This is a genomic window from Micromonospora fluostatini, from assembly GCF_050410825.1.
GTDB lineage: Bacteria > Actinomycetota > Actinomycetes > Mycobacteriales > Micromonosporaceae > Micromonospora > Micromonospora rosaria.
Map to the genome: position 1 here is coordinate 748559 of NZ_CP191251.1, position 57671 is coordinate 806229.

Annotated in this window: 40 protein-coding genes and 5 pseudogenes (2 of these 45 running past the window's edge); 28 read left to right on the plus strand and 17 right to left on the minus strand. The window is 72.2% G+C overall.

Features of this window, described 5'->3' with window-relative positions; all coding sequences use genetic code 11:
* The 3 genes from ACQUFX_RS03480 to ACQUFX_RS03490 form a co-directional block, all read left to right on the plus strand.
* Positions 1-1038, plus strand: the 3' portion of a protein-coding gene (locus ACQUFX_RS03480; protein WP_428964594.1) for an IS701 family transposase. The gene continues 195 nt to the left of window position 1, outside the view; only the last 1038 of its 1233 coding nucleotides appear in the window; its start codon lies beyond the left edge, outside the window; its stop codon occupies positions 1036-1038.
* A gap of 163 nt (positions 1039-1201) precedes the next feature.
* Positions 1202-2494, plus strand: a complete 1293-nt coding sequence (locus ACQUFX_RS03485) for a helix-turn-helix domain-containing protein (protein WP_428964595.1) — start codon at positions 1202-1204, stop codon at positions 2492-2494.
* Between the two features lie 7 nt (positions 2495-2501).
* Entirely contained in the window at positions 2502-2837 is a 336-nt protein-coding gene (locus ACQUFX_RS03490) for a PPC domain-containing DNA-binding protein (RefSeq protein WP_428964596.1), read from the plus strand.
* 211 nt (positions 2838-3048) lie between these two features.
* On the opposite strand, the gene ACQUFX_RS03495 is transcribed toward ACQUFX_RS03490, so the two are convergent.
* A complete protein-coding gene (locus tag ACQUFX_RS03495; protein ID WP_428962273.1) occupies positions 3049-4437 on the minus strand; it encodes an IS1380 family transposase in 1389 nt (462 codons plus the stop codon).
* A 252-nt stretch (positions 4438-4689) separates the two neighbouring features.
* Between ACQUFX_RS03495 and ACQUFX_RS03500 the strand changes: the two genes are divergently transcribed.
* The 4 genes and pseudogenes from ACQUFX_RS03500 to ACQUFX_RS03515 all read left to right on the plus strand — a co-directional run bounded on the left by ACQUFX_RS03500 (position 4690) and on the right by ACQUFX_RS03515 (position 10150).
* The gene (locus ACQUFX_RS03500; protein ID WP_428964597.1) at positions 4690-5514 is read left to right on the plus strand and encodes a class I SAM-dependent methyltransferase; all 825 of its coding nucleotides are present in this window, start codon (positions 4690-4692) and stop codon (positions 5512-5514) included.
* 164 nt (positions 5515-5678) lie between these two features.
* Positions 5679-6343 (plus strand): annotated as a pseudogene (locus ACQUFX_RS03505) (IS5 family transposase); the annotation flags it as partial.
* A 594-nt stretch (positions 6344-6937) separates the two neighbouring features.
* The gene (gene ltrA / locus ACQUFX_RS03510; protein WP_428961622.1) at positions 6938-8398 is read left to right on the plus strand and encodes a group II intron reverse transcriptase/maturase; all 1461 of its coding nucleotides are present in this window, start codon (positions 6938-6940) and stop codon (positions 8396-8398) included.
* Between the two features lie 363 nt (positions 8399-8761).
* The gene (locus tag ACQUFX_RS03515; RefSeq protein WP_428962273.1) at positions 8762-10150 is read left to right on the plus strand and encodes an IS1380 family transposase; all 1389 of its coding nucleotides are present in this window, start codon (positions 8762-8764) and stop codon (positions 10148-10150) included.
* Between the two features lie 426 nt (positions 10151-10576).
* Here ACQUFX_RS03515 and ltrA (ACQUFX_RS03520) read toward each other — a convergent pair whose 3' ends face one another.
* From ltrA (ACQUFX_RS03520) to ACQUFX_RS03530, 3 genes and pseudogenes are all read right to left on the minus strand, one after another.
* Positions 10577-12037: a group II intron reverse transcriptase/maturase gene (gene ltrA / locus ACQUFX_RS03520; protein WP_428961622.1), complete on the minus strand. Its 1461-nt coding sequence runs from the start codon at positions 12035-12037 to the stop codon at positions 10577-10579.
* A gap of 594 nt (positions 12038-12631) precedes the next feature.
* Positions 12632-13296, minus strand: a pseudogene (locus ACQUFX_RS03525) (IS5 family transposase); the annotation flags it as partial.
* A gap of 108 nt (positions 13297-13404) precedes the next feature.
* Positions 13405-13958 (minus strand): annotated as a pseudogene (locus ACQUFX_RS03530) (class I SAM-dependent methyltransferase); the annotation flags it as partial.
* A gap of 293 nt (positions 13959-14251) precedes the next feature.
* Here ACQUFX_RS03530 and rpsA point away from each other — a divergent pair.
* From rpsA to ACQUFX_RS03555, 5 genes are all read left to right on the plus strand, one after another.
* Complete coding sequence (rpsA, locus tag ACQUFX_RS03535) at positions 14252-15847, plus strand: 30S ribosomal protein S1 (protein WP_428964598.1); 1596 nt, start codon at positions 14252-14254, stop codon at positions 15845-15847.
* Between the two features lie 164 nt (positions 15848-16011).
* Positions 16012-17190 (plus strand): dephospho-CoA kinase, encoded by a 1179-nt coding sequence (coaE, locus tag ACQUFX_RS03540; protein WP_428966846.1) that lies wholly within the window; start codon positions 16012-16014, stop codon positions 17188-17190.
* Between the two features lie 126 nt (positions 17191-17316).
* Entirely contained in the window at positions 17317-18531 is a 1215-nt protein-coding gene (locus ACQUFX_RS03545) for a helix-turn-helix domain-containing protein (protein ID WP_428964599.1), read from the plus strand.
* A gap of 205 nt (positions 18532-18736) precedes the next feature.
* Positions 18737-18958, plus strand: a complete 222-nt coding sequence (locus ACQUFX_RS03550; RefSeq protein ID WP_428964600.1) for a hypothetical protein — start codon at positions 18737-18739, stop codon at positions 18956-18958.
* Entirely contained in the window at positions 18945-20174 is a 1230-nt protein-coding gene (locus tag ACQUFX_RS03555) for a helix-turn-helix domain-containing protein (protein ID WP_428964601.1), read from the plus strand. The genes ACQUFX_RS03550 and ACQUFX_RS03555 overlap by 14 nt, the downstream gene beginning before the upstream one ends.
* Positions 20175-20249: 75 nt before the next feature.
* Here ACQUFX_RS03555 and ACQUFX_RS03560 read toward each other — a convergent pair whose 3' ends face one another.
* Positions 20250-21779: a hypothetical protein gene (locus tag ACQUFX_RS03560; protein ID WP_428964602.1), complete on the minus strand. Its 1530-nt coding sequence runs from the start codon at positions 21777-21779 to the stop codon at positions 20250-20252.
* Positions 21780-22095: 316 nt separating this feature from the next.
* Here ACQUFX_RS03560 and uvrB point away from each other — a divergent pair, with 316 nt between their 5' ends.
* The 4 genes from uvrB (at position 22096) to ACQUFX_RS03580 (ending at position 26714) form a co-directional block, all read left to right on the plus strand.
* Positions 22096-24204, plus strand: coding sequence for an excinuclease ABC subunit UvrB (gene uvrB, locus ACQUFX_RS03565; protein ID WP_428964603.1), 2109 nt, complete (start codon positions 22096-22098; stop codon positions 24202-24204).
* Positions 24201-25337: a helix-turn-helix domain-containing protein gene (locus ACQUFX_RS03570; RefSeq protein ID WP_428964604.1), complete on the plus strand. Its 1137-nt coding sequence runs from the start codon at positions 24201-24203 to the stop codon at positions 25335-25337. Before uvrB ends, ACQUFX_RS03570 begins: the two co-directional genes overlap by 4 nt.
* A 24-nt stretch (positions 25338-25361) precedes the next feature.
* Positions 25362-25730, plus strand: coding sequence for a VOC family protein (locus ACQUFX_RS03575; protein ID WP_428964605.1), 369 nt, complete (start codon positions 25362-25364; stop codon positions 25728-25730).
* A gap of 102 nt (positions 25731-25832) precedes the next feature.
* Complete coding sequence (locus tag ACQUFX_RS03580) at positions 25833-26714, plus strand: helix-turn-helix domain-containing protein (protein WP_428964606.1); 882 nt, start codon at positions 25833-25835, stop codon at positions 26712-26714.
* A 120-nt stretch (positions 26715-26834) separates the two neighbouring features.
* Here the strand turns inward: ACQUFX_RS03580 and ACQUFX_RS03585 are convergent, their stop codons facing one another.
* Entirely contained in the window at positions 26835-27596 is a 762-nt protein-coding gene (locus ACQUFX_RS03585) for an SDR family oxidoreductase (protein ID WP_428964607.1), read from the minus strand.
* Positions 27597-27933: 337 nt separating this feature from the next.
* Positions 27934-28227 (minus strand): antibiotic biosynthesis monooxygenase family protein, encoded by a 294-nt coding sequence (locus ACQUFX_RS03590; RefSeq protein ID WP_428964608.1) that lies wholly within the window; start codon positions 28225-28227, stop codon positions 27934-27936.
* Between the two features lie 383 nt (positions 28228-28610).
* Between ACQUFX_RS03590 and ACQUFX_RS03595 the strand changes: the two genes are divergently transcribed.
* Positions 28611-29609, plus strand: coding sequence for a TerC family protein (locus ACQUFX_RS03595; RefSeq protein WP_428964609.1), 999 nt, complete (start codon positions 28611-28613; stop codon positions 29607-29609).
* Between the two features lie 196 nt (positions 29610-29805).
* Complete coding sequence (locus ACQUFX_RS03600; RefSeq protein ID WP_428966847.1) at positions 29806-30600, plus strand: tyrosine-protein phosphatase; 795 nt, start codon at positions 29806-29808, stop codon at positions 30598-30600.
* A 37-nt stretch (positions 30601-30637) separates the two neighbouring features.
* Here the strand turns inward: ACQUFX_RS03600 and ACQUFX_RS03605 are convergent, their stop codons facing one another.
* Positions 30638-31543 (minus strand): serine hydrolase, encoded by a 906-nt coding sequence (locus ACQUFX_RS03605; protein ID WP_428964610.1) that lies wholly within the window; start codon positions 31541-31543, stop codon positions 30638-30640.
* An 8-nt stretch (positions 31544-31551) separates the two neighbouring features.
* The gene (gene typA / locus ACQUFX_RS03610) at positions 31552-33420 is read right to left on the minus strand and encodes a translational GTPase TypA (RefSeq protein ID WP_428964611.1); all 1869 of its coding nucleotides are present in this window, start codon (positions 33418-33420) and stop codon (positions 31552-31554) included.
* Between the two features lie 133 nt (positions 33421-33553).
* Here typA and ACQUFX_RS03615 point away from each other — a divergent pair.
* Positions 33554-34936, plus strand: a pseudogene (locus ACQUFX_RS03615) (DedA family protein); the annotation flags it as partial.
* Between the two features lie 219 nt (positions 34937-35155).
* On the opposite strand, the gene ACQUFX_RS03620 reads toward ACQUFX_RS03615, so the two are convergent.
* A complete protein-coding gene (locus ACQUFX_RS03620) occupies positions 35156-37282 on the minus strand; it encodes an MMPL family transporter (RefSeq protein WP_428964612.1) in 2127 nt (708 codons plus the stop codon).
* 148 nt (positions 37283-37430) lie between these two features.
* Between ACQUFX_RS03620 and ACQUFX_RS03625 the strand changes: the two genes are divergently transcribed.
* The 3 genes from ACQUFX_RS03625 to ACQUFX_RS03635 all read left to right on the plus strand — a co-directional run bounded on the left by ACQUFX_RS03625 (position 37431) and on the right by ACQUFX_RS03635 (position 39602).
* Positions 37431-37946 (plus strand): MarR family winged helix-turn-helix transcriptional regulator, encoded by a 516-nt coding sequence (locus ACQUFX_RS03625; RefSeq protein ID WP_428966848.1) that lies wholly within the window; start codon positions 37431-37433, stop codon positions 37944-37946.
* Positions 37947-38203: 257 nt separating this feature from the next.
* Positions 38204-39004: a hypothetical protein gene (locus ACQUFX_RS03630; protein WP_428964613.1), complete on the plus strand. Its 801-nt coding sequence runs from the start codon at positions 38204-38206 to the stop codon at positions 39002-39004.
* Between the two features lie 64 nt (positions 39005-39068).
* A complete protein-coding gene (locus ACQUFX_RS03635; RefSeq protein ID WP_428964614.1) occupies positions 39069-39602 on the plus strand; it encodes an MFS transporter in 534 nt (177 codons plus the stop codon).
* A gap of 170 nt (positions 39603-39772) precedes the next feature.
* Here ACQUFX_RS03635 and ACQUFX_RS03640 read toward each other — a convergent pair whose 3' ends face one another.
* Positions 39773-39976: a cold-shock protein gene (locus ACQUFX_RS03640; protein ID WP_091440819.1), complete on the minus strand. Its 204-nt coding sequence runs from the start codon at positions 39974-39976 to the stop codon at positions 39773-39775.
* 205 nt (positions 39977-40181) lie between these two features.
* Here ACQUFX_RS03640 and ACQUFX_RS03645 point away from each other — a divergent pair, with 205 nt between their 5' ends.
* Positions 40182-40799 (plus strand): DedA family protein, encoded by a 618-nt coding sequence (locus tag ACQUFX_RS03645; RefSeq protein ID WP_428964615.1) that lies wholly within the window; start codon positions 40182-40184, stop codon positions 40797-40799.
* Positions 40800-40849: 50 nt separating this feature from the next.
* Here the strand turns inward: ACQUFX_RS03645 and ACQUFX_RS03650 are convergent, their stop codons facing one another.
* The 4 genes from ACQUFX_RS03650 to ACQUFX_RS03665 all read right to left on the minus strand — a co-directional run bounded on the left by ACQUFX_RS03650 (position 40850) and on the right by ACQUFX_RS03665 (position 45522).
* The gene (locus ACQUFX_RS03650) at positions 40850-42340 is read right to left on the minus strand and encodes an ATP-binding protein (RefSeq protein ID WP_428964616.1); all 1491 of its coding nucleotides are present in this window, start codon (positions 42338-42340) and stop codon (positions 40850-40852) included.
* Positions 42337-43995: an NAD(P)/FAD-dependent oxidoreductase gene (locus tag ACQUFX_RS03655; RefSeq protein WP_428964617.1), complete on the minus strand. Its 1659-nt coding sequence runs from the start codon at positions 43993-43995 to the stop codon at positions 42337-42339. The genes ACQUFX_RS03650 and ACQUFX_RS03655 overlap by 4 nt, the downstream gene beginning before the upstream one ends.
* Before the next feature lie 149 nt (positions 43996-44144).
* On the minus strand, positions 44145-44798 hold the full coding sequence (locus ACQUFX_RS03660) for an MBL fold metallo-hydrolase (RefSeq protein WP_428964618.1): 654 nt from the start codon (positions 44796-44798) through the stop codon (positions 44145-44147).
* Positions 44799-44805: 7 nt separating this feature from the next.
* On the minus strand, positions 44806-45522 hold the full coding sequence (locus ACQUFX_RS03665) for a maleylpyruvate isomerase family mycothiol-dependent enzyme (protein WP_428964619.1): 717 nt from the start codon (positions 45520-45522) through the stop codon (positions 44806-44808).
* 198 nt (positions 45523-45720) lie between these two features.
* On the opposite strand from ACQUFX_RS03665, the gene rsgA reads away from it, so the two are divergent.
* The 3 genes and pseudogenes from rsgA (at position 45721) to ACQUFX_RS03680 (ending at position 50817) form a co-directional block, all read left to right on the plus strand.
* Positions 45721-46800 carry a ribosome small subunit-dependent GTPase A gene (gene rsgA / locus ACQUFX_RS03670; protein ID WP_428964620.1) on the plus strand — a complete coding sequence of 360 codons (1080 nt, stop codon included), beginning with the start codon at positions 45721-45723 and terminating at the stop codon, positions 46798-46800.
* A gap of 335 nt (positions 46801-47135) precedes the next feature.
* A pseudogene (gene uvrA / locus ACQUFX_RS03675) lies at positions 47136-50030 on the plus strand (excinuclease ABC subunit UvrA); the annotation flags it as partial.
* Between the two features lie 316 nt (positions 50031-50346).
* Positions 50347-50817: a Rieske (2Fe-2S) protein gene (locus tag ACQUFX_RS03680; protein ID WP_428964621.1), complete on the plus strand. Its 471-nt coding sequence runs from the start codon at positions 50347-50349 to the stop codon at positions 50815-50817.
* 84 nt (positions 50818-50901) lie between these two features.
* Here ACQUFX_RS03680 and ACQUFX_RS03685 read toward each other — a convergent pair whose 3' ends face one another.
* On the minus strand, positions 50902-52179 hold the full coding sequence (locus ACQUFX_RS03685; RefSeq protein ID WP_428964622.1) for an MFS transporter: 1278 nt from the start codon (positions 52177-52179) through the stop codon (positions 50902-50904).
* Between the two features lie 138 nt (positions 52180-52317).
* Positions 52318-55584, minus strand: coding sequence for a penicillin acylase family protein (locus tag ACQUFX_RS03690; RefSeq protein ID WP_428964623.1), 3267 nt, complete (start codon positions 55582-55584; stop codon positions 52318-52320).
* A gap of 242 nt (positions 55585-55826) precedes the next feature.
* Between ACQUFX_RS03690 and ACQUFX_RS03695 the strand changes: the two genes are divergently transcribed.
* The gene (locus tag ACQUFX_RS03695; protein ID WP_428964624.1) at positions 55827-57164 is read left to right on the plus strand and encodes a jacalin-like lectin; all 1338 of its coding nucleotides are present in this window, start codon (positions 55827-55829) and stop codon (positions 57162-57164) included.
* Between the two features lie 63 nt (positions 57165-57227).
* Positions 57228-57671, plus strand: the 5' portion of a protein-coding gene (uvrC, locus tag ACQUFX_RS03700; protein WP_428964625.1) for an excinuclease ABC subunit UvrC. It continues 1512 nt past the right edge of the window; only the first 444 of its 1956 coding nucleotides appear in the window; it begins with the start codon at positions 57228-57230; its stop codon lies off the right edge, out of view.

Below are 57671 nucleotides of genomic sequence, written 5' to 3' on the forward strand. Positions count from 1 at the left end.
CTGCGTGAGTGGCTGATCGAGCAGCTCGGCCATCCCGACGCGGTGCTGGTGACCGACGAGACCGGGTTCTTGAAGAAGGGCGTGTGCTCGGTCGGGGTGCAGCGGCAGTACACCGGCACCGCCGGCCGGATCGAGAACAGTCAGGTCGCAGTGTTCCTGGCCTACGTGACACCTGCCGGCCGGGCGATGATCGACCGCCGGCTCTACCTACCCGAGACGACCTGGTGCGACCAGCCCGACCGCCTCGCCGCCGCCGGGGTCCCGGACGACGTCGAGTTCGCCACGAAGCCCGCTCTGGCCCGGCAGATGATCGCCGCCGCGTTGGATGCCGGAGTCCCGTTCGCATGGGTGACCGGGGACGAGGTCTACGGCGCCGACCCCGCCCTCCGCGACAACCTGGAACATCGCGGGATCGGCTACGTCCTCGCGGTCGGCTGCGACCGACGCGTGCACGTCAACGACGGCCGCACCCTGATCCGCGTCGACGACCTCGCCGAGCGGATCCCCACCGCCGAGTGGCAGCTGCACAGCTGCGGACCCGGAGCGAAAGGACCACGCGACTACCTGTGGGCCTGGATCACCACCGCCACCCAGCCCGGTGAACACCGGTGGCTGCTGATCCGCCGCAACCGCACCACCGGCGAGCTGGCCTTCTACCTGTGCTGGTCACCCCGCCCGGTGCCGCTGCACACCCTCGTGACCGTCGCCGGCTCCCGCTGGAGCATCGAGGAGCTGTTCCAGACCGGCAAAGGCCAGGTCGGCCTCGACCACTACCAGGTCCGCGGCTGGACCGGCTGGCACCGGTTCATCACCCTGGCCATGCTCGCCCTGGCCGTCCTGACCATCCTCGCCGCGCAGCAGCCCGACACCGACCCGGAGATCATCGCGCTGACCGTCGCCGAGATCCGCCGCCTCCTCAACGCCTTCGTCCTCGCCGCATCGCTCCCGCCAGAACACACCCTGCACTGGTCAATCTGGCGACGCACATCCCAAGCCCGAGCCCGCCGATCCCACTACCAGCGCAGACAGGCCAAGTGACGTTGGAGTATTAGGACGCGATGCCGGAGGGCGGACCTTGGGCAACATGACAGAGGGCGGATGTCGATATGCGTCTCATGCATGGGCACAACCCGCACTCGGATGGGATCTTGGAGAGGCACTGCCTACCATCAAGGCTCGGCAGCCACGCAAGGACGCCAAGATGACATCGACCCACCAGACCCGCTATTGCCGCTGCGGCGCACGGCTCGCACGCGACAACACCGGTGGCCGCTGCTCGCCCTGCTCGTCCCACGGCCGCCAGCACCCAGGGGTGGTAGTGCCGGAGGTCCCGGCCGACTTCTGGAACGAGGTCGTCCTTGCCCAGGCGCTACAAGACCGCCACATGGGCCGGGTGATCCGGGCCTGGCGAACACACCCCTACCATGGCCGCCAGTCGATATCTCAAGATCAGGCCGCTTCCTGGGTCGGCATGAGCCAAGCTCAGCTAAGCCGGATCGAGAACGGTCCCCCCGTCGTCCACCTTGACCGTTTGGCGCAGTGGGCAGCAGTGCTACACATACCGGAAGGCCGATTGTGGTTCGCCCTGCCGGCCGCCAGCGGAGAGTTGGGCGAGAAAGAGGGCACAGTGAACCGCCGCCAGTTCTTTGCCTCTACGGCCTCTGCCGCCGCCAGCGGGTTTCTGTACGGCCCTTCGATGCCTGCTCCCCCGATCGGCGACCACGAGGCCGTCGAGTGGCTCGCATGGCACCTTTGGCAGAACCGCAAAGACGAGCTGGACTCTTCTCAGATCTCGCAGTCAATCGCTAATCGCTTGAACGCTCACCCACACGTCATGCGAACGGCAGGCGGAGCCTACCGATTCACGGACCCGGCACTGACCGACGTTCTCGTTGCCCACCGGGTGTTTGGCGACATCGCGCAGGGCAGCGGGCATCTCCTGGCCACTGCGCAGACCAGTCACGCCACCGACCTCACCATCAGCGCCCTGGCAGCCGAAAGCGAGGGAGCACGCCGGGGCCTGACCGCATGGATGCGTAGCGGTGCCACCGCCGTCCTCAGAGTCAACTCCGCCGGCATCCTCGCCAAGATCGGAGCTGCCGACCTGGGCGACGCGGCAATCTCGGCCATCCGCAGCGACCAAGACGCCCGACACCTCTACGTCACGGCCGTCGCAAGTCGAGTCCTAGAACTGCCATGGGAGCGAGCAGCACATCTATCCGGCGCAACAAACACACAAGCGGTGGGCCGGACCCTTGGTGAAGGTGACGAAACAAAAGATTGGGCATCGCTCCGCCTCGCCGATGAGCTTACAAACAATCGCGACGCTGCCGCCCGATGGTGCAGCGCCGTGCTGCTCGCGAACTACGTAGACGCCGAGAACATGCGGATGCGATCCGCTCTGATGCTGGCCGTGAAGGACGAACCGTGCCGCGAGAACCTGCGCGCATATGCGGCGGTTCTCGCCGGCACCACTCCTCTATCGAATGGATAAGCGACCAATGAAGCTGTTGATCGTAAAGCCCGGCGAAGAAGTAATCGCCACGCTTGCCCGGCGTGCAGCGGAAGAGGGCATAATGAATGGCGCAATCGTCTCTCTCATCGGCGCTGTCGATGAGTGTGCAATCAGTAACATGTCAGCGGGCGACGCAAGCACGGATATCGTCAACGAGTACCGGCAGCCATTCGAGCTGAGCGGCACCGGCGAGATCCGGGACGGCAAAGTCCATGTGCATGTGGTCCTCGGCCGAGAGGGCGACGTTGCCCTTGCCGGTCACCTGCACTGGGCCCACGTCGAAGCCTTCTTCGTGCACGCATACACGATCCCGTTGCAGTAGGGGTAACCACAGGCTGCTGGCCCACCTGAGCCTCGATCCACCGATGCGGTTGCCGCTGATGGCCAATTGATCTTTTTGTGATTGGTGATTCGGCAGGGTGTGTGGGAGCCGCCGATTACGTGATCGGCTTGCTCCGGTTGGGTGGTTCGGGGCGGGTAGCGGGGGTTGTGGCCTGTGGTCGGGCCGCCTGGTTCCGGCTGGTGGGTCGTGGTCAGCCGGGTGCCGGCCCGACGGCGGTGTAGAGGTTGTCGAGCGCTGCTTGCCAGGGCCAGTGCTCGGGTAGGTGCACGATGATGGTGCGGGCCCGGTGGGCGAGGCGGGCGGCGACGTTGATGATCCGGGTGCGGATGGTGGCCGGGCGGGCGGTCGCCCAGGCGCCGGCGGCGAGGTGTCCGGCGGCGCGGGTGAGGTTGTGGGCGATGCCGGCGCAGGTCAGCCAGGTGTCGTTCGCGCTGAACCGGCCCGAGGGCAGGTGCGCGAGGGGTCCGGCGATCAGGTCGGCGTTGACCTGCTCGATGATCGCGTGTTGGCGGTGCTGGGCTTCGGCCTGCACGAGCGTGTAGGGGCTGTCGGTGAACACCGCGTGATACCGGTAGGTGGGCAGCAGTTCTTCCTGGCCCGGGGCCTGGGCGGGGTCGTCGCGGCGGACGCGGCGCACGATCAGCCGGGCGGTGATCTGGTGGCGGGTGCCGGCGAACGCGGTGTACTCGGTCTCGGCGATCTGCGCGTCGGAGATCCACCTTCCGGCGTCGTCGTCCCAGACGGCCTGCGGATACTTGATGTCGATCCACTGGGCGTCCGTGATGCTCTCGCAGGCGGTGCGGATCTTCGCGTCGATCCGGGTGGTGAGTGAGAACCGCACCTTGCGGCGGCGGCAGGCGGCGATGACGGTCTTGGCGTAGAACGCCGAGTCGGCGCGCACCACGATCTCCCCCGTTGCGCCGCACGAGCGGGCCGTGGTGATCGCCTCGGCGATCATGCTGGCCGCACCGCGGGCCGAGCCGGCGTTACCGGCGCGCAGTCGGGTGGCGGCGATCACCGGCACCGACAACGGCGTGGACAACGTCGCCACCACAGGGTTGTAGCCGCGCAGCCAGACGTTGTAGCCGCCGACCTTGGCGTGGCCGAACCCGATGCCCTGCTTGCGCTTGCCGAACACCCGCCGCAGCATCGAATCGATGTCCACAAAACACAGCGTGTCGGCGCCGGCCAGCAGTGGTGCCCGCCGAGCCAGGCCGATCAACGTGTCTCGGGCGGCGGCCTGCAACTGCCGCACATGCCCATGGGTGAACGTGCGCAGGAACGAGCCGAGTGTCGAGGGCGCGTACACGCTGGTGAACAGCGACCGCATGCCGCCGTGCCGGGTCACGTCGAGGTCGTCGATGCTGTCCGCACCGGCGAGCATCCCCGCGATGATCGTGGCGACCTTCCCGGCCGGGTTCGCGCCCTTGTCCGTCGGCAGGCTCAACCGGTCGGTGACCGCGTCATGCAGACCGGCCCGCTCGGCCAGCCGCATCACCGGCACCAGCCCGGCACACGACACCAGATTCGGATCATCAAACGTCGCGCGCACCACCGGCGCGTCATGGCGTAATCTCACCTGCGAGGTGCCCTTTCGAGCCGAACGATAGAAGCGTGAGAACTCCTATCCTTCCAGCTCAAGGGGCACCTTCTGTCTACGGGGTCTCGCCAACCCAGCCTTCATCGGTGGATCGAGGCTGAGGCATCACAACCTCGACGTGATCCGGGCGTTGACGGTAGCGCGACCAGGGGTGGCCTCGAACCGGCCCGCCTCTGATCAACCTTGACACCTGCTGTCGTGCCGATTGCCGCGATCCGTACCGTTACCAGGATGGACGATCGCCCGCCCCACCCCGAGCCCGCCGTAACCCGCCGCATGGTGTCGGGCGATGAGGGTAGAGCTGCGAGCCGCCGTTGGTGGGACCACGATGCGGACAACTACCAGGAGGAACACGGCGCGTTTCTCGGAGATGTTGACCTTGTGTGGTGCCCCGAGGGTCTACGCGAAGCGGACGCGCGACTCCTCGGTGACGTCAAAGGGGCTCGGCTTCTGGAACTGGGCTGCGGCGCGGCTGCGGGCTCCCGGTGGCTGGTCGGTCAAGGGGCAGACGTGACCGCGCTAGACCTGTCTGCCGGCATGTTGAGACACGCCAGGCTAGCCGCCGAACGCTCAGGCGTACATGTACCGCTCGTGCAAGCTGACGCACTGGCGCTTCCGTTCAGGACAGGCACGTTCGACACCGTGCACACCGCGTTCGGGGCGGTTCCGTTCGTCGCAGACTCCGAAGCCCTCATGCGCGAGGTCTTCCGGGTGCTCCGCCCAGGCGGGGCGTGGATCTTTGCCGTCACTCACCCCATGCGCTGGGTTTTTCTCGACGACCCCGGCGAGGGTGGCCTGATGGCAGTCCACTCCTACTTTGACCGTCGCCCCTACATCGAAGAGGACTCAGCGGGTGTACCGACCTACATCGAGGCACACCGCACCTTCGGTGATCGCGTCCGAGAACTGACAGCCGCCGGCTTCGTCCTCAGCGATGTAGTGGAACCGGAGTGGCCACCAGGACACGAAGAGGTCTGGGGCCAATGGAGCCCTCTGCGAGGCCGGCTGTTCCCTGGCACGGCCATCTTCGTGGCCCGGCGTCCAAGCACCACATGACCGACCCAGCAAGCCGGGTGCCACGGCATGCGGCCACGGCACCGACGACGTGAGCACGGGATTGTGACTTAGAGGTCCTAACAAAATGATCTCTGGGTCTTTCGTCCTCTCTAGAGAACGATCTACGATGTCGGGCCGTGAGGCGTGGTGAGCAGCCGCCGTGGATCGTGCCGGACGGGCTGTGGCAGCGCATCGAGCCGTTGCTGCCCAAGCCTGAGCGCAATCCTCGGCACCCGGGGCGCAGGCGGATCCCGGATCGGCAGGTGCTGTGCGGGATCTTGTTCGTGCTGCACACGGGCATCCAGTGGGAGTTCTTGCCCCAAGAACTGGGATTCGGCTCGGGAATGACCTGCTGGCGGCGCCTGGAGGAGTGGAACCGGGCCGGAGTGTGGCAGCGGCTGCACGAGCTGCTGCTGGCCGAGCTGCAGGCGGCCGGGAAACTCGACTGGTCTCGCGCCGTGATCGACTCCTCGCATGTGCGGGCCGCCCGGCGTGGCCCAAAAGCGGCCCGAGCCCGGTCGACCGCGCCCGCCCGGGCTCGAAGCATCACGTCCTGACCGAGGGCGCCGGCATCCCCCTGGCCGTCGCGTTGACCGGCGGCAACCGCCACGACGTCACCCAACTGCTCCCGCTGATCGACAAGATCCCGCCGGTCCGGGGCCGCCGTGGCCGACCCCGCCAGCACCCCAACCAGCTCTTCGCCGATCGTGCGTACGACCACGACAAGTACCGCCGGGCCGTACGCGCCAAGGGCATCCGGCCGCGGATCGCCCGCCGCGGTCAACCCCACGGCTCCGGTCTGGGCGTATCCAGGTGGGTGGTCGAGAGAGTGCGCCGTGAGGCGCTGATTGATCGAGTGGAGGTGAGAGACCTTCGCCGCCGGGCTGTCGCAGCAGTTCGGTGAAGCTGGGGGCAGCCTGATCCGGGAGGTGCCGGGGAGGGTGGCAAGCGGCCCCGACAACGCCGGGACGTGACCAGTACTGCCAGATGGCGCGGGTCCGGCAAGCGAGACGGAGAGGTATACGCGAGGAACCGGTGTCTGAAGCCTCCTAACGATCCCTACCAGCTCGAACCTGGCGGATATGGGCTGGGTGCGGTGCGTCCTGGTCCTCTTCTCTCGGGACCGGAACTTCCTGGGCGTCTTTGTTCAGCGGTCAGGAAGGCCACGGTGAAGTGCTGCGGGGTAGCCGTGGCGATGCCGCGGGGGTATAGCCGGGTGCCTCCTTCGTCGAGCGATCAGTCAGTGAACACGGGAACTCTCCCGGTCCTGCCCGGCTGCGTCTCATCCGGAGACGACACGTCGGGCTGGGTCCACCGTCGGCCGATCGGGTCGGGAGAGGGCGGAGCCGTCGTAGTACTCCGAGGCCGGGAGAGCCGGTCACATGGGGAAGGGCGGCAGCGAGATCGCAAGGGAGGTACTGCAATGCCCGAAGACACGGTGGTGGATGCCACCGTCGCGTGGCCGACCCCGGAAGAGGCATGGACACGGGTACGGGGAATGCAGATCAAACTGCACCGTTGGGCGGTGGCCGACCACGGTCGCCGGTTTGACGATGTCTACAACTTCGTCAGCGACCCGGCCACGCTGGTCGTGGCGTTGCAACGGGTCGCCGGGAATGCCGGAGCCCGCACTGCTGGCGTGGATGGCGTCACCGCCGTGCACGTGAGCATGGCAGGGCCCGAGGTGTTCCTGGACCATGTCCGTTCCCTGCTGAAGGCCGGCACGTTCCGGCCGCTACCAGTACGGGAGAAGATGATCCCCAAGACCGGTGGGAAACTACGCCGGCTCGGGATACCGACCATCACGGACCGCGTGGTCCAGGCGGCGCTGAAGCTGGTCCTGGAGCCCATCTTCGAGGCGGATTTTCAGCCTTGTTCGTATGGGTTCCGGCCGAACCGGCGTGCGCACGACGCGATCGCCGAGATCCATCATCTGGCCACCGCCGGTTACCGGTGGGTGCTGGACGCGGACATCGAGGCGTGCTTCGACCGTATCGACCACCCGGCTCTGATGGACCGGGTGCGGGCGCGGGTGAAGGACAAGCGGGTGCTCACGTTGGTGAAGGCGTTCCTCAAGGCCGGGATCATGACTGAGCTCGGCGAGCGGAACGAGACCACGTCCGGCACACCCCAAGGAGGGATCCTCTCACCACTGCTGGCCAACATCGCGTTGTCGGTTCTCGACGAGTTCTTCGCCGAGCAATGGGCGGCAGCGGGCACCGGCCAGCAGCGCAGGCAACGACGCGCCAAAGGGCTGGCGACGTGGCAGTTGGTCCGCTACGCCGACGACTTCCTCGTCCTGGTCCACGGCAACCAGGAACACGTCGAGGACCTGCGAGACCAGGTGAGCACCGTCCTGGCGACGATGGGCCTGCGCCTATCCGAGTCCAAGACCAGGATCACCCACCTTGCCGACGGGGTCGACTTCCTCGGATTCCGCATCGTCTGGCAGCGGAAACGAGGAACGAGCAAGTGGCATGTCTACACGTTCATCGCAGACAAGCCGGTCCAGGCGCTGAAACGGAAGATCAAGTCACTGACCCGCCGGTTGTCGCATCTGAGCTACCGGGAAACGCTGGTGAGGATCAACTACATCCAGCGTGGATGGGCCAACTACTTCAAGCACGCGGTCGCCAAGCACACCTTCTCCCACCTGCAGAACTTCATCTGGTGGCGAGTGATCAACTGGGTGATGCGCCGCAACCGCATGACCTGGAGAGCCATCCGGCGATGGCTGCGCACCCCGCAAGGGTGGCAGCCCATCGCCTTCGACGGGGTCGAGTTGTTCAAGATGGCGAAGGTCCCCGTGACCCGATACCGCTATCGCGGCACCAAGATCCCGAACCCCTGGCAGCCCACGACAAGCCCACCCCCAACGGCATGACCTCGTGGAGAGCCCGGTGCGGTGAAAGTCGCACGCCGGGTTCGGCGGGCGGGTCCGGGAAACGGACCTGGAGCAATCCAGGCACCGCGCCCGGACCCGACCCAACACCATCGCCTGGTACCACGGCATGAAACGCCTACGCATCCGGTGGGAACGCCGTGACGACATCCACGAAGCCTTCCTCGCCCTCGCCACCTGCATCATCACGTACCGACACGTCGCACGACTTTGTTAGGACCTCTTAGCCTCGATCCACCGATGAAGGCTGGGTTGGCGAGACCCCGTAGACAGAAGGTGCCCCTTGAGCTGGAAGGATAGGAGTTCTCACGCTTCTATCGTTCGGCTCGAAAGGGCACCTCGCAGGTGAGATTACGCCATGACGCGCCGGTGGTGCGCGCGACGTTTGATGATCCGAATCTGGTGTCGTGTGCCGGGCTGGTGCCGGTGATGCGGCTGGCCGAGCGGGCCGGTCTGCATGACGCGGTCACCGACCGGTTGAGCCTGCCGACGGACAAGGGCGCGAACCCGGCCGGGAAGGTCGCCACGATCATCGCGGGGATGCTCGCCGGTGCGGACAGCATCGACGACCTCGACGTGACCCGGCACGGCGGCATGCGGTCGCTGTTCACCAGCGTGTACGCGCCCTCGACACTCGGCTCGTTCCTGCGCACGTTCACCCATGGGCATGTGCGGCAGTTGCAGGCCGCCGCCCGAGACACGTTGATCGGCCTGGCTCGGCGGGCACCACTGCTGGCCGGCGCCGACACGCTGTGTTTTGTGGACATCGATTCGATGCTGCGGCGGGTGTTCGGCAAGCGCAAGCAGGGCATCGGGTTCGGCCACGCCAAGGTCGGCGGCTACAACGTCTGGCTGCGCGGCTACAACCCTGTGGTGGCGACGTTGTCCACGCCGTTGTCGGTGCCGGTGATCGCCGCCACCCGACTGCGCGCCGGTAACGCCGGCTCGGCCCGCGGTGCGGCCAGCATGATCGCCGAGGCGATCACCACGGCCCGCTCGTGCGGCGCAACGGGGGAGATCGTGGTGCGCGCCGACTCGGCGTTCTACGCCAAGACCGTCATCGCCGCCTGCCGCCGCCGCAAGGTGCGGTTCTCACTCACCACCCGGATCGACGCGAAGATCCGCACCGCCTGCGAGAGCATCACGGACGCCCAGTGGATCGACATCAAGTATCCGCAGGCCGTCTGGGACGACGACGCCGGAAGGTGGATCTCCGACGCGCAGATCGCCGAGACCGAGTACACCGCGTTCGCCGGCACCCGCCACCAGATCACCGCCCGGCTGATCGTGCGCCGCGTCCGCCGCGACGACCCCGCCCAGGCCCCGGGCCAGGAAGAACTGCTGCCCACCTACCGGTATCACGCGGTGTTCACCGACAGCCCCTACACGCTCGTGCAGGCCGAAGCCCAGCACCGCCAACACGCGATCATCGAGCAGGTCAACGCCGACCTGATCGCCGGACCCCTCGCGCACCTGCCCTCGGGCCGGTTCAGCGCGAACGACACCTGGCTGACCTGCGCCGGCATCGCCCACAACCTCACCCGCGCCGCCGGACACCTCGCCGCCGGCGCCTGGGCGACCGCCCGCCCGGCCACCATCCGCACCCGGATCATCAACGTCGCCGCCCGCCTCGCCCACCGGGCCCGCACCATCATCGTGCACCTACCCGAGCACTGGCCCTGGCAAGCAGCGCTCGACAACCTCTACACCGCCGTCGGGCCGGCACCCGGCTGACCACGACCCACCAGCCGGAACCAGGCGGCCCGACCACAGGCCACAACCCCCGCTACCCGCCCCGAACCACCCAACCGGAGCAAGCCGATCACGTAATCGGCGGCTCCCACACACCCTGCCGAATCACCAATCACAAAAAGATCAATTGGCCATCAGCGGCAACCGCATCGGTGGATCGAGGCTTAGAGGTCCTAACAAAGTCGTGCGACGTGTCGGTACGTGATGATGCAGGTGGCGAGGGCGAGGAAGGCTTCGTGGATGTCGTCACGGCGTTCCCACCGGATGCGTAGGCGTTTCATGCCGTGGTACCAGGCGATGGTGTTGGGTCGGGTCCGGGCGCGGTGCCTGGATTGCTCCAGGTCCGTTTCCCGGACCCGCCCGCCGAACCCGGCGTGCGACTTTCACCGCACCGGGCTCTCCACGAGGTCATGCCGTTGGGGGTGGGCTTGTCGTGGGCTGCCAGGGGTTCGGGATCTTGGTGCCGCGATAGCGGTATCGGGTCACGGGGACCTTCGCCATCTTGAACAACTCGACCCCGTCGAAGGCGATGGGCTGCCACCCTTGCGGGGTGCGCAGCCATCGCCGGATGGCTCTCCAGGTCATGCGGTTGCGGCGCATCACCCAGTTGATCACTCGCCACCAGATGAAGTTCTGCAGGTGGGAGAAGGTGTGCTTGGCGACCGCGTGCTTGAAGTAGTTGGCCCATCCACGCTGGATGTAGTTGATCCTCACCAGCGTTTCCCGGTAGCTCAGATGCGACAACCGGCGGGTCAGTGACTTGATCTTCCGTTTCAGCGCCTGGACCGGCTTGTCTGCGATGAACGTGTAGACATGCCACTTGCTCGTTCCTCGTTTCCGCTGCCAGACGATGCGGAATCCGAGGAAGTCGACCCCGTCGGCAAGGTGGGTGATCCTGGTCTTGGACTCGGATAGGCGCAGGCCCATCGTCGCCAGGACGGTGCTCACCTGGTCTCGCAGGTCCTCGACGTGTTCCTGGTTGCCGTGGACCAGGACGAGGAAGTCGTCGGCGTAGCGGACCAACTGCCACGTCGCCAGCCCTTTGGCGCGTCGTTGCCTGCGCTGCTGGCCGGTGCCCGCTGCCGCCCATTGCTCGGCGAAGAACTCGTCGAGAACCGACAACGCGATGTTGGCCAGCAGTGGTGAGAGGATCCCTCCTTGGGGTGTGCCGGACGTGGTCTCGTTCCGCTCGCCGAGCTCAGTCATGATCCCGGCCTTGAGGAACGCCTTCACCAACGTGAGCACCCGCTTGTCCTTCACCCGCGCCCGCACCCGGTCCATCAGAGCCGGGTGGTCGATACGGTCGAAGCACGCCTCGATGTCCGCGTCCAGCACCCACCGGTAACCGGCGGTGGCCAGATGATGGATCTCGGCGATCGCGTCGTGCGCACGCCGGTTCGGCCGGAACCCATACGAACAAGGCTGAAAATCCGCCTCGAAGATGGGCTCCAGGACCAGCTTCAGCGCCGCCTGGACCACGCGGTCCGTGATGGTCGGTATCCCGAGCCGGCGTAGTTTCCCACCGGTCTTGGGGATCATCTTCTCCCGTACTGGTAGCGGCCGGAACGTGCCGGCCTTCAGCAGGGAACGGACATGGTCCAGGAACACCTCGGGCCCTGCCATGCTCACGTGCACGGCGGTGACGCCATCCACGCCAGCAGTGCGGGCTCCGGCATTCCCGGCGACCCGTTGCAACGCCACGACCAGCGTGGCCGGGTCGCTGACGAAGTTGTAGACATCGTCAAACCGGCGACCGTGGTCGGCCACCGCCCAACGGTGCAGTTTGATCTGCATTCCCCGTACCCGTGTCCATGCCTCTTCCGGGGTCGGCCACGCGACGGTGGCATCCACCACCGTGTCTTCGGGCATTGCAGTACCTCCCTTGCGATCTCGCTGCCGCCCTTCCCCATGTGACCGGCTCTCCCGGCCTCGGAGTACTACGACGGCTCCGCCCTCTCCCGACCCGATCGGCCGACGGTGGACCCAGCCCGACGTGTCGTCTCCGGATGAGACGCAGCCGGGCAGGACCGGGAGAGTTCCCGTGTTCACTGACTGATCGCTCGACGAAGGAGGCACCCGGCTATACCCCCGCGGCATCGCCACGGCTACCCCGCAGCACTTCACCGTGGCCTTCCTGACCGCTGAACAAAGACGCCCAGGAAGTTCCGGTCCCGAGAGAAGAGGACCAGGACGCACCGCACCCAGCCCATATCCGCCAGGTTCGAGCTGGTAGGGATCGTTAGGAGGCTTCAGACACCGGTTCCTCGCGTATACCTCTCCGTCTCGCTTGCCGGACCCGCGCCATCTGGCAGTACTGGTCACGTCCCGGCGTTGTCGGGGCCGCTTGCCACCCTCCCCGGCACCTCCCGGATCAGGCTGCCCCCAGCTTCACCGAACTGCTGCGACAGCCCGGCGGCGAAGGTCTCTCACCTCCACTCGATCAATCAGCGCCTCACGGCGCACTCTCTCGACCACCCACCTGGATACGCCCAGACCGGAGCCGTGGGGTTGACCGCGGCGGGCGATCCGCGGCCGGATGCCCTTGGCGCGTACGGCCCGGCGGTACTTGTCGTGGTCGTACGCACGATCGGCGAAGAGCTGGTTGGGGTGCTGGCGGGGTCGGCCACGGCGGCCCCGGACCGGCGGGATCTTGTCGATCAGCGGGAGCAGTTGGGTGACGTCGTGGCGGTTGCCGCCGGTCAACGCGACGGCCAGGGGGATGCCGGCGCCCTCGGTCAGGACGTGATGCTTCGAGCCCGGGCGGGCGCGGTCGACCGGGCTCGGGCCGCTTTTGGGCCACGCCGGGCGGCCCGCACATGCGAGGAGTCGATCACGGCGCGAGACCAGTCGAGTTTCCCGGCCGCCTGCAGCTCGGCCAGCAGCAGCTCGTGCAGCCGCTGCCACACTCCGGCCCGGTTCCACTCCTCCAGGCGCCGCCAGCAGGTCATTCCCGAGCCGAATCCCAGTTCTTGGGGCAAGAACTCCCACTGGATGCCCGTGTGCAGCACGAACAAGATCCCGCACAGCACCTGCCGATCCGGGATCCGCCTGCGCCCCGGGTGCCGAGGATTGCGCTCAGGCTTGGGCAGCAACGGCTCGATGCGCTGCCACAGCCCGTCCGGCACGATCCACGGCGGCTGCTCACCACGCCTCACGGCCCGACATCGTAGATCGTTCTCTACAGAGGACGAAAGACCCAGAGATCATTTTGTTAGGACCTCTTAGCAAGATCATGCCCACGTGATCGGGTGGGTGACCGAGAAGACCCACCGGCCGCCGGGGCGCAGCACCCGGTGCACCTCCCGCAGCAGCGCGGCCGAGTCGGCCACGAACGGGATCGCCCCGAACGCGGTGCAGGCGGTGTCGAAGGCGGCGTCGGCGAAGGGCAGCGCCAGCGCGTCGGCCTGCACCAGCGGCACCCGTACCCCGGTGCGGTCGGCGGCCTGCGCGGCGTGGCGCAACATGCCGGCGGAGAGGTCCATGGCGACCACCCGGGCGCCCTGGGTGGCCAGCCAACGGGCGGCGGCGGCCGCCCCGCACCCGACCTCCAGCACCCGCTGGCCGACGACCTCGCCGAGGAGCCGGGCGTCGGCCTCGCGCAGCCGTTCGGGGCACCAGACGAAGTCCACGTCGCCGAGGAACGCCCCGTGCTCGGCCTGGTAGTCGTCGGCGTCCGCGTCCCACCAGGCCCGGTTGGCGTGGCGGCTCTCCGCGTCGGTCACCGGGCGGCGCAGCACCCCCGGCTCCCCGGTCTCGGCGTCGACGCCGGTGCTGCCGGTGGGTGTGTCGTTCACCGCGGCAGTCTAAGCGCCCGCCCCGCCCCCGCCACCGTGCGCGGTGTCCGCTGTACCCTGGTGGTCCCCTCCCGCCGGCGGGTCGACGCCGGCCGGGGGATTTTCCGCCCGGGGAGGCCCTGACCGGGGCAAAGGCGGCGCCGGATCGCGAAAGCGGGCGGGATCACGTACCCCCGGGGCTTGCACGCTGTGGTAATGAGCACGGTAGGGTAGTGGATGCGCTCGCGGATCGTGTGCCTCGGCAGGGAGCAGGTGTGCGGTCACCGGAGCCACCAATGATCTTCTTACGGTGATCTTTCGGTGTGTCCGGTGGCAAATCCGTTGGCGCGAACATGTCACCGCGCGACACCCGCCTGCTGTGACACACCATCCGACCGGAGCAACCGCCCACATGACGAGCAGCATCGAGGCCCCCTCGAGCGCCAACAAGGTCACCATCGACGACCTCGGTTCCGAGGAGGCTTTCCTCGCCGCGATCGACGAGACCATCAAGTACTTCAACGACGGCGACATTGTCGAAGGCACCGTCGTCAAGGTCGATCGGGACGAGGTCCTGCTCGACATCGGCTACAAGACCGAGGGCGTCATCCCCTCTCGGGAGTTGTCGATCAAGCACGACGTGGACCCGGCCGAGGTCGTTTCGGTGGGTGACCACATCGAGGCCCTTGTCCTCCAGAAGGAGGACAAGGAGGGGCGCCTGATCCTCTCGAAGAAGCGCGCGCAGTACGAGCGGGCGTGGGGCACGATCGAGAAGATCAAGGACGAGGACGGCGTCGTCCGCGGTTCGGTCATCGAGGTGGTCAAGGGTGGCCTCATCCTCGACATCGGGCTGCGCGGCTTCCTCCCCGCCTCGCTGGTCGAGATGCGGCGGGTGCGTGACCTGCAGCCGTACGTCGGGCGGGAGCTCGAAGCCAAGATCATCGAGCTGGACAAGAACCGCAACAACGTGGTCCTGTCCCGCCGGGCCTGGCTGGAGCAGACCCAGTCCGAGGTGCGCACCGAGTTCCTCAACAAGCTCCAGAAGGGGCAGGTCCGCAAGGGCGTCGTCTCCTCGATCGTCAACTTCGGCGCGTTCGTCGACCTCGGCGGCGTGGACGGTCTGGTGCACGTCTCCGAGCTGTCCTGGAAGCACATCGACCACCCGTCCGAGGTCGTCGAGGTGGGCCAGGAGGTCGAGGTCGAGGTCCTGGACGTCGACCTGGACCGCGAGCGGGTCTCGCTGTCGCTGAAGGCGACCCAGGAGGACCCGTGGCGGCAGTTCGCCCGCACCCACGCGATCCAGCAGATCGTGCCGGGTAAGGTCACCAAGCTGGTGCCGTTCGGCGCGTTCGTCCGGGTCGACGACGGCATCGAGGGCCTGGTCCACATCTCCGAGCTGGCCGAGCGCCACGTGGAGATCCCGGAGCAGGTCGTCCAGGTCGGCTCCGAGGTCATGGTCAAGGTCATCGACATCGACCTGGAGCGTCGCCGGATCTCGCTCTCGCTCAAGCAGGCCAACGAGGGCTTCGTCGAGGGCGAGGAGCACTTCGACCCGACCCTCTACGGCATGGCCGCCGAGTACGACGACCAGGGGAACTACAAGTACCCCGAGGGCTTCGACCCGGAGACCGGCGAGTGGCTCGAGGGCTACGAGAAGCAGCGCGAGGAGTGGGAGCAGCAGTACGCCGAGGCGCGTCAGCGCTGGGAGGCCCACACCAAGCAGGTGCAGAACTCCCGGGCCGCCGACGCCGAGGCCGCCGCGAACCCGGCCCCGGCCGTCACCGGTGGTGGCACCACCACCTCGACCTCGTCGGCCCCGAGCCGGCAGGCCGAGGAGCCGTCGGGCACCCTCGCCACCGACGAGGCGCTCGCCGCCCTGCGGGAGAAGCTCGCCGGCGGCAAGTGAGCCGCTGACGGGCGCCCGCCCCGCCGAGCAGCACACGGGCCCCGCCGCGACGATCCGGTCATCCGGACGTCGCGGCGGGGCCCGGCCCGTTTCTCCGGCCAGACCGGACGCCCGTCCCCGCACCCCGGCTTGGCGGGGCGGTGATGATCGGGTTGACTGGTGGGGTGCTGCGGGTGGGATTGACCGGGGGGATCGGTTCGGGCAAGAGCGCCGTGGCGCGGCGCCTGGCGGACCTCGGCGCGGTGGTCGTCGACTCCGACCGGATCGCCCGCGAGGTGGTGGCGCCGGGCAGCGAGGGGCTCGCCGAGGTGGTGGCCGCCTTCTCCGACCGGGTGCTCGCTCCCGACGGCAGCCTCGACCGGGCCGCCCTGGGCGCGCTGGTCTTCGCCGACGAGGCGGCCCGCCGCCGACTGGAGGGGATCACCCATCCCCGGGTCCGGGCCCGCAGCGCCGACCTGGTCGCCTCGGCAGCCTCCGACGCGGTCGTGGTCAACGACGTGCCGCTGCTGGTCGAGGTGGGGCTCGCGCCGACGTACCACCTGGTGGTGGTGGTCCAGACCGACGTGTCGGTCCGGCTCGACCGGCTGGCCCGTGACCGGGGGATGAGCCGGGCGGAGGCCCAGCGGCGGATCGCCGCCCAGGCCGACGACGAGCGCCGGCAGGCCGCCGCCGACGTGCTGCTCACCAACGACACCACCCTCGACGACCTGCACGCGCAGGTGGACGCGCTGTGGCGGGACCGGCTGCGGCCGTACGAGGAGAACGTGCGGCACCGGCGGGCGGTCCGGACCCGGCGGGTGGTGCTGACCGAACCCGACCCGACCTGGCCGCAGCAGTACGCCCGGCTCGCCGCCCGGATCCGGCACGCGCTCGCCCCCGCCGAGCCGCGCGTCGACCACATCGGCTCCACCGCCGTCCCCGGCCTGGCCGCCAAGGACGTCATCGACATCCAGCTCACCGTGCCGTCCCTCGCCGACGCGGACGCCCTCGCCGACCGGCTCGCCGACGCCGGCTTCCCCCGGTTCCCCGGACAGTGGTGGGACACGCCCCGCCCGGCCGGCAGCGGTCGGTGGGAGAAACGGCTGCACGGCAGCGCCGACCCCGGCCGCCCGGTGCACCTGCACGTCCGCCCGGCGGACGGGCCGGGCTGGCGGTACGCCCTGCTGATGCGCGACCATTTGCGCGCCGACCCCGACCAGCGGGCCGCGTACCTGCTGCTCAAGCGGGACCTGGCCGCCGCCGCCCCGGACGCCGGGGAGTACGCCACGGCGAAGGATCCGTGGTTCGACGAGGAGCACCTGCGTGCCGAGCAGTGGGCGACGCAGACCGGCTGGCGCCCCTGAGCCCTGGCGCGGCTCGCGTCGTCCCGCTTCCGCCCCGTCGTGCGGGGACGGATTCTGCCCCTTCCCCGCCCCTGCCGGCGGGCGTACCGTGGGTACACGATGTACCCAGCCGGGCGAGGTGTCTCCATGACCAGTCAGCAGCAGCCCACACCGGGTCAGCGCGTGGAACGGCTTCGCCGGGCCGTCGGTCTCTCCCGTGAACGCCTCGCCGGGCTGAGCGGCCTCTCGCCGACCACGGTGAAGTTCATCGAGAACGGCCGCCGATCGCTGACCCTGCGGGCGGCTCAACAGCTCGCCCCGCATCTCGGGGTCCGGGACCTCGGTGACCTGTTCGGTCCGGCCGTCGCCCTGTCCCTCGACGGCCGGCCCAGCCACCCCGCCGTTGACGACGTCCGGCGGGCTCTCACCGCCTGGCACATCACCATCGGCGGTGCCCCGGAGAGCACCGACTACCTGCGGGGTGCCGTGGACGCCGCCTGGCAGACCTGGCACACCTCCCGCCACCAGCGCACCGCCGTCGGCGAACTCCTGCCCGGCCTGCTCGACGCCACGCAGCGGGCCGCCCGGCTGCACACCGGGGACGACCGCCGGGCCAGCCTCGCCCTGCTCGCGCAGGCGTACCATCTCGCCCAGGCGTACCTGGCCTGGCACGGCGACCGCGAGCTGGTGTGGCTCACCGTCGATCGCGGCATGACCGCCGCTCTGGACGCGGACGACCCGCTGGCCATCGCCCAGGCGAGCTGGTACGCCGCGCACCTGCTGCGCGCGGTCGGCCGGGGCGACGAGGCGTTGGAGCGGCTGCGGGACGCCCGAGCCCTGATCGAGCCCCGGGTCGTCGACGGCGGCACCGAGTGGGCCGAGTCGCTCGTGGATCTGCACCTGTGCGCGGCGCTCACCCGCGCCCGGAGCGGCGACCAGGGCGCATGGTCGGATTGGGATGCCGCCCGCTCGGTCGTCGACCGGGCGCTGCCCGACGGCTTCGTGGGCCTGCGGACCCGAGTGTCCCGCCCCCTCGTGGATGTGTACGCGGTCATGTGTGCGGTGGACCTCGGTGACCCGGACGAGGCGCAGCGCCGCGCCCATGCCCTCGACCCGGTGTCGATTCCGTCGACGGAACGCCGGGGTCGCCACTACGTGGAGCTGGCCCGCTCGGCTGACCTGGAGGGTGCGCGGGAAGCGACGCTGCATCTGCTCACCCGGGCCGAGGCGACGTCGCCGGAGACGGTCCGGTACTCACCGGCGGCGCAGGACATGGTCAGCCGGCTGGTCCGCGAAGCGCCGGCGGCGGTCCGCGCCGAGGCCGTCGACCTCGCGCGTCGGATCGGTGCCACCGACCTGTAGGTACACCCCGTCACCGGGTACATCGGGTACCCCTGCCCTCCGGCGGCACTGCTTAGCGTGATCGTGCGGTTGCGCCAGGGAGTGGCCGGTGGGTGACTGTCGCACTCCCGCACCCGCACCAGACGGCGGCGGAGGCGCTTCCTGTCCCGGTGTGCCCGACAGGGGCCGAGCTTCGCCGCCCTCGACGACGAGGGAAGGCGATCCGATGACCTGGTCCGATCTCCGCGCCGAGGCGCGCAACGCTGTGCGGTGGCTGCTCCGGCGACCCGATCCGTCTCCACCGCCCGGTAGCGGCCGGTGTCACCAGGCAGCCGAACAGGCGGCGGCGCAACGGCGGATCCTCGCCCAGGCCGAGGCCGAGCGGACCCCGCTCGACGACATCACCCAGGCGGTGCCGGATCGACGGTGGCGGCGTGGCCTACGGTGACGACCGGCCGATCGGTCGACGGGTGGCGTACTGGCGGGGCCGGCGCGGCTGGAATCAGCAGCAGCTCGCTGACGCGCTCGGCAAGTCGAAGTCCTGGGTGGACAAGGTCGAGCGTGGTGTCCGGGACCTCAACAAGGTCGACGTCCTCAACGACCTGGCCGCCACGCTGCGGATCGACGTCGCGCGGCTGACCGGCGTCGTCTCCGCCTCGGTCAACCCGGCCGGGGCGGTGCGGGTCGGGCCGGCTGTGGCCGACATCGGTTCCGTCCTCGCCCGTTACGACGTTCCCCTCACCCCCGGTGCGCGCCAGCGGATCTGGTCGCCGGTCGACCTGGGCAAGGCGGTCGAGCACTCCTGGCTGTCCCTCCACTACGGGCACTACGACCGACTGCTGCGGGATCTGCCCCGGCTGCTCGCCGAGGCGCAGCGGTACCGCGCCGTCCACCGTGATCCGGCCGCCGCCCGCCTGCTCGGCCAGGCGTACCAGGTCGCCGCCACGGTGCTGCGCAAGATCGGTGAGCACCATCTGGCCTGGCTGGCCGCCGATCGGGGCATGGCGGTCAGTGCCGACGCCGATGATCCGCTGCTGGCCGCCCGCGCCGCCGTGCCGCTCGGCGGGGTGGTCGGTGACGTCGGCCTGCCGCGCAGGGCTGTCGAGACGTGCCTCGCCATCGCGCACGGCATGGCCCCGGCCGACCCGCTCGATGCCGGCCCGGAGCACCTGTCGGTGTACGGCTGTCTGCTCCTTCAGGCCGCGATGGGCGCAGCGCACGATGGCGACGAGCGGTGCGCGGACGACCTCCTGGAGCAGGCCGCCGAGGCGGCGGGCCGGGTCGGCGACGGACATGACCACTACTGGACGGCCTTCGGGCCGGGGCTGGTCGGCGTGGCCCGGGTCGCAGCGGACGTGGAACTCGGCCGTGCGGAGGTGGCGGTGGCCGGGCACCAGGAGATGACCAGCCAGCCCGGCTACCAGCAGCTACCGCCCGGCCACCGAGCCGACCACCAGGTCGACGCCGCGCGGGGGTACGCCCACGTCGGTGACCTCACGGCGGCCGGGCGGGCGCTGCTGGAGGCGGACCGGATCGCCCCGGCGGAGGTGCGGGTACGGCCGGTCGCCCGGGAGGTGCTCAGGACGCTGCTGCTCCGGTCGGTACGGCCGGAACCCCTGGTGGCGGCCCTGGCGGAGGCGGTCGGGGTGGACGGGGCGGGGTGAGAACCTCCTCGTCGCCGGAGCCGGTGGCTCGTGGCTCGTGGGACCGTGACTCCACCCGCCGACCGGCCGTGCCGGTCAGGTGCCCGCCGCGGCGGGCGGGGACAGGCGCGGTACCGGCCCGGGGTTCAGGTCGAGCTGTGCCCAGGTGCCGGCCGAGGTGCGCAGTTCCAGCCGGCGGAGCAGGCCCTCGCGGTCGATCCAGTACCGCACCGGGGCCGGGCCAGTGCGGACCTCGACGACGTCGACGGTGCGCCCGGCCAACCGCTCGTCCCGCAGCCGCAGTGCCGGGGCGCGGGGCGGGTCCGGGTCGCCCGCCCGCAGCGCCGTCTCGACCAGTCGGTCCAGGTCGGTGTCGGCGGGGCGGGTGCGCTGCCACCCGGCCCGTGGGGGCGGCAGCGGCGGCCGGGCGGGCGTCTCGACGTCGTCGTCGGCGCCGGTCGCGGGCCGTTCCGTCCGGCCGGTGCCGGTGGGGTCGGTACGCAGCAGCGTGCGCCGGTCGGGAGCGCCCAGCTCGGCGACGGCGAGGTAGCTGACCGGTCCGGTCCAGCTCAGCCAGCCGGCGGCGCGCAGGTTGGCTGACGGGCCGAGCGGGGCGGTCACGGTCAGGGTCGCCCCCTTCGCGGCCCGGAGCCGGGCCGGGAGCAGCGCCAGCCGGTGCCGTTCCGCCGTGGTGAGCCGGCGCGGCAGCCCGGCCCGGCCGCCCAGGGCGGCCACGGGCCGCAGCACCGGCCGGTCCGCGCGGTGCAGGTCCACGGTCACCGGTACGCCGGCCCCGGCGCCGGTGGGCAGGTGGACGTCGAGCCGGCGCAGCCGGCCGTCGTGGTCCAGCCGGTACCGCGCCCGGTCGGTCCCCTCGGCGGCCCGGCTGGGCCGCTCGGTCCCGGGGGCGCGCTCGGTGGGGGGAGTGGTCGGGGTGGGGGTGGGGCCGGTCGGTTCGGGGGTCGGAGCCGAGAGGACGTCCACCGGTACCCCGGCGGCGGTCTCCGTCCCGTGCCAGCGGGCGGTGCCGGCGACGGCCGGTTCCGTCCGGTCGGTGGACAGCGCGAAGAGCAGGTCGAGCAGCGGGCCCAGGGCGGGGGTGTGCGGGCGGTCGCGCAGCCGCCACCGGTCGGCCGGCGGCACCAGGGGAGGCGGGGCCGGGGTGGGGGCCGCCGTCGGGTCCGGGCGGGTCAGCAGCAGCGTCGGGGTGGCCTGGAGCAGCCCCCGGTCGGCTCCGGCGCCGGGGCCGCCGACGTCGAGGTAGAGCAGGGGGCGGGCCCAGTCGACCCAGCCGAGCAGGTCGACCCGGGCGGCCCCGGTGCCGACGGTGATCCGCAGCCCCAGCCGGACGTCGCGGTGGTTGGTGACCCGCATCGCGGCGAACCGCTGCGCCTCGGCGGCGGTCAGCGCCCGGTCCGGTGCCGCCCGGTCGGGTACCCCGGTGAGCAGCACCGCCACCAGCGCGGTCGCGGAGGTGACGGCGGTCGCGCCGAGCAGCAGCAGGGTCCGCCGTCGGCGGCGGAGCCGGGCCGCGGGCGGGGCCGGCGGGCCGGGGTCGCCGGCCGGGCCGGCGCCGTCCTGGCTGGTCGGGGGCGTGGCCGGGGCACCCCGGCCGGATCTGGTCACGCAGGGTTGAACGCCCGGGATGCGTGGGGGTGACGTGCGCGGGAGGGTGACCGGTAAGGGGCGCTCGCGGCGACCGGTCTGCGCCTGCAGCGCGACCGCGTGGTGCGCACGCCGGGATGAACCGGGTGCTGCGACCCTGCGCCGGGGGCGGGCGGCCGATGACGGCGCGGCCCGCCGGCCCGGTCGGCCGCCGCGAGCGGCCTACGCCCTATACCCTAGCGCGGTGAAATGTGCCACACAATGGGAATATTGAAGCCGATCACTAACCGTCCGTAGTGGTCCCAGCGTGTCGGACCCCCGGCGTACCGTTGATGTCATGGCGCTCGACATTCCCCGGCTCGACGGCCGTTTCCAGGTCGTCAGCGACTTCCAGCCGGCCGGTGACCAGCCGGCGGCGATCGACGACCTGGAGCGGCGGGTCCGCCGTGGCGACCGGCACACCGTGCTGCTCGGCGCCACCGGCACCGGCAAGAGCGCGACCACCGCCTGGCTGGTCGAGCGCCTGCAACGGCCCACCCTGGTGCTGGCCCCCAACAAGACGCTCTGCGCCCAGTTGGCCAAGGAGTTCGGCGAGCTGCTCCCGCACAACGCGGTGGAGTACTTCGTCTCCTACTACGACTACTACCAGCCCGAGGCGTACATTCCGCAGACCGACACCTACATCGAGAAGGACTCCTCGATCAACGAGGAGGTCGAGCGGCTGCGGCACTCGGCGACCATGTCGCTGCTCACCCGCCGGGACGTGATCGTGGTGGCGACGGTCTCGGCGATCTACGGGCTGGGCACCCCGGAGGAGTACCTCGACCGGGCCGTCCGGGTCGCGGTCGGGCAGGAGCTGGACCGCGACCAGTTGCTGCGCCGGCTGGTCGACATCCAGTACACCCGCAACGACATGGCCTTCCAGCGGGGCACCTTCCGGGTCCGGGGGGACACGCTGGAGATCATTCCGGCGTACGAGGAGATGGCGGTCCGGGTCGAGCTGTTCGGCGACGAGGTGGAGAAGCTGTACTACCTCAACCCGCTCACCGGGGACGTGGTCCGCGAGGTCGACAGCCTGATGATCTTCCCGGCGACGCACTACGCGGCCGGCCCCGAGCGGATGGAGCGGGCGGTCCGCGACATCGAGACCGAGCTGGCCGAGCGCCTGGCCGAGCTGGACCGGCAGGGCAAGCTGCTGGAGGCGCAGCGGCTGCGGATGCGCACCACGTACGACATCGAGATGATGCGGCAGGTCGGCTTCTGCTCCGGCATCGAGAACTACTCCATGCACATCGACGGCCGGCTCCCCGGCAGCCCGCCGCACTGCCTGCTCGACTACTTCCCCGACGACTTCCTCACCGTCATCGACGAGTCGCACGTGACCATCCCGCAGATCGGCGGCATGTACGAGGGTGACGCCTCGCGCAAGCGGATGCTGATCGACCACGGCTTCCGGCTGCCCAGCGCGGCCGACAACCGGCCGCTGCGCTTCGACGAGTTCCTGGAGCGGGTCGGGCAGATGGTCTTCCTGTCGGCCACCCCCGGCTCGTGGGAGATGGAGCACGCCCAGGGCGAGTACGTCGAGCAGGTGATCCGCCCGACCGGCCTGGTCGACCCGGAGGTCGTGGTCAAGCCCACCAAGGGCCAGATCGACGACCTGATGCACGAGATCAGGCTGCGCACCGAGCGGGACGAGCGGGTGCTGGTCACCACGCTGACCAAGAAGATGGCCGAGGACCTGTCGGACTACCTGCTGGAGAACGGCATCCGGGTGCGGTACCTGCACTCCGAGGTCGACACCCTGCGCCGGGTGGAGCTGCTGCGCGAGCTGCGCAAGGGCGACTACGACGTGCTGGTCGGCATCAACCTGCTCCGGGAGGGCCTGGACCTGCCCGAGGTGTCGCTGGTGGCGATCCTGGACGCCGACAAGGAGGGCTTCCTGCGCAGTGGCCGGTCGCTGATCCAGACCATCGGCCGGGCCGCCCGGAACGTCTCCGGTCAGGTCCACATGTACGCCGACAGGATCACCCCGTCGATGGCCGAGGCGATCGAGGAGACCAACCGGCGGCGGGCCAAGCAGACCGCGCACAACGAGGCGCACGGGATCAACCCGGAGCCGCTGCGCAAGAAGATCCACGACATCCTCGACGACATCTACCGCGAGGCGGAGGACACCGAGACCAGTCGGGTCGGCGGGGCGGCCCGGCAGCTCTCCCGGGGCAAGGCGCCGGTCAAGGAGACCCGCAGCCGGGCCGGCCGGCCCGCCGCCACCCCGGCCCGGGAGGGGATGGCCCGCGCCGACCTGGCGCAGCTCATCCAGGAACTCAACGACCAGATGCTCGCCGCCGCCCGGGAGTTGCAGTTCGAGCTGGCCGCCCGGATCCGCGACGAGGTCGCCGAGCTGAAGAAGGAACTGCGCGGCATGGACGCCGCCGGGGTGCGGTGAGCGCCGCCGGGGCGGCGCCCCCGGACCCCGGCCCCGCCACGTCCCCGGTGCCGGCCGTCGGCCCGCCCCCGCCGGCCGGCGTCGCTGCCTCCCCGGGCCCGTTCGACGTGGTGCTGGGCTACCCGGACGCCCGGCTGCGCCCGTTCGTCGACCGGTACGTGGGCTACCGGGAGTGGGCGCTGCGGCCGTCGGTGCGCCGGCAGGCCGCCGGTGCCTTCGTGGTGCTCATCCTCGGCTGGGGCGCGCCCCTGGACGTCGTCGATCCCCGGTGCGCCACGCGCGGGGCGTACCGGGTGGACTCCTTCGTCGCCGGCACCTTCGACGGGTACTGCACCACCCGCACGGTCGGCGTCGGGCTGGGCGTGGAGCTGCTGCTCGCGCCGCTGGCCGCGCGCCGGATCCTCGGCGTACCGCTGGGGGAGCTGACCAACCGCGCGGTGGCGGTGGAGCAACTGCCCGGCGGGTGGCTGGCCCGGCTGCGGGAGCGGCTGGCCGAGACGCCCGACTGGCCCGGCCGGTTCCGGCTGCTCGACGCGGCCCTGGCCGGGCGGCTGGCCGCCACCGTGCCGGTCGACCCGCGACTGGACTGGGCGTGGCGCCGGCTCTCCGGGGCCACCGCCCCGGCTGTAGGCACCGCCCCGGCCGACGACCGGGAGGCGGAGCCCTGCTCCGACCCGCCCGGCGGCCCGGGGACGGGCCCCGCAGCGGCTGGCGACCGGGAGACGCGACCCGGCCCTGCGCCGGCCGGTGGCCGGGAGACGGGCCCCGCCGGCGGTGGGACGGCCGGGCCGTCCGGCAGGCGGACCACCGGCCCACCCGACGGTGCGGTGGTCGGGTCGGTCGGCGTCGGGGCGCTCGCCGACGAGCTGGGCTGGAGCCGCCGGCACCTGGCCGCCACGTTCCGCCGGGAGGTCGGGCTGCCGCCGAAGGTGACCGCCCGCCTGCTGCGGTTCGCGCGGGCCCACGCGGCGCTCACCGCCGACCGGCCACCCGGGACGGCGGCACCCGGTGGGGCGGAGGTGGCCGCCCGGTACGGCTACAGCGACCAGTCCCACCTGATCCGGGAGTTCCACGAGTTTGCGGGGGTGACCCCGGCGGCCCTGCTCAGGTCACATTCGTCCAATGCCGGTTGAGGGGCGGGCGGCCAGAATCGGGGCATGCGAACCCTGTACCCGATCTTCACCTACCCCGACCCCCGGGCCGCGATCGACTGGCTCTGCGCCGCGTTCGGGTTCACCGTGCACGTGCTGCACGAGACCCCCGACGGTGCGGTGGCGCACGCCGAACTGGCCCTCGGCGACGGGATGATCATGGTCGGTGGCCGTTCCCGGCCGCGACCGCGTCCCGCCGCCGACGACTGGTCGGTCTACGTCGCGCTGGACGAGATCGACCAGCACTGCGCCCGGGCCCGGGCCGCCGGTGCCGAGATCGTCCGGGAACCCACCGACACCGACTACGGCTCGCGGGAGTACGCCGCGCGGGACCTCGACGGGAACGTCTGGTCGTTTGGGACGTACCGGCCGTGACGGGGCACGGCACGACCATCCCGACACGTCCCAGTAGCTAACAGCAAGTGGAGTATTGCCCTGAGTGACCGAGCTGGTTAGTCTCCCTCGTGGGGAGGCCGGATGCCGTTGCCAACGAGTCCTGTCATTCGCCGTGCCCGGCTGGGCGCGGAGTTGCGCCAGCTACGCCGACACGCGGCGCTCACCCTGGAGCAGGTGTGCGACCGGCTCGGCTGGGCGTCCACCTCGAAGCTGTCCCGGATCGAGCTGGGGCAGAGCCGGCCGGACCTGGCCGACGTCCTCGACCTGCTGGACGTCTACCACGTGCCGGCGCCTCAGCGGGACGCGCTGATCGTGATCGCCCGGGACGCGGCGACCGGCCGGGGCTGGTGGAAGTCGCTCAGCGAGATGGGGGAGCGGCAACGCACCTACGCCGAGCTGGAGGCCGGCGCGGCGACCATCGTGGAGTACCAGCCGGCGCTGGTGCCCGGCCTGCTCCAGACGCCCGCGTACGCCCGGCTGCGGATCGAGGCTGGCCGGCTGGTCAACCCCGAGGTGGACGTGGACGCCGACGTGCGGGCGCGGGCCGCCCGGCAGGAGGTGCTGCGCCGGGCGCACCCGCCCCGGTACACGGCGCTGCTCGCCGAGGCGGCCTGCGACCCGGCCGGCGTGCCGGCGGAGGTGTGGCGGGAGCAGGTGCAGCACCTGGTCGACCTGGCCGGCCAGCCGAACGTCACGGTCCGGGTGCTGCCCCCGGAGGCCACGCTGCGCGCCGGGCCGCACCCGCTGACGCCGTTCTCCTGCTACTCGTTCCCGGACCCGGCCGACCCGCGCACGGTGATGCTGGAGACCCTCACCGCCGACGTGCGGCTGGTCACCGAGGCCGACGTCGACCGGTACGAGCGGGTGGCCGACCGGCTCGCGGCGGTCGCGGTGGACGAGGCGGGCAGCGCGGCGCTGCTGCGCGACCGGTTGTCCCGGGCGGTCGACGACACCGTCCGGTGACCGCGTCCACGCCGGACGGCCCGTCCACGCCGGACGGCCCGTCCACGCCGGACGGCCCGTCCACGCCGGACGGCCCGCCCACGCCGGACGACCCGGCCCGGCCGGGCGGGTGAGGCCGGCTCACCGGTACCGGTGGAAACCGCCCTCCGAGTCGATCACCTGACCGGTGATCCACCCCGCCTCCGGTGCACAGAGGAACCGGACCAGCCGGGCGGCGTCCTCCGGGGTGCCCCAGCGTCCCCCGGGGAACAGCTCCGCCACGGCGGCGTGCGCCTCCGGCGGGGCGTAACCGGTGTCGGTGGGCCCCGGGTTCAGGCAGTTGACCGTGATGCCCCGGGGCATCAGCACCGGCGCGAGCTGGACGGTGAGGTTCTCCACCCCGGCCTTGCTGGCCGCGTAGGCCAACTCGGTCGGCATCGGGCCGAGACGCTGCCCACTGGAGAAGAGCACCAGCCGGCCACCGGTGCCGGCGCTGAACGCCGCGCCGAAGGCCTCGGCGAGCAGCAGCGTGGCCCGGACGTTGACCAGCAGGTGCCGGTCGATCTCGGCGGCGTCGAGGGAACCGAGCGGGGTCTGGGTGGAGTACGCGTGCACGGCCACCACGGCGTCGAGCCGCCCGTACCGGCGGACCGCCTCGGCGACCAGCGCGCCGGGGGCGGCCGGGTCGAGCAGGTCGGCCGGGACGTGGACCGCCGCGTCGCCCAGCTCGGCGGTGAGTGCGGGGACGCCGTCGGGATCCCCGCCGTAGGGCTGCGCGTCGTCGTAGGCCGGCAGGCCGGTGAGGAACAGCCGGTACCCCTCGGCGGCCAGCAGCCGGGCCACGGCGGCCCCGATGCCGATCCGCCGGCTCACTCCGGTCACCAGGACGACCCGGTCAGTCACGACCGCCAGTCAACCCGATCGTGCCGGCCCCGGCCACCGAATATGCCGCCCGACCCGCCCCCGCCGTCCCGGTGGCACGCCGGGGCGGCCGGTGGGCCGTGCCCCCGACGGCGCTGTGCCTCCCCGGCGGGTGGACCGTCGACGTGGTGGATCGCCGAGGTAGGTAGGCCAGCCGGGGTGGGTGGATGGGCGGCGCGGTCACCGGACCCGACGGCCCCGAGCCCGCCGGGGCCGGTGGCCGCCGATGGGACCGTACCTGCGGGGTCCGACAGAACCAGCCGACCGGGGGTCGACGGAGCCGCCGACCGTGGGCGACGGAGCCCTCCGGCCGGGGATGTCAGGCCGGGACGTCGAGGAAGTGCTCGACCGAGGGCGGACCGGCGAAGTGCGGCCCGATCAGGGAGCGCCACTGCTGGAACCGCTCGGTGGCGCGGAAGTTCTCCTCGTGCGCCTCGACGGAGTCCCACTCGACCAGCAGCACGAACCGGCTGGGGGACTCGATCCCCCGGGTCATCCGTACCGACCGGCAGCCGGGGGTGCCGGCGAGCAGCGGATGGCCCTGGCCGTACGCGGCGACGAAGGCCTCTTCGTGTCCGGGCAGTACGTCGATGAGCGCGACCTCAAGCACCATGCCAGAAGCCTCGCACGCGGCCCCGCCCGCCGGGGCACCGGGGCGCGGGTCGACGCTCCGCAGGCCACCCCCTGGCACCTAGCCCCCTAGGATGCTTTAGGGGTGGTGCGGGCCGGCACCAGTGTGGCCGGTATCGCGGGGACCGGGGTACCCACAGCGCCAGCGGTGGTGAACAATGGCGGCCGAGGAGGGGAGTATTCCCCCGACGCGACGGGTTCGTCAGCACGGTCGACCGCCAGCCAACGGCCGACCCGGGCCCGCCGGCCGCCGGCTCGCCGAGCCGGCGGCGGAAGAGACCTCCGACAGTCACCAGAGCTGGTCCCGGGTGGTCACCCCCTGCGGGGTGGTTCGTCCCGGCCCGGCCTGTCTGCCGGAGGGTGAACGTGAACGTGTCCGCGTGGGTGTGGCTGGTGTCACTGGCCGTGCTGGTCGTGGTGCTGGTGGTCGATCTGCTGATCATCGGGCGCCGGCCGCACGAGCCCAGCATCCGGGAGTCCAGCACCTGGACCGCCGTCTACATCGCGCTCGCCATCCTCTTCGGCCTGGGGCTCTGGGCCGTCGCGGGCGCCGGGCCGGCGGGGGAGTTCTTCACCGGGTACGTCACCGAGAAGAGCCTCTCGGTGGACAACCTCTTCGTCTTCGTGATCATAATGTCCCGCTTCGCGGTACCCCGGGTGTACCAGCAGAAGGTGCTGATGATCGGCATCATCCTGGCGCTCGTGATGCGCGGCGCGTTCATCGCCGCCGGCACCGCGCTGATCTCCCAGTTCTCCTGGGTCTTCTACATCTTCGGGGCGTTCCTGATCTACACCGCGATCAACCTGGCCCGGCAGGGCGAGCCGGACGAGGACGAGTTCAAGGAGAACGCCCTGATCCGGTGGAGCCGCCGGGCACTGCCGATCTCGCGGGACTACCACGACGGGACGATGACCACCCGGGAGAACGGCCGGCGGCTCTTCACCCCGATGCTGATCGTGATGATCGCCATCGGCACCACCGACCTGATCTTCGCGCTGGACTCGATCCCGGCGATCTTCGGCATCACCCAGGAGCCGTACCTGGTCTTCACCGCGAACGTGTTCGCGCTGATGGGGCTGCGGCAGCTCTACTTCCTCCTCGGCGGCCTGCTCGACCGGCTGGTCTACCTGAGCTACGGCCTGGCCGCGGTGCTCGGTTTCATCGGCGTCAAGCTGGTGCTGGAGGCCCTCGCCGACAACCATCTGGGGTTCATCAACGGTGGCGAGCCGGTCGGCTGGGCGCCGCACATCCCGATCTGGCTCTCCCTGTCGGCCATCCTCGGCACGCTCGCGGTGGCCACCGTGGCCAGCCTGATCAAGTCGAACCGGGACCGCCGCCGCGCGGTGGTCAAGGCCGGCTCCTGAGGTACGCCCGCCGGTCGTCGGCACCGGCGGGGACCCGAGTCGCCCGGGGCCGCGGCAGGCAGGGGGCGTGCACCGGCGGGCGGAAACGCGGCCCGGGGGCACAGGACAACAGCGCGCCGGAGTACGGCGCGTCGAATCACCGGGCGCCAAAGGACGGCACACCGGAGTACGGCAGGGAGCGGGAGGCCGGGTGGGCGTGCGGGACGACTGGACGTTGGTGGGCGCGCCGAACGCGCGGGACCTCGGTGGGCTGGTCGGTGCCGACGGCCGTCGGGTCCGTACCGGGCGGCTGATCCGGACCCCGGCGCTGGGCCGGCTGACCGACGAGGACCTGACCGTGCTGGACGGCCTGCGGGTGGCCTGCGTGGTGGACCTGCGGGACGACTCGGAGCGGCGGGCCGGGCCGGCGGACCGGCTGCCCGGCACGCCCCGGGTGGTCCGGCTGCCGGTCTTCGACCCGACGCACCCGGTCTTCACGTCCGTGGCGGCGGTGCTGCTCGGTCACGACCTGACCGCGCAGCCGGCGCTGGCCCGGGAGGGTGGCCCGGCGGCGATGACGGCGGTCTACCGGTGGTTCGTCACCGGGGCGTCGGCCCGGGCCGGCTTCGGCGCGGCGGTCCGGCTGGCCGCCCGGTCGGCGGACCTGCCGCTGCTGTTCCACTGCACCGCCGGCAAGGACCGCACCGGCTGGCTGGCGGTCGTCCTGCTCACCGCGCTCGGGGTGGACGAGGCGGTGATCCGCGCGGACTACCTGCGGAGCAACGAGGCGACGGCGAGCCTGCAGGAGGTGTTCCTGACGGCGTTGCGGAGCCGGCAGCCGGCGTTGGCGGAGGCGGCGGTCCGGCCGTTGCTGGAGGTGCGCCCGGAGTACCTGGACGCGGCGTACGACGAGGTGCGCCGGGTGCACGGCTCGTTCGCCGGGTACCTGCGGGACGGGCTGGGCGTGGACGACGCCACGGTCGCGGCGCTGCGCGCGCACCTGCTCGACTGAGGGCGCCGGGCGCGTCGGCGTGGGGGGAGCCGGCGGGTCAGGGCAGGTGGTGCCGGGCGGCCCAGGCGGCGGCGGAGACCTCGGCGACCAGCGCGCAGGCGTCGACGTCGCGGCCCGCCGCCGGGTCGACGGTGGTGCAGACCACGACCAGGTACGGCGGCGCGTCGGTGGGGTAGACCACCCCGGCGCCGTGCCGGACGCCCCGGACCCAGCCGCTCTTGTGCGCGATCCGGGTGCCGTCGGGCAGCCCGGCGGCGAGGTCCTCCCGGTGTTCCTGGGCGGCCAGCACGTCGAGCATGGCGGCGCAGGCGGTGGGGGTGGCCAGTGGGCCGGGGCGGGTGGCGCCGGTGGCGAGCGCGTCGAGCAGGGCGGCGAGGTCGGCGGCGGTGACCAGGTTGGTGGTGCCGGCCTCCCGGGCGGCGAAGTCCTCGATCCCCCGGCCGGTGACGCTGTGCCGGGCGCCGGCCGACGCCCACACCCGGCCGACGGCGGGCAGTCCGACGTGGGCGAGGACGATGTTGGTGGCGAGGTTGCTGGACCGGACGATCATCCGTTCGGCGAGCCAGCGCAGCGGTGCCCGGTCGCCGAGGCGTGCCCAGACCGCGTCGTCGTTGTCGAAGGTACGGGCGCAGGTGAACCGGGGGGCGCCCGGTCGGGCCGAGGCGAAGTCGTTGACCACGGGTACCGGTGCGTCCAGGTCGAGCGGGGCGGTGGCCGGCGCCCGGTCGGGGTCGGCGGCCCGGTGCAGGGCGGCCAGGACGGCGATCTTCATGGTGCTGGCCGCGTAGTGGGTGGCGTCGGGGTGCCGGACCCAGGCGGGGGGTGCGTCGAGCCGGCCGACGTACGCCGACACGGTGCCGGGTACCGCGTCGAGCCGTCGGTCCAGCGCGGCCCAGTCCGGTGGACGCGGCGGGGCCCCGCCGGGTGGTGGGGCCCCCGTCATCGCGTACCTCAGTTGGCGTGCTTGCGGCGGGCGGTGGCGCGGGCCCGCTGGGTCTGGTCGAGGGTCACCTTGCGGATGCGGACGGCGGCCGGGGTGACCTCGACGCACTCGTCCTCGCGGCAGAACTCCAGGGCCTGCTCCAGGGAGAGCTTGCGCGGCGGGATGAGCTTCTCGGTCTCGTCGGCCGTGGAGGAGCGCATGTTGGTGAGCTTCTTCTCCTTGGTGATGTTGACGTCCATGTCGTCGGAGCGGGAGTTCTCCCCGACGATCATGCCCTCGTAGACCTCGGTGCCGGGCTCGACGAAGAGCTGGCCGCGTTCCTGGAGGTTGGTCATGGCGAAGGCGGTGACGCTGCCGGCGCGGTCGGCGACCAGGGAGCCGTTGTTGCGGGTGCGCAGCTCCCCGAACCAGGGCTCGTAGGACTCGAAGACGTGGTGCAGGATGCCGGTGCCCCGGGTCTCGGTGAGGAACTCGGTCCGGAAGCCGATCAGGCCGCGCGCCGGCACCAGCCACTCCATCCGGATCCAGCCGGTGCCGTGGTTGACGAGCTGCTCCATCCGGCCCTTGCGGGTGGCGAGGAGCTGGGTGATCGCGCCGAGGTACTCGTCGGGGGAGTCGATGGTGAGGCGCTCGACCGGTTCGCAGGTCTTGCCGTCGATCTCCCGGGTGACCACCTGGGGCTTGCCGACGGTCAGCTCGAAGGACTCCCGGCGCATCTGCTCGACCAGGATGGCCAGGGCCAGCTCGCCCCGGCCCTGCACCTCCCAGGCGTCGGGGCGCTCGGTGGGCAGGACCCGCAGCGAGACGTTGCCGACGAGTTCCTTGTCGAGGCGGTCCTTGACCATCCGGGCGGTGACCTTGGCGCCCTTGACCCGGCCCACCAGGGGGCTGTTGTTGGTGCCGATGGTCATCGAGATGGCCGGCTCGTCGACGGTGATCAGCGGCAGCGGCTGGGGGTTCTCGGCGTCGGCGAGGGTCTCCCCGATCATGATCTCGGGGATGCCGGCGACGGCGATGATGTCCCCGGGGCCGGCCTGCTCGGCGGGCTTGCGCTCCAGCCCCTCGGTCATCAGCAGCTCGGAGATGCGGACCCGCTGGGTGCTGCCGTCGGTGCGGCACCAGGCGACGGTCTGCCCCTTGCGGATGGTGCCCTGCCGGACCCGGCACAGCGCGAGCCGGCCGAGGAACGGGGAGGCGTCGAGGTTGGTGACGTGCGCCTGGAGCGGGGCCTCCTCCTCGTACGCGGGCGGCGGGATGGTGTCGAGCAGGGTCCGGAACAGCGGCTCCAGGGAGCTGCTGTCGTCGGGTACGGAGCCGTCGGCGGGCTGGGCCAGCGAGGCGATGCCGTCGCGGGCGCAGGCGTACACGATCGGGAAGTCGATCTGCTCCTCGTCGGCGTCGAGGTCGAGGAAGAGCTCGTAGGTGTCGTCGACGACCTCCTTGATCCGGGCGTCGGGGCGGTCCACCTTGTTGATCACGAGGATGATCGGCATCCGGGCCTTGAGGGCCTTGCGGAGCACGAACCGGGTCTGTGGCAGCGGGCCCTCGCTGGCGTCGACCAGGAGCACCACCCCGTCGACCATGGTCAGGCCCCGCTCGACCTCGCCGCCGAAGTCGGCGTGACCGGGGGTGTCGATGATGTTGATGGTGACCGGGTCCGAGCCGTCGGCCGGCAGGTAGCGCACGCCGGTGTTCTTGGCCAGGATGGTGATGCCCTTCTCGCGTTCGAGGTCCATCGAGTCCATCACCCGCTCGGTCACCTCGCCCCGGGCGCCGTAGGCGCCGGCCTGCCGCAACATGGCGTCGACCAGGGTGGTCTTGCCGTGGTCGACGTGAGCGATGATGGCGACGTTACGGAGGTCGGTGCGAAGCTGCATGGGGCCATCCTCCCGCCTGCTCGGATCAGGGACCGCGTCGGGGTCACCCCCGGGTTCGTCCCGGATCCTGCCGGAACCGGTGTCGTCGTGGCGTCGACGGCTGGCATGCTGACCGCGTGATGCGAGAGCCGTCGTGCACGACCTATTGAACTCCCTGCAGGACCTTCCCGCCCCCCTGATCTACCTGCTCGCCGCGGTGCTGGTGGCTGCGGAGACGGCGGTGATCTTCGGGTTGGTGCTGCCGGCGGAGGCGACCCTGCTGCTGGTGGGGTTCCTCACGTACACCGGCACGCTGCGCCTGGGGCCGGCGTTGCTGGTGATGATTCTCGCCGCCGTGACGGGCGACACGATGGCGTTCCGGGCGGGGCGTCGGTACGGGCCGAGGTTGCGGGCGGGTGGGTTCGGTGCCCGGGTCGGGGCCGCCCGGTGGGAGCGGGCGGACGCGATGCTGGGCCGGCTGGGCGGGCGGGGGGTGTTCGTCGCCCGGTGGGTGGCGTTCGCCCGGACGCTGCTGCCCCGGCTGGCCGGGGCGGGTGGGATGCCGTACCGGCGGTTCCTGCCGTGGAACGTCGCCGGGGTGGTCACCTGGGTGGGCGGCTCGGTGCTGGTCGGGTACCTGGCCGGGGAGTCGTACGAGACGGTGTCGCGGCTGTTGGGGCGGGCCACCGGGGCGTTGCTGGTGCTGCTGGTCTGCCTGGTGGCGATCGTGGTGGCGGGGCGGTGGCTGGGCCGTAACCCGGATCCGGTGCGGGCGTTGTGGTCGCGGGCCGGGGCGCTGCCGCCGGTGCGCTGGCTGCGGGACCGGCACGGGGTGCTGTTCTTCCTGGTGGCCATGCGGGTCGGGCCGGCGTGGACGTTGTTGCTGAACCTGGCCGCCGGGCTGGTGCTGCTGTTCGGGGCGGGGTTCGCGGTGACCTGGTTGCTGGACGCGGTGGTGGAGCAGAGCGGGCTGGGGCTGGTCGACGGGGCGATCGCCGCCTGGTTCGCCGACCGGCGTACCCCGGACGCGGTCGACGTCACGTTCGCGGTGGTGTCGGTGCTGCGCGGCTCGGTGCTGATCGTGGTGGTGGCGCTGGTGGCGGCGGTGCTGGCGTGGCGGCACCGGCCGTGGCGGGGGGACCTGCTCAGTGTGCTCGGTACGGCCGGGGCGTTCCTGCCGTTGGTGGTGCTGGCGGTGGCCGCGGACCTGACCGGGGTGGGCGAGGACAGCGCGGTGTTCCCGACCCAGGGGGCGGTGGTCACCGCCGGCCTGTGCATGCTGGCCTGGCTGCTGTCGCGGGGGGCCCGGTGGCCGGTGGCGGTGGCGCTCTGGACGGCCGCGGTGGTCGGGGTGGTCGGGATCGGTGGGGCCCGGCTCTACCTGGGGTGGGGGTCGGCCAGTGGGGCGGTGACGTCGGCGCTGCTCGGTGCGGCCTGGCCGGCGGTGTTCATGGTGGCCTGGGCGACCCGGGCCCGGGTGGGCGTGGCGTCCCCGACCGGCGCGGTGGTGCCGGCCCAGCCCGACGCGGCGGTGCCCGAGGCGGCGGTGCCCGACGCGGCGGTGCCCGACGCGGCGACGCCGACCGAGCCCGACGTGGGCGCGCCGGCTGCGCCGGTGCCCGACGCGGGCGCGCCGGCCGGGCCCGGCGCGCAGCGGTCGCACCGGCCGGCCGACGCCGGGTGACCCGCCGGGGCGACGCGGCAGGGCCGGTGGGTCGGGTCCTTCGCGGACCCGGGTCCCACCGGCCCTGGAGGGTCAGTCCCGGGCGCCCACCGGCTCCAGGGGCTCCACGGGGGTGACGGGGCCGGATAAGCGGGCGATCCGGCCCGGCCACCAGAACCGGTCCCCGAGCAGGAAGGTCAGCGCCGGCACCAGCACCGTGCGGACCAGCAGGGTGTCGAGCAGGACGCCGATGCAGACGATGATCCCGATCTGGGTGAGGGTGAGCAGCGGCAGCACGCCGAGCAGGGCGAAGACGGCGGCGAGCAGGATGCCGGCGCTGGTGATGACGCCGCCGGTGACCCGCAGCGCGGAGAGCATCCCGTCCCGGGTGCCGAGGGTGCGGGCGTCCTCCCGCGCCCGGGTGACGAGGAAGATGTTGTAGTCGACGCCGAGGGCGACGAGGAACACGAAGGCGAGCAGGAGCACCCCGCTGTCCAGCCCGGGGAAGCCGAGCAGGTGGTCGAAGAGCAGCCACCCGGCGCCGATGCTGGCGAAGAACGACGCGATCACGGTGAGCACCAGCAGCAGCGGGGCGAGCAGCCCGCGGAGCAGCAGCACGAGCACCGTGCCGACCAGCAGCAGGATGATCGGCATGATCAGCCACAGGTCCTTGCGGTCGGCGGCCTCGGAGTCGTGGTTGGCGGCGACGGTGCCGCCGACGATGGCCCCGTCGGCGCGGTCCGCGCCCTCGACCGCCGGTGGGGCGGAGTCGGGTACGGCGGCGACGGCGTCGCGCAGCGCGTCGACGGTACGTTCCGAGGCGGGGGTGCCCGGTTCGGCTTCGAGGACCACGTCGATCTGGGTGACGGTGTCGCCCGCCCCGCCGGGGCGTACCGAGGCGACGCCGGGTACGGCCGTGGCGGCGTCGGTGACGGCCTGCGCCGCGCCGGGGGTGGTGAGGACGGCGACGGGCTGGGTGGTGCCGGCGGGGAACGAGCGGGCCAGGGTCTCCGCGCCCGCGACGGCTTCCGGCTTGACCCGGAACTGCTCGGTCTCGGAGAGCCCGGTGCGGATGCCGAGCCCGCCGAGGGCGAGGGCGGCCAGCAGCAGGGTGGCGAGCAGCGCCACCGGCACCGGGCGGCGGATCACGGCCGCGCCGAGCCGGCCCCACAGCCGGCCCTCCGAGCCGGTGGTGCCGACGTGGGGCACGAAGGGCCAGAATAGGCCCCGGCCGAAGAGCACCAGCGCGGCGGGCAGGACGAGCAGCGCGGAGAGCATCGCGAGGATGACGCCGGTGGCGCAGGCCACGGCGAGGGCCCGGTTGGTCTCCTGCTCGGACAGGAGCAGGGTCAGGACGCCGAGGACGACGGTGGAGCCACTGGCGATGATCGGTTCGGCGGTGCGGCGGCGGGCCGCGCGCATGGCGACGAAGCGGTCCGGTTCGCGGCGCAGTTCCTCGCGGTAGCGGGCGATGAGCAGCAGGGCGTAGTTGGTGGCGGCGCCGAAGACGAGGACGCTGGCGATGCCGGTGACCGCGCCGCCGTTGAGGTGGATGCCGACGGCCGGGACGATGACGTCGATGGCGCGCAGGGTGAGCTGCTCGGTGGCGGCGACCACGGCCAGCGGCACGATCCACAGCACCGGGCTGCGGTAGGTGATCAGCAGCAGGACGGCGACCACGATGGCGGTGAAGATGAGCAGGGTGGTGTCCGCGCCCTCGAAGACGTCGGCCAGGTCGGCGGTGAAGGCGGGGGGCCCGGTCACCTCGACGGTGAGCCCGTCGGGCAGGTCGAGCGCGGCACGCAGCTCGCTGACCGTGTCGGCCACCTGCGCCTGACCGCCGGTCGTGGCCAGCGGCACGGCGACCAGGGCGACGGTGCCGTCCGGGGAGACCTGGGGTGGACTCACCCGGCCGCCGATGGCGAAGCGGCTGAGCGCGCCGGTGTCCTCGGTGACGGCGGCCCGGTCGGTCTCGTCGAGGGGGGCGCGGTCGGTGCGGCTGACGACGACCAGCGCGGGTTGGACGTCGCTGGACGGCAGCTCCTCCTGGAGGCGTTCGACCTGGGTCGACTGCCACTGCACGGAGAGGCCGGTCGAGGAGACCGGGGCCGGGTTGTCGGGCTGCGGAAGCCCGAAGAAGATCGCGCCGACGACGATCGCGGCGGCCACGGTGAGCCAGGCGGCGAGCTGGCCGCGACCGGCGCGGCGGAACACAGACATCCGAGTGCCTCACGGGTTGTCGTAGGAGGTGGGCGATCGAGAGATATCCCGATAACCGATTATCTCGATGAACGAGATTATCGAGAGCTGAGTTATGCTGCAACCCGAACACGCGAGGGAGGGCCGACGGATCGTGGCAGCGCAGGGCATGTACCGGCCCCGGGACACCCGACGAGGCCACCTCGTCGCCGAGATCGCGGCTGACCTGCGGCGCTACAGCGTCGACGCGCAGCACATCGGGCACGCCTTCGCCAACCTGCACGGGCTCAACGCCACCGATCTGCAGGCGCTGATCGCGGTGATGGACGCCGAGTTGACCGGCGAACCGATCACCCCCGGCCGCCTCGGCGAGCACCTCAACCTCTCCTCCGGGTCGGTCACCGCCCTGGTCGACCGGCTGGAGCGCGGCGGCCACGTCCGCCGGGGCCGGGACACCGCCGACCGGCGCAAGGTCTTCCTCCGGTACGCCGACCGGGGCGCCGCCCTGGCGAGGGAGTTCTTCCGGCCGCTCGGCCAGCGCACCGACGCGGTGATGGCCAACTTCTCCGACGAGGAGTTGGAGGTGGTGCACCGGTTCCTGACCGTGATGGTCGGCTCGATGCGGGAGCACCGCGACGACGTCCGGACCGCCCGCCCGGAGACGCCCCGACGCCCGGCGGGCTGACCCGTCCGGGCCGGCGTACGGCCGTGTTTTGCCTGCTCAGGGTGCTTTCGTGGGAGCTTCTCGTGAGCCGGGCTCGCGGGATGCCCCTGCCGGCAATTCGGGCATTCAGCATTGGTGACCCTCGGTGACCCTGGGTAAGCATGGTGCATCGCCCGACGCTGTGCGTCCCATCGGCCGGGCGGAGAACCGGGGATTCCCCCGTCCGCGTCAGGCGGTACGACCGTCGCGCCCGGCCCCGAAACCCGAGGGGGTTCCCGATGACCCGGGCACCGGCAAACCTGCTGGCTGTTCGCACCTTGCTGTTGCAGCACCTCAACACCGACCCGGACAGGGTCCGCGACAACGACCTGGAACCGGCGGAGGTCGGCATCGTCGGCGACCCCGCCCACCGGGGCGGCTACCACTGTGGTGAAGACCGGGTGGTACCCAACGACTACTCCGTGGTGGAGTCACCACGCGACCGCGCCGGCCTCACCCTCTACGCCTCCGCCCTGGACGTCGGATGGTTCTCGGTGCGCTCCGGCGGGGGCATCCACGACCTGCGGAGCTTCTCGATCTGGTGTGTCGCCCAGTGCATCGCCGGCACCGCCGACAGCCGGGACATCCGCGAGATCATCTACTCGCCGGACGGCACGGTGGTGAAGCGCTGGGACCGGCTCGGCAAGCGCACCAGCGGAGACCGCTCCCACCTCTGGCACACCCACATCAGTTTCTTCCGCGACTGCACCAAGGCGGGCCGGGACCAGACCCCCCTGTTCCGCCGCTACCTGACCACCATCGGACTCCTGACCCCGGAGGATGACATGAGCGAGCAGGCCGAGAGCGAGATCCACAACGTCTACCTCGGGATGTTCTACGGCGGGACGAGCATGGGTCGCAAGGTCGACCCGGACGGCACCGGTCCGGCCCAGGCGGCCAACAGCCTGGTGGCGAAGCTGGACTACACCATGCTGCGGCTGGACGCGCTGACCTCGCAGGTGGAGCAGTTGGCCACCGAACTGCCCACGACCCTGGCCGCCCAGGTCGCCGACGAGATCAGCCGACGCGCGGCCCCCTGACGGGCAACGATCAACGGATGTTGCGCAACAAGCTCTTGCGCAACATCCGTTCCTGCTCAACGCGGTGACCTTCCTCGTCTCCGCGCTCTGCCTGCGGGCGATCCGGACCGTCGAACGCCGGCCCGCGCCGCGCGAGACCGCCGGGTCGCTGCGCCGGGAGATCACCGACGGGATCCGGTACGTGGCCCGCGACCGGTACCTGCGCAACCTCACGCTGTACGGGGCGGCCTGCAACGCCGGCCTGGCCGGGTACCAGGCCGTCCTGGTGGTGTTCCTGGTCCGGGAGGTCGGTCTCGCCCCGGGACTGATCGGGCTGATGAGCCTGGGCGGCTTCGTCGGGGCGATGCTGGCCACCGCCGTCGCCCGCCGGTACGGCACGCGCCGTTCTGCTGGCCGCGCTCTGCGCCGGGCCGCCGGCCCTGCTGATCCCGCTCACCGGCGCCGGGGCCCGGGTGGCCCTGCTGCTCGGCGGCCGGGTGACGGTGACCATGCACCTGCTCAACTACGGGACCATCCCGCTGGCGGCGCTGCTGGCCGGAACGGTGGGGGCGGTCGCCGGGCCGGGCGATCTGGGCGACGACCGGCGCGCTGGCCCTGACCCCGCTGATCCTGCTGACCGGACCGCTGCGGGGGCGGCGTGACCTGCCGGCCGCGCCCGGCTGAGCGGACGGGATGCGGCCGGTGGGCGGGGTGTAAACGTGGAGGGTGGGCGGTGGGTGCGAGCCGTGGCGGCGGACGGGAGTGCCGCCGCCGCCACCGGCACACGGGCTACAGCGGACGGACGTTGTCCGCCTGCGGCCCCTTCTGCCCCTGGGTCACCTCGAACTCGACCTTCTGCGCCTCGTGCAGCTCACGGTAACCGCTGCTCGCGATCGCCGAGTAGTGCACGAAGACGTCCGGGCCCCCGCCGTCCTGCTCGATGAAACCGAAGCCCTTTTCCGAGTTGAACCACTTGACCGTGCCGGTTGCCATGCATCTCTCCCTGTTTCCTGCGGCTGACCACCGGCCACCGGCCGGTGATCGCCCTGTTCCACCCCGACAGTAGCCGGCCGAACCCCGATCTGCCGGCCGAAGTGCCACAGGCCGCGCCGGTGAGCCGTCGATCCGACCCGAAATCAGGGGAGTATCGGGGTACCGCCGGATGACCTTGGTGGCCCGGTCACCTTACGGTGAGGGGATGACGGAATGGCTGGCCCAGCTCGGCGACCTGCCCACCCTGGTGCTGATGGGTGCGCTCGGGCTGGTCATGCTCCTGGACGCGGTACCGCTGCTCGGGGTGCTGGTGCCCGGGGACGCCGCGATCCTGGTGGCGGTGGGGGTGGGACGACCGTACATCGGGCCGCCCACCGTCGTCTCGGTGGTCGTCGGGAGCCTCTGTGGCTGGTCGTTGACCTTCGCCGTCGGCCGGCGGTTCGGCACGCGCCTGCGGCACAGCCGGGTCGGCGGCTGGATCGGCGAGTCCCGCTGGGCGGCGGCCGAGCGGATCGTGAGCCAGGGCGGCGGGCGGATGGTGCTGGTCGGGCCGTTCCTGCCGGTGTTCAACACCCTGCTCCCGCTGGCCGCCGGGGGCCTGCGGATGTCGTACCGGCGGTTCGCCGTCTGCGCGGCCACCGGCGCCGCGCTCTGGGCCGGCCTCTACGTCCTGCTCGGCGGGGTGGCCCGGTCGTTGGCCGGGCTGCTGCCGGGGGAGAACGCCCCGCTGCTGGTCACCATGGCCGTGGGCCTGCTCCTCGCCGGGTTGCTGCTGGCCGGCACCCGGCGGCGGCTGCTGGCCGCCGTCACCCCACCGGACTGACCGACAGCGTCCGGCCCGCCGACAACGGGGCGGGCCGGCCGGGGGCGCGGTCAGGCGGCCGGGGCCGGTGGGGGACCGGGGACGGGCGTGGTCGGCAGCAGGACCCGGAACACGGTGTTCCCCGGCGCGCTCGTCACCCGGATGTCGCCGTGGTGCTTGTTGACCACGATCCGGTACGAGATGTCCAGCCCCAGACCGGTCCCCTCGCCGACCGGCTTGGTGGTGAAGAACGGCTCGAAGATGCGCGGCCGGACCTGCGCCGGGATACCCGCACCGGTGTCGGCGACCTCGACGGTCAGCAGGTCGTCGACCCGGCCGGTGCGCACGGTCAGGGTGCCCTCGTCGCCCATCGCGCCGAGCGCGTTGTCGATCAGGTTGGTCCACACCTGGTTCAGCTCGGCGGCGTACGCCGGGATCGGTGGCAGGCTCCGGTCGTACTCCCGGACCACGCGGACCCCGGCGGGCAGCTTCGCCCGGAACATGACAAGCGTGGCGTCGAGCAACTCGTGCACGTCCACCACCTGGTACGGCGCCCGGTCGAGCTGCGAGTACTGCTTGGCCGCGCCGACCAGCCCGGAGATCCGGGTCGCCGCGTCGGTGATCTCCCGCAGCAGCAGCTCGGTGTCGACCGTGTACGCCAGCCAGCGCACCGCCGGCTCCAGGCCGTCCGCGCCCACCGCCGCGCCGACCCGCTCCAGCCAGGCGGCGTCCAGCCCGCCGGAGACCAGCGTGGGGGCCAGCTCCCAGCCGCCGGTCACGCCCCGCTCGTCCAGCCAGTCGGTCAGCTCGTCCTCGGCGTCGCTGGCCGCCAGGGGCGACAACGGTCGGGCCCGGCCCACCCGCTCGACCGCCTCCTCCTGCAACGCCACCAGGGCGTGCAGTCGCCGCCCGTCGAGCCGGCCGTCGGCGATCGTCGCCAGCTTGTGCCGCATCGCGGCGAACCGGTCCCGGAGCGCCTCGGTGGCCCGCACCGCCGCGCTCGCCGGATTGTTCAGCTCGTGGGTCAGCCCCGCCGACAGCGCGCCCAGGGCGAGCAGCCGCTCCCGCTCCCCGACCACGGTCTGCGTGTTCCGCATGCCGATGAACAGCCCCTCCAACAGGTGCATCGCCATCGGGAACCAGGAGCGGACGGCGTGCGCGAAGGACTCGGCGGGCAGCACGAAGAACTCGGCGTCGGCGATCGCCCACATGCTGTTGCGGTACACCTCCTGGTCGTCCAGGTACGACTGGGTGGCCCCGCCGTACACCCCGCGCTGGTCGGTGCGGTTGATCTCCACCTCGTCGCCGTGCACCGTGCGGTACAGCCGTACCGCGCCGGTGAGCAGCACGTAGAAGCAGGTGGCCGGGGCGCCCTCGGCGTACACCGCGGCGCCGGCGGCCACCCGCTCGACCCGGCCGTGCGCGGCCAGCCAGGCCAGTTGGTCGGCGTCGAGCGCCTCGAACAGGAACAGCGTCCGGAGCTGCCCGGGCGTCAGCCGCTCCGGCTCCGCCGTCAGCCGCTCCGGCGCCGCCGGTGTGGACCGGTCCGGGGGCGGGGTCACTGGGTCTCCAGGTAGCGGTGCACCAGCGAGACCGCCATCGCGCCCTCGCCGACGGCGGAGGCGACCCGCTTCACCGACGCCGCCCGGACGTCGCCGGCCGCGAAGACCCCCGGCATGCTGGACTCCAGGTGGTACGGGTCACGGGGCAGCGACCAGCCGGGGGGCCGCTGGCCACCGGCCACCAGGTCCGGCCCGGTGGTCACGAAGCCCCGCTCGTCGCGGACCAGCACCCCGTCCAGCCAGCCGGTACGCGGCTCCGCGCCGATGAAGACGAACAGCCAGGACGCGTCCACCTCCCGCCGTTCGCCGGTGCGGGTGTCCCGCAGCGTCAACCGTTGCAGGTGCTCGTCGCCGGCAGCGGCCACCACCTCGGTGTGCGGGTGCACGGTCACCTGGTCGATGCCGTCGAGCTGGTCGATGAGGTACCGGGACATCGACGCGGTGAGGTCCGCGCCCCGGATCAACACGTGCACCCGGGCCGCGTACCGGGAGAAGTGGACCGCCGCCTGACCCGCCGAGTTCGCCCCGCCGACGATGTAGACGTCCTCGCCGACGCAGCTCGGCGCCTCCGTGGCGGCCGAGCCGTAGAAGACGCCCCGACCGGTGAACTCGGTCAGGCCCGGCGCGTCGAGCATCCGGTACGACACCCCGGTCGCCAGCACCACCGCGTGGGCGGCGATGGTGCCGCCGTCGCCGAAGCGCACCAGCCGCGCCGAGCCGGCCTCGGCCAGGCCGACGACCTCCCGGGTGCTGAGCAGCTCCGCGCCGAACTTCAGCGCCTGCCGGCGGGCCCGGTCGGTGAGCTGTGCCCCGGAGACCCCGTCGGGGAACCCGAGGTAGTTCTCGATCCGGCTGCTCTGCCCGGCCTGCCCGCCGGTGGCCAGCCGCTCCACCAGGACCGTCCGCAGCCCCTCCGAGGCCCCGTACACGGCGGCGCCCAGTCCGGCCGGGCCGCCGCCGACGACCACCAGGTCGTAGAAGTCCGCCGCCGGGGCGACGCTCATCCCGACCAGCCCGGCCAGCTCCGCCTCGGAGGGCGCGACCAGGGTCCTGCCGTCGGCGGCGACGACCAGCGGGACGTCGTCGGCGCTCGCCCCGGCCGCCGCGAGCAGCCGGCCGCCCTCGGGGTCGTCGGCCAGCAGCCACCGGTACGGCACCAGGTTGCGGGCCAGGAAGTCCCGCACCGCGAACGACGGGGCGGACCAGCGGTGCCCGACCACGCGCAGCTCGGTGGCGGTCGACTCCGGGCTGCTCGACCACGCCTCCAGCAGCGCGTCGACCACCGGATAGAGCTTCTCCTCCGGCGGATGCCAGGGCTTGAGCAGGTAGTGGTCGAGGTCGACCAGGTTGATCGCGTCGATCGCCGCGCCGGTGTCCGCGTACGCGGTCAGCAGCACCCGCCGGGCGGCGGGGAAGAGGTCCATCGCGGCCTCGAGGAACTCGATGCCGGTCATCTCCGGCATCCGGTAGTCGGCCAGCAGCACCGCCACCTGCTCGCCCCGTAGCTTGATCTCCCGCAGCGCCGCCAGGGCCTCGGGCCCGGACCCGGCGCGGACCACCCGGAACCGGTCGCCGTAGCGCCGCCGGATGTCCCGGGCGACCGCGCGGGAGACCGCCGGGTCGTCGTCGAGGGAGAGGATCACCGGGTTCGCCATGCCGCCCATGAAACCATCCCGGCGTCGCGGACCCCCGCGCCCGGCCCGACCTGCCGCGCCGGCCGGCCCGGGGGCACCCCGGCACGCCGGCCCGGGGCCACCCCGCCGCTGCCGGTGCCGGGGTCACCCCGACCGGCAGCGGCCGGAGGTCACCAGCCGCGGGCCCGCCACTGCGGCAGGGCCGGGCGCTCCGCGCCGAGCGTGCTGTCCTTGCCGTGGCCCGGGTAGAACCAGGTCTCGTCCGGCAGCCGGTCGAACAGCTTGTGCTCCACGTCGTCGATCAACGCCGCGAAGCGCTCCGGGTCCTGGTCGGTGTTGCCGACACCACCGGGAAAGAGCGAGTCGCCGGTGAACAGGTGCGGCCCGCCGGCCGGGTCCCGGTAGAGCAGGGCGATCGACCCGGGGGTGTGCCCGACCAGGTGGATCACCTCCAGCTCGCACTCGCCGACCCGGACCGTGTCGCCGTCGGCCAGCGGCTGGGCCGGGATCGGCAAGCCCTCGGCGTCGTCGCGGTGCACCAGTGGGCGGGCCCCGGTCTTGGCCACCACCTCCTCCAGCGCCACCCAGTGGTCCATGTGCCGGTGTGTGGTGACCACGGTGGCCAGCCCGGCGTCGCCGACCAGGTCGAGCAGGCGGGGCGCCTCGTTCGCCGCGTCGACCAGCGCCTGCTCGCCGGTGGCCCGGCAGCGCAGCAGGTAGGCGTTGTTGTCCATCGGCCCCACCGACACCTTGGTGATGGTGAGCCGGTCCAGGTCGCGGACCGCCGGGGGCCCGCCGGGGGTGACGTCGCCGTGGTAGGTCATCTCGTGATCAGATCCATTCCGGTGGGGTCGGGAGCCGCCCGTCGGGAGTGACGGTGAGCAGGTCGCCGCCGGTCCGGCCGATCAGCCAGGCGGCGAGTTCGTGGGCCGGGCCGCAGATTGTCGGCGCGTCGGCCCGGTCGCCGACCACCACCTCGTGCGCGCTGCCGTCGAAGCGCAGCACCATGGCCGGCGCGTCCGGATTGTCGGTGAGGCCGGTCGTCACCTCGTGCAGCAGCCGTTGCGCGAAGGCCACCGGCCAGTCGGCCGGCCGGTAGCCGGCGGCCAGGTCGACGTGGTGCACCTCCAACTCCCGCAGCCGGCCCCAGACCACCAGGGCGGCGGGCCACGGACCCCGACGGGTCTGCACCATGGCCCCCCACGCCTGCGCCGGCATCGCGTCGACCGCCTCGGCGAACCGCTGCGTGCAGCGGCGCAGGTCGGCCAGGTGCTCGGCGGGTGACCGGGCGGCACCGGCCTCGATGTCGGCGTTGCGCGCGGCGACGCTGGCGTACATCGGGATCGGCTCGCCGGTGCGGGCGGCGGTGAGCAGGTTCACGAACCCGTCGGCGTTGCGGGCCAGGTGGGCCAGGACGTGGCCGCGGGTCCAGCCGGGCAGCAGCGACGGGGCGGCGACGTCGGCGGGGGTGAAGGACTCCGCGACGCGTAACAGGCGGGTGGTGGCCTCGTCCACCTCACCGGTCAGCAGGAGTGGATCCGTGGTCACGGTCCGACCCTAGCGGTCGGCGGCCGTCCCGTCGCTGTGGAACGTCGCCGCGTCGCGGCGGAAATCGCTTTCGGCGCGTCGCCGCGCGCCCTACCGTCGGCGTCGAACGGACACCGTAGCGCCGAGGAGGTGGTGTTCATGCCGGTCGTCGTACCCGTGTTCCGCCACGACCCCACTTTTCCCGCGACGAGGTGACCGATGACCATCGATCTGATCGCGCTCGGCTGGGACGCCGGGCGGGCGGCGGCGCTGGGCCGCCGCCCTGACCACCGACCGGGCCGGGTGGCCCGGGTCGACCGGGGGATCTGCACCGTGCTCGCCGCGGACGGCCCGGTCCGGGCCAGCCTCGGCGGCGGGGTGCTGGCCGCCGCCGCCGGGGACCTGACCCGGCTGCCCTGTGCGGGGGACTGGGTGCTGCTGGGCACCTGGCCGGACCGCCGGGTCACCGTCGAGGCGGTGCTGCCCCGGCGGACCGCCCTGGTCCGTCGGACGGCGGGCCGGCAGGCCAGTGGGCAGGTGCTCGCCGCCAACCTCGACGCGGTGGCGGTGGTCGAGCCCGTGCACCCGACGCCCGACCTGGCGCGGATCGAGCGGCTGCTCGCCGTGGCGTACGAGTCCGGTGCCCGGCCGCTGGTCGTGCTGACCAAGATCGACCTGGCGCCGGATCCGGGGGCGGTGGCGCGGCACCTGGGCGCGGTCGCCCCGGGTGTGCCGGTGCTGGCGGTCAGCGCCGAGCACGGCACCGGCCTCGACGACCTGCGCCCCGAGGTGACGCCGGGGCGCACCCTCGGCCTGCTGGGCCGCTCCGGGGCGGGCAAGTCGAGCCTGGTCAACGCGTTGGCCGGGGCCGTGGTGATGCCCACCCAGGAGATCCGTGGGTCCGACGGCAAGGGCCGGCACACCACCACCTGGCGGTCGCTGGTCCCGGTGCCCGGCGGGGGCGCGGTGGTGGACACCCCCGGGGTCCGCGCGGTCGGCCTGCTCGACGGGGCCGGCGGCCTGGACCGGGCGTTCGCCGACATCGCCGCGCTGGCGGCGGCGTGCCGGTACGCCGACTGCGCGCACACGGTCGAGCCCGGCTGCGCGGTGCGGTCGGCGCTGCGCAGCGGGGAGCTGACCGCCCGGCGGTGGGAGAGCTGGTGCCGGTTGCAGCGGGAGGTGACCGTCGAGTCGCGGCGCCGCCAGGCGCGGCTGGCCACCGAGCGCCGGGGCGGCCGGCGCGACGGGCGACGCCGCCCGACCCGGCCCGAGCCGCCGGTGTCACCCGGCGGCTTCTGATCCACCCGCCCTTCCCCTCCGCCCGTCCTCCCACCCGTCCGTCCTCCCGCCCGTCCTCCCGTCCGTCCGGCCGCTGGCCCGGTCCGGACGGGTGGCCGGGGCGGCGGGGACAACCCGGTTGAGCTGGGGGAATGTGTGGGTGCGGGAAAGTGTCGTACCCCGGGGCTAGAGTTGCCGAGGCGTCTTCCTGCGCCCACACAAAACCGCTCAGAACGTGCCTCAGGTTCCGTCGAGCGCCCGCCCCGGGCCGTCCCGTCCGGGTGAGGTGGATTCGACCCGGGGGTGTTCGGAGCGGGACAGATCCCTCGCCTTCTTCACCCGGGAGTACACGGACCGTGGCCGACCGTTTGATCATCCGTGGCGCACGCGAGCACAACCTGCGTGACGTCAGCCTCGACCTGCCCCGGGACGCCCTCATCGTGTTCACCGGGCTCTCCGGCTCGGGCAAGTCGAGCCTGGCCTTCGACACGATCTTCGCTGAGGGGCAGCGGCGCTACGTCGAGTCGCTGTCGTCGTACGCCCGGCAGTTCCTCGGTCAGATGGACAAACCAGACGTCGACTTCATCGAGGGGCTCAGCCCGGCGGTGTCGATCGACCAGAAGTCGACCTCGCGCAACCCGCGCTCGACTGTCGGCACCATCACCGAGGTCTACGACTACCTGCGGCTGCTCTTCGCCCGGGTCGGCGTGCCGCACTGCCCGATCTGCGGTGAGCGGATCTCCCGGCAGAGCCCGCAGCAGATCGTCGACCGGGTGCTGGCGATGACCGAGGGCACCCGGTTCATGGTCCTCGCCCCGGTGATCCGGGGCCGCAAGGGCGAGTACGTCGACCTGTTCGCCGAACTCCAGGCCAAGGGGTACGCGCGGGCCCGGGTCGACGGGGTGGTGCACCCGCTGACCGAGCCGCCGAAGCTCAAGAAGCAGGAGAAGCACACCATCGAGGTGGTGATCGACCGGCTCACCGTCAAGCCCAGCGCCAAGCAGCGGCTCACCGACTCGGTGGAGGCGGCGCTCGGCCTCTCCGGCGGGCTGGTCCTGCTCGACTTCGTCGACCTGGCCGAGGGCGACCCGGAGCGGGAGCGGCGCTACTCCGAGCACCTGGCCTGCCCCAACGACCACCCGCTGGCGATCGAGGACCTGGAGCCCCGGGTCTTCTCCTTCAACGCCCCGTACGGGGCCTGCCCGGAGTGCACCGGTCTGGGCACCAAGAAGGAGGTCGACCCGGAGCTGATCATCCCGGACCCGGAGCGCACCCTGCGCGAGGGGGCGATCCAGCCCTGGTCCGGCGGGCAGACCCTGGAGTACTTCCTGCGTCTGCTGGAGGCGCTCGGCGAGAGCGAGCACTTCGACCTGGACACGCCGTGGCGGGCGCTGCCGTCGCGGGTGCAGAAGACGATCCTGCACGGCTCCGGCGACCAGGTGCACGTGCGGTACCGCAACAAGTACGGCCGGGAGCGCTCGTACCACACCGGGTTCGAGGGCGTGGTGCAGTGGATCGAGCGCCGGCACACCGACACCGAGTCGGAGTGGTCCCGGGAGAAGTACGAGGGGTACATGCGCGACGTGCCCTGCGCGGCCTGCGGCGGGGCCCGGCTCAAGCCGGAGGTGCTCGCGGTCACCCTGGCCGGCCGGAGCATCGCCGAGGTCTGCAACCTGTCGGTGGGGGAGTGCGCCGAGCTGCTCGCCGGCATCGAGCTGACCGACCGGCAGAAGCTGATCGCCGAGCGGGTGCTCAAGGAGATCAACGCCCGGCTGCGCTTCCTGCTCGACGTGGGACTGGACTACCTCTCCCTGGACCGGCCGGCGGGCACCCTCTCCGGCGGTGAGGCGCAGCGCATCCGGCTGGCCACCCAGATCGGCTCCGGCCTGGTCGGCGTGCTCTACGTGCTCGACGAGCCGTCCATCGGGCTGCACCAGCGGGACAACCACCGGCTGATCGAGACCCTGGTGCGGCTGCGCGGGCTGGGCAACACCCTCATCGTGGTGGAGCACGACGAGGACACCATCCGCACCGCCGACTGGATCGTCGACATCGGGCCGGGCGCGGGGGAGCACGGCGGCCGGATCGTGCACTCCGGCTCGGTGCCCGCGCTGCTGGACAACCCCGAGTCGCTGACCGGGGCGTACCTGTCCGGGCGCAAGGAGATCCCGATCCCGGCGGGCCGCCGGCCGCAGACCCCGGGGCGGGACCTGGTGGTGCACGGGGCGCGGGAGCACAACCTGCGCAACCTCACCGTGCCGTTCCCGCTCGGCCAACTCGTCGCGGTCACCGGGGTCAGCGGCTCGGGCAAGTCGACCCTGGTCAACGACATCCTGTACGCGGTGCTCGCCAACCAGATCAACGGCGCCCGGCTGGTGCCGGGGCGGCACACCCGGATCACCGGCCTGGAGCACGTGGACAAGGTCGTCGGCGTGGACCAGTCCCCGATCGGGCGGACCCCGCGCTCCAACCCGGCCACGTACACCGGGGTCTGGGACCACGTCCGCAAGCTCTTCGCCGAGACCACCGAGGCCAAGGTCCGGGGGTACGGGCCGGGCCGGTTCTCGTTCAACGTCAAGGGGGGACGCTGCGAGGCGTGCTCCGGCGACGGCACCCTGAAGATCGAGATGAACTTCCTGCCCGACGTGTACGTCCCCTGCGAGGTGTGCAAGGGGGCCCGGTACAACCGGGAGACCCTGGAGGTGCACTACAAGGGCCGGACCGTGGCCGACGTGCTGGACATGCCGATCGAGGAGGCGGCCGAGTTCTTCTCCGCCATCCCGGCGATCCACCGGCACCTGAAGACGCTGGTCGACGTGGGCCTGGGGTACGTCCGGCTGGGCCAGCCCGCGCCGACCCTCTCCGGCGGTGAGGCGCAGCGGGTCAAGCTCGCCTCCGAGTTGCAGAAGCGCTCCACCGGCCGGACGGTCTACGTGCTCGACGAGCCGACCACCGGCCTGCACTTCGAGGACATCCGCAAGCTGCTGATGGTCCTGGAGGGGCTGGTCGACAAGGGCAACACGGTGATCACGATCGAGCACAACCTGGACGTGATCAAGAGCGCGGACTGGGTCGTCGACATGGGTCCGGAGGGCGGCCACCGGGGCGGCACGGTGCTGGCCGCCGGCACCCCGGAGGAGGTCGCCGAGGTCGCCGAGAGCCACACCGGCCGTTTCCTGCGGCAGGTGCTCAAGCTCGACGGCGAGCCCACCGGCGCACCCTCCGCCACCACCCGCGCCGCCAAGGCCAACCGCACCCCCCGCCCCCGCCGCTAACCCACCCCACCCCCCTCTCCCCCCACCCCGCCCTGCCCCCTCCCTCCCCCTCCCCCCATCTCCAAGCGTCGATCATGGAGTTGGCGGCACCGGGAACGCCCGGAACCGCCGCCAACTCCATGATCGACGCGCGGAGGGGCGGGGGGAGAGGGAGGGGGTGGGGGTTGGGGGTGGGGTGGGGGTGGGGGACTCAGGGGGTTCACAGGGTTTCGGGGTGAACTGGCGGGGATGGTGGTGCGTGTACGGGGACAGGGGCCGCCCACGGATGTCGGCGACCAGAGAGGGGCAACACATGAGCGACGACCAGGTGACCGCCGGGCCGGGTACCCAGACCCGCCGGACGCTCCTCGCGGGAGCCGGTGCGGTCGGGGCGGCGGTGGTGCTGACCGCCTGTGGCCGGGAGCGGCCGGTGGCCAACGCCCCCGAGTCGGGCGGGTCCGGCGACGGCGGCCCGACCAGCGGCGGTGAGAACGGCGCTCCGGCGCTGGCGACGACCGGCGACATCCCGGTCGGCGGCGGGAAGATCCTCGCCCAGCAGGGCGTGGTGATCACCCAGCCCACGGCGGGGGAGTTCAAGGGCTTCGACCCGATCTGCACCCACCAGGGGTGCCCGGTGTCGAACGTCGACGGCGGCACGATCAACTGCACCTGCCACAACAGCAGCTTCTCGATCACCGACGGCTCGGTCCAGTCCGGTCCGGCGACCCGGCCGCTGGCCGAGAAGCAACTGCGGATCTCCGGGGAGAACATCTCCCTGGCCTGACCGGCCTCCGGTCCGCGACGGGCGGCGTGCGCGGCCCGCCGGGGGCGGGCCGCGCCCGGCCACCCCTGCCTCTTCTCCGGCGGGTCAGCGCGCGTCGCTGGTGACGGTGGTGGTCGGCGGGGGTGCTACCAGGTCGGCCCCGGCGCGCAGCGCGGTGGCCGGCAGGGCCCGCTCCAGCGCCAGGATGCCGAGGATGCTGGCCGCGTTCACCCCGGCCAGGGCCAGCCAGGGTACGGCGGTGCCGACCTCGTACAGGGTGGCGAAGAAGGCCGGCGCGATCATCGAGGCGATGGTGAAGGAGTACTGGAACGCCGCGAGGTAGCGGCCCCGGGCCGCCGGTGGGGCCGCTGCGGCGGCCAGGCCCGCCGACGCGGGGGCGTGGAGCAGTTCGGCGGCAGAGAAGAGCAGGGCACCGGCGACCAGGAGCGCGGCGGCCAGCACCGGCCGGCCCGGACCGGCGGTGGCGAAGACCAGCCCCCAGGCGGTGTACAGGACGGCGGCCAGCACGATCGTGCGGGTGCGCCGGTGCCGTTGCGCCCGGATGCCCACCGGCGCGGAGAGCACCGCGACGGTCAGCGCGTTCCCGGCCAGGATCGCCGAGGTGAGCCAGGCCGGTCCCCGGACGTCGTCGAGCACCACGGTCGGCAGGGCCAGCCCGAGCATCATGTTGCTCATCGCGTACGCGGTGTTCAGGGCGATCAGCGCGAGGAACGGGCGGTCCCGCAGCAGCCCGGCGTACCCGTCGGCGCGGCGGTCGGCCCCGGGTGCGGGCCGGGTGGCCGGGGTCCGGACGAAACCGGCGAGCAGCGCCGCCGCCAGGGCGAAACAGGCCGCCGCCGCGTACGCCACGCCCCGGTAGGTGGCCTCCCGGCCGTCGGCGACCACGAACCCGGTGACCAGGCCGCCCACCGCCAGGCCGGCGGTGCGGGCGCCGTTGCTCACCGCGTACCAGGTGTCCCGGGTCCAGGACCCGGCGCTGCCGTCGGCGTAGTCGGCCACGGCGGTGAAGACCGCCGACCAGAAGAACCGGACGCCGACGGCGACCAGGGTCGCCGAGGCGAGCACCCCGACCGGGCCCTGCACCCAGGCGTAGGCGAGGAAGCCGACGGCCTGGAGCAGTTGCGAGCCGACCACCACCGGCAGCGCGCCGAACCGGTCGGCGAGGGTGCCCGCCCACAGCGGCACCGGCAGGGTGACCACGTTCGCCACGCTGAGCAGCACCCCGAGCAGGGCCAGCGGCACCTCGGTCAGCTCGCGGAAGTAGACCAGCGACAGCGGCAGGAACAGGCCGTTGCCGATCGAGTCGACGGTCAGCGCCGCGACCAGGACGGCACCGCCCCGGCTGAGTCCGCGTCCGGACATCGTCACCCTCCCGCCGTCACCGGCCGCGAGGGAATCTACCGAGCCGGCCGCATCGGAGCAGCCGAATATCCGATCGGCTCCCGACCGGGCGGTGGGCCGACGCGGGTCGCCCCGCGCCGGCCCACCGGGGACGCCAGGTCAGTGGGAGTGGACCGACATCTCCCAGAGCGAGACACCGTGCGACGTGCCCCGGGTCAGCGCCCGCATCCGCACGTACCGGGCCGTCTCGGTGGGGAAGACGGCCAGGTCGGTGCCGCCGTCGCCGACCGTGGTCGACCAGGCGGTCCGCCAGGTGGTGCCGTCGCCGGAGAGCTCGATCCGGTACGACCGGCCGTGGGCCGCCTCCCAGGCCAGCACCACCCGCCCGACCGGTCGGGCCGCGCCCAGGTCGACGGTGAGCCACTGGTCGTCGGCCCAGTCGCTGGCCCACCGGGTGGCCAGGTTCCGGTCGACGGCCCGCGCGGCGGGGTTGCCGAACTGGCTGCTGGAGGCGGTCACCGGGCGGCCGGCGGCGAGGTTGGTCAGGTCGTCGCCCTGCTTCGCCGGGAAGGAGACGACCTGCTGGTAGGTGGGACGGTTCTGCCAGGCGATGGTGGCGTGCTTGATCCCGCCCAGCGGGGACTGGACGATCGCGTCGGCGCACCACTGGTCGCCGGCCGCGCAGGTCGCGTCGCCGGGGTACGTCGTGGTGGCCGGGGTGGTGGCGGCCGTGCGGAGGGTGTCGAGCAGGATCTGCCGGCAGCCGGTGAGGGCGCCGTCGCCGCAGAAGGCCCGGCCGGGGCCGCCGGCGACCGGGTCGCCGAGGACCGCCCGCAGGTCCTTGTCGACGTACCCCCACCAGCCGTACTGGAACGCCGAGCCCTTGTGCGTCTGGGCGGTGCTGGCCGAGGTCGGCAGGGTGGAGACGTCACCCTGCTGGTGGCCGGAGGGGGACTCGTTGACCTGGAGGGTGTTGACCAGCGCCTGGTAGAGGTCCGCGCCGAGCGGGGCCCGGAAGATGCCCCGGACCAGCAGCGGCCACCAGGCGTCGAAGGTACGGATCGCCTCGGCGTGCCGGTACACCTTCGAGCCCTTGGCGGTCTCCACCCGCAGCGCCCCGTCGGCCCGCCACGCCTTGAGCCGGCTGACCTCGGTGGCCAGTGCCGGGTCGGTGACCGGTTGGCGCACCAGCACCCGGATCAGCTCGTCGAGCACCTCGGCGCCGCGCAGGTCGGTCAGGCCGGCCTTCTGCACCAGCTCGGTGAGGGTGGCCCGGTCGTACGTGCGGCCGGCGGCGATGCCCGCCTTGAGCGGTCTGTCGAGCAGGTCGCCCCGGTGCACCGCGCCGAAGCTGAAGTTGCCGTCGGCGGCGCCGAAGTCCTTGGCCTGCTTGTTGTTCCAGCTGATGTAGTAGTCCTGGTTGGTCGACTGGGGGTGGGCCGACGCCGGGGCGTACCGGGCGGTGTTGGTGGCCGGGTCGAAGCCCTGCCACTCGTACGCCGGCTCGGCCTTCATCGGCAGGTTCGGGTTGGAGCCGGCCGCGCGCAGCGGGTTGAGCCCGGAGTTGAGGTACGCCGCGTCGCGGGAGTTGACGTAGAACCAGTTGAAGGCGTACTCGACGTTGTTCGCCGAGGTGAGGAAGGCGTCGGCGGTGGCCATCTGGGTGGGGTCGTTGAACATCTGGAAGCCGATCGCGGAGTCGGCCTCGTGCCGGTAGGTGGAGCGGAGCTGGGTGAAGGCGTGCGGTGCGCCGGCCACCGTCGCCCGCCAGCCGACCAGGCCGAGCTTGGTGCGCCGGACGACCAGCTTGTACGACCCGGCCGGGGTGCCGTCGGCGACCGTCGGGCTCCACCGGTTGACGTGCGACAGCTCCTCCATCGGCAGGCACTGGCCCCGGTACCGGTAGTGGTTGCTGGCCAGGGTGGGGGCGCTGCCGTCGGGGGTGCACAGCGGCACCGCGTAGGTGTCGGTGATGTCGTGCACGGAGGAGGTGGCGCTCCAGGCGTAGTCCTGGCCCCGGCCGAGCAGCACGTACAGGTTGAGGCCGGCGAAGGCGGCGCCCCGGGCGCTGATCCCCGGGCCCTGCAGTTCCTGCACCATCAGCAGTTGCGGGGAGAAGTAGCCGGTCTGCGGGCCGAAGACGGCGACCGGGTGGCCGGTGGCGGAGTGCGCGGCGGAGACCACCGCCGCGTTGGACATGCCCCGGTGCGCCGGGTCGATGGTCAGGCCGGACAGGGCGGCGGCCAGGTCGGCGCCCCGGGTGGGCGCGGCGGTGGTGGTGGCCGAGCCGGTGGGGTCGGTGTAGATCGGCTCGACCCGGGCGGAGCCGGCGTCGGGGAGCACCACGCTGGGCGCGTTCGGGTCGGCGTCGCCGTAGGGGAAGCTCTGCCCGTCGTGCAGGGTCAGCACGGTCTCCGGGTCGTTGCGGCCCCGGAAGCCGTCCCACACCCGGTCACCCTCGACCGGGCCGAACTTCGCCCGCGCGGCGAGGCGGACCAGCGCGGACTGCATCTCGGTGCCGCCCCCGCCGCCGAACAGGCCGCCGACCACCCCGGCGATGGCGATCAGGTCGGTCATCACGAACGGCTTCGGGCCGCCCGCGTTGGTGATGGCGTCGAGGTGGCCGGTGAGCACGTACTCGCCGGGGCAGTTGCGGTTGGCCATGCAGGTGCGGATGTAGGCGTTGATGCCGGCGATGTACTCCTGCACGTCGGCGTGGAGCTGCTCGCCCCGGGGGCCCTTCGCGCGCAGCGCGGTGACCTGGGCCGCCAGGTCCGCCTCGGTGTACGGCGAGGTGCGCCAGACGCTCTGTTCCAGGGCCCGGTTGCCGGGGGCGCCGCCGGCGAACGGGGTGAGGGTGCCGCGCCCGACGTGGCGCAGCAGGTCCATGGTGAACAGCCGGTCCTCGGCTCCGGCGTACCCGGCGCCGTACATGGTCCCGCCCCGGGTGGTGCCGGTGATGTGCGGGACGCCGGCGACCTTGTCGCGCACGATGCGCACGTCGGAGCGGGGCGAGTACTCGCGTTCGACCTGGGTGGGGTCGACGCCGAAGGAGGCGTCGTTGAAGAAGCTGCCGATCTGGTCGGTGCGCAGCCCGGCGTAGCCGTAGACGAGGTCGGCGTACTTGCCGAGCTGGTCGGCGGAGTGCCGGGGCAGGGTGCCGAGGGCCTGGTTGCCGAGGATCTCGACCAGGGTGGCGTTGCCGTTCTGGCCGGGCGGCAGGATCTCCGCGCACTCGCCGAGGCAGTAGTCGGTGGCGGCGAAGGCGCTGGCGGCGGCCGGCGCGGCGGTGGTGGGCGCGGCGGCGGGGGCCGGGGTGGGGACGGCGACGAGCAGGGCGGCGACACCGGCGGCGGTGGCGGCGGCCAGCAGGCGGCGCGGTGCGGTGGGTCGGCGGCGACGACCGCTGACGGTGGGGCCGGTCATGGCGATCCTCCGGGGGGTGGGGATCAGGCGGGGGTGTGCGGGGCGGGGCAGCGGAGCATTACATGAAGAACATTCAGTTACCGGATGGTAAGCGAACGGCGGTCGATATCGGAAGAAGTCAATCGGGGTGTCGCCGTTTGGTTACCCGCGAGTATTGAGTGGATCCCGTTCGCTCGATAACCTTCGATCCCCGCGCCGGTCGCCGGCCGCGCGTGGTCGCGCTGTCGAGAAGGGACACCCGGATGATCCCCGTACGCCTGCTCGCGTCCGCGGCGCTGCTGGCCGCCGTGGCGCTGCCGACCCCCGCCACCGCCGCGCCGGCCCCCACGCCGCCGGCCGCCGCCGGGCCGACCGCCACCTCGGGCACCTTCTCGGTGCTCACCTACAACGTGGCCGGCCTGCCCGAACCGCTCTCCGGCAGCAAGCCGGCCGTCAACACCCGACCGATCGGCGAGCGGGTCAACGGGTACGACATCGTGCACGTCCAGGAGGACTTCAACTACCACGCCGACCTGTACGCCACCGACCGGCACCCGTACCGCACCCCGACCAGCGGCGGGGTGCCCTTCGGTAGCGGCCTGAACACCATGTCGAACCACCCGTACGCCGACTTCGCCCGGGTGACCTGGGACCGGTGCAACGGCACCGACTGCCTCACCCCGAAGGGCTTCACCGCCTCCCGGATCCGGCTGGCCGAGGGGGTCTTCGTCGACTTGTACAACGTGCACGCCAACGCCGGCAGCAGCGAGGCCGACCTGGCCGCCCGGCGGGCCAACCTCAGCCAGCTCTCCGCGTACGTCGGGACCCACTCGGCGGGCAACGCGGTGGTGGTGATGGGTGACCTCAACGTCCGCTACACCCGCACCGGCGACACCATCCGTGACCTGGTCGCCGCCAACGGGCTGACCGACGCCTGGGTGCAGCAGGAGCGGGGCGGGGTGCCGCCGGCCGCCGGAAGCCCGGCGCTGACCTGCGACCCGGCGAACGTCACCGACGCCTGCGAGGTGGTCGACAAGATCCTCTACCGGAGCAACCGGCTGGTCCGGCTCGACCTGACCCGGTACCACACCGAGCACGCCCGGTTCCTCGACCCGGCCGGCGAGCCGCTGTCCGACCACTACCCGCACGCCGCCTGGTTCGGCTGGACCCTCGACGCGGGGCTGCGGGCCAGCGACACCTGGGGCGGCCCGCACGGCACCCCCTTCACCGACCTGCCCGCCGTCGGTCCCCGGGTCACCGGGCTGACGCTGCGCGGCGGCTCCCGACTCGACCAGGTCGGCCTCACCCTCGCCGACGGCCGCACGCTGACCCACGGCGGCACCGGCGGCACGGCCACCGCCCTCACCCTCGCCGCCGACGAGCACGTCACCGAGGTCACCCTGACCCAGGGGCAGCGTGCCGGACGGACCCGGATCTTCTCCGCCCGCCTCACCACCAACCACGGCCGTACCCTGGCCGCCGGCACCCCGACCCCGGCGGCGGTGACCTTCACCGCCCCGCCCGGCGGCCGGCTCGCCGGCTTCTTCGGCCGCAGCGGGGACGAGATCGACCAGCTCGGCGTGCTCTGGACACTGGGCTGACACCCGCGCCCGGCGGGCGGCTCGCCGTCGGGGACTGTCGGGGGCGGCGACTAGTCTCGGAGTGTGGCTGATCCGTCGACCTACCGTCCCGCCCCCGGCACCATCCCCGAGTCCCCGGGGGTCTACCGGTTCCGCGACGGCACCGGCCGGGTGATCTACGTCGGCAAGGCGAAGAACCTGCGCAGCCGCCTCAACTCGTACTTCGGCGACCTGCTCGGGCTGCACGAGCGCACCCGGCAGATGGTCACCACCGCCGAGTCGGTCGACTGGATCACCGTCGCCACCGAGGTCGAGGCGCTCCAGCAGGAGTTCACCTGGATCAAGCAGTACGACCCGAGGTTCAACGTCCGCTACCGCGACGACAAGTCGTACCCGTACCTCGCCGTCACCCTCGACGAGGAGTACCCGCGTCTGCAGGTGATGCGGGGCGCGAAGCGCAAGGGCGTGCGCTACTTCGGGCCGTACTCGCACGCCTGGGCCATCCGGGAGACGCTCGACCTGCTGCTG

Excerpts from the sequence above, each read along its gene's own strand:
- ACQUFX_RS03485 (WP_428964595.1), top strand. The coding sequence starts at position 1,202 with ATGACATCGACCCACCAGACCCGCTATTGCCGCTGCGGCGCACGGCTC.
- ACQUFX_RS03490 (WP_428964596.1), top strand. The coding sequence starts at position 2,502 with ATGAAGCTGTTGATCGTAAAGCCCGGCGAAGAAGTAATCGCCACGCTT.
- ACQUFX_RS03500 (WP_428964597.1), top strand. The coding sequence starts at position 4,690 with ATGGACGATCGCCCGCCCCACCCCGAGCCCGCCGTAACCCGCCGCATG.
- ltrA (WP_428961622.1), top strand. The coding sequence starts at position 6,938 with ATGCCCGAAGACACGGTGGTGGATGCCACCGTCGCGTGGCCGACCCCG.
- ltrA (WP_428961622.1), bottom strand. The coding sequence starts at position 12,037 with ATGCCCGAAGACACGGTGGTGGATGCCACCGTCGCGTGGCCGACCCCG.
- ACQUFX_RS03545 (WP_428964599.1), top strand. The coding sequence starts at position 17,317 with ATGACCAGTCAGCAGCAGCCCACACCGGGTCAGCGCGTGGAACGGCTT.
- ACQUFX_RS03550 (WP_428964600.1), top strand. The coding sequence starts at position 18,737 with ATGACCTGGTCCGATCTCCGCGCCGAGGCGCGCAACGCTGTGCGGTGG.
- uvrB (WP_428964603.1), top strand. The coding sequence starts at position 22,096 with ATGGCGCTCGACATTCCCCGGCTCGACGGCCGTTTCCAGGTCGTCAGC.
- ACQUFX_RS03575 (WP_428964605.1), top strand. The coding sequence starts at position 25,362 with ATGCGAACCCTGTACCCGATCTTCACCTACCCCGACCCCCGGGCCGCG.
- ACQUFX_RS03580 (WP_428964606.1), top strand. The coding sequence starts at position 25,833 with ATGCCGTTGCCAACGAGTCCTGTCATTCGCCGTGCCCGGCTGGGCGCG.
- ACQUFX_RS03590 (WP_428964608.1), bottom strand. The coding sequence starts at position 28,227 with ATGGTGCTTGAGGTCGCGCTCATCGACGTACTGCCCGGACACGAAGAG.
- ACQUFX_RS03605 (WP_428964610.1), bottom strand. The coding sequence starts at position 31,543 with ATGACGGGGGCCCCACCACCCGGCGGGGCCCCGCCGCGTCCACCGGAC.
- typA (WP_428964611.1), bottom strand. The coding sequence starts at position 33,420 with ATGCAGCTTCGCACCGACCTCCGTAACGTCGCCATCATCGCTCACGTC.
- ACQUFX_RS03620 (WP_428964612.1), bottom strand. The coding sequence starts at position 37,282 with ATGTCTGTGTTCCGCCGCGCCGGTCGCGGCCAGCTCGCCGCCTGGCTC.
- ACQUFX_RS03625 (WP_428966848.1), top strand. The coding sequence starts at position 37,431 with ATGTACCGGCCCCGGGACACCCGACGAGGCCACCTCGTCGCCGAGATC.
- ACQUFX_RS03630 (WP_428964613.1), top strand. The coding sequence starts at position 38,204 with ATGACCCGGGCACCGGCAAACCTGCTGGCTGTTCGCACCTTGCTGTTG.
- ACQUFX_RS03640 (WP_091440819.1), bottom strand. The coding sequence starts at position 39,976 with ATGGCAACCGGCACGGTCAAGTGGTTCAACTCGGAAAAGGGCTTCGGT.
- ACQUFX_RS03645 (WP_428964615.1), top strand. The coding sequence starts at position 40,182 with ATGACGGAATGGCTGGCCCAGCTCGGCGACCTGCCCACCCTGGTGCTG.
- ACQUFX_RS03655 (WP_428964617.1), bottom strand. The coding sequence starts at position 43,995 with ATGGCGAACCCGGTGATCCTCTCCCTCGACGACGACCCGGCGGTCTCC.
- ACQUFX_RS03660 (WP_428964618.1), bottom strand. The coding sequence starts at position 44,798 with ATGACCTACCACGGCGACGTCACCCCCGGCGGGCCCCCGGCGGTCCGC.
- rsgA (WP_428964620.1), top strand. The coding sequence starts at position 45,721 with ATGACCATCGATCTGATCGCGCTCGGCTGGGACGCCGGGCGGGCGGCG.
- ACQUFX_RS03680 (WP_428964621.1), top strand. The coding sequence starts at position 50,347 with ATGAGCGACGACCAGGTGACCGCCGGGCCGGGTACCCAGACCCGCCGG.
- ACQUFX_RS03685 (WP_428964622.1), bottom strand. The coding sequence starts at position 52,179 with ATGTCCGGACGCGGACTCAGCCGGGGCGGTGCCGTCCTGGTCGCGGCG.
- ACQUFX_RS03690 (WP_428964623.1), bottom strand. The coding sequence starts at position 55,584 with ATGACCGGCCCCACCGTCAGCGGTCGTCGCCGCCGACCCACCGCACCG.
- ACQUFX_RS03695 (WP_428964624.1), top strand. The coding sequence starts at position 55,827 with ATGATCCCCGTACGCCTGCTCGCGTCCGCGGCGCTGCTGGCCGCCGTG.